41 protein-coding genes and 1 tRNA gene (2 of these 42 cut by a window edge) are annotated in these 57671 nt (G+C 66.1%); 31 read left to right on the top strand and 11 right to left on the bottom strand.

Annotation, left to right across the window (positions count from 1 at the left end):
- Both ahcY and WMN78_RS10405 read left to right on the top strand, forming a co-directional pair.
- Window positions 1-66 carry the final stretch of an adenosylhomocysteinase gene (gene ahcY / locus WMN78_RS10410; RefSeq protein ID WP_340533672.1) on the top strand. It extends 1413 nt beyond the left edge of the window, so 66 of the gene's 1479 nt are visible here — the last part of the coding sequence; its start codon lies beyond the left edge, outside the window; the stop codon is at window positions 64-66.
- A gap of 95 nt (window positions 67-161) precedes the next feature.
- Window positions 162-1394 (top strand): L,D-transpeptidase, encoded by a 1233-nt coding sequence (locus WMN78_RS10405; protein ID WP_340533671.1) that lies wholly within the window; start codon window positions 162-164, stop codon window positions 1392-1394.
- A 10-nt stretch (window positions 1395-1404) separates the two neighbouring features.
- Here WMN78_RS10405 and WMN78_RS10400 read toward each other — a convergent pair whose 3' ends face one another.
- Window positions 1405-2214 (bottom strand): RDD family protein, encoded by an 810-nt coding sequence (locus WMN78_RS10400; protein WP_340533670.1) that lies wholly within the window; start codon window positions 2212-2214, stop codon window positions 1405-1407.
- 72 nt (window positions 2215-2286) lie between these two features.
- Here WMN78_RS10400 and WMN78_RS10395 point away from each other — a divergent pair, with 72 nt between their 5' ends.
- Both WMN78_RS10395 and WMN78_RS10390 read left to right on the top strand, forming a co-directional pair.
- Window positions 2287-3279: a stage II sporulation protein M gene (locus WMN78_RS10395; protein ID WP_340533669.1), complete on the top strand. Its 993-nt coding sequence runs from the start codon at window positions 2287-2289 to the stop codon at window positions 3277-3279.
- A 121-nt stretch (window positions 3280-3400) separates the two neighbouring features.
- Window positions 3401-4669: a TIGR01906 family membrane protein gene (locus WMN78_RS10390; protein ID WP_340533668.1), complete on the top strand. Its 1269-nt coding sequence runs from the start codon at window positions 3401-3403 to the stop codon at window positions 4667-4669.
- Here WMN78_RS10390 and WMN78_RS10385 read toward each other — a convergent pair.
- Together WMN78_RS10385 and WMN78_RS10380 are read right to left on the bottom strand one after the other, a co-directional pair.
- Entirely contained in the window at window positions 4666-6495 is a 1830-nt protein-coding gene (locus WMN78_RS10385) for an AMP-dependent synthetase/ligase (protein ID WP_340533667.1), read from the bottom strand. The two genes, WMN78_RS10390 and WMN78_RS10385, sit on opposite strands and share 4 nt — an antisense overlap.
- A 91-nt stretch (window positions 6496-6586) precedes the next feature.
- On the bottom strand, window positions 6587-8293 hold the full coding sequence (locus tag WMN78_RS10380) for a dolichyl-phosphate-mannose--protein mannosyltransferase (RefSeq protein ID WP_340533666.1): 1707 nt from the start codon (window positions 8291-8293) through the stop codon (window positions 6587-6589).
- A 258-nt stretch (window positions 8294-8551) separates the two neighbouring features.
- Here WMN78_RS10380 and rsmI point away from each other — a divergent pair, with 258 nt between their 5' ends.
- The gene (gene rsmI, locus WMN78_RS10375) at window positions 8552-9394 is read left to right on the top strand and encodes a 16S rRNA (cytidine(1402)-2'-O)-methyltransferase (RefSeq protein ID WP_340533682.1); all 843 of its coding nucleotides are present in this window, start codon (window positions 8552-8554) and stop codon (window positions 9392-9394) included.
- Window positions 9395-9549: 155 nt separating this feature from the next.
- Entirely contained in the window at window positions 9550-11049 is a 1500-nt protein-coding gene (locus WMN78_RS10370; RefSeq protein ID WP_340533665.1) for an NAD-dependent succinate-semialdehyde dehydrogenase, read from the top strand.
- 24 nt (window positions 11050-11073) lie between these two features.
- Here WMN78_RS10370 and WMN78_RS10365 read toward each other — a convergent pair whose 3' ends face one another.
- Genes WMN78_RS10365 through WMN78_RS10355 form a run of 3 tightly spaced genes read right to left on the bottom strand, consistent with a single transcriptional unit; the run spans window position 11074 to window position 16114 of the window.
- The gene (locus WMN78_RS10365; protein WP_340533664.1) at window positions 11074-13584 is read right to left on the bottom strand and encodes a transglutaminaseTgpA domain-containing protein; all 2511 of its coding nucleotides are present in this window, start codon (window positions 13582-13584) and stop codon (window positions 11074-11076) included.
- Window positions 13581-14981 (bottom strand): DUF58 domain-containing protein, encoded by a 1401-nt coding sequence (locus WMN78_RS10360; RefSeq protein ID WP_340533663.1) that lies wholly within the window; start codon window positions 14979-14981, stop codon window positions 13581-13583. The genes WMN78_RS10365 and WMN78_RS10360 overlap by 4 nt, the downstream gene beginning before the upstream one ends.
- 14 nt (window positions 14982-14995) lie before the next feature.
- The gene (locus tag WMN78_RS10355) at window positions 14996-16114 is read right to left on the bottom strand and encodes a MoxR family ATPase (protein ID WP_340533662.1); all 1119 of its coding nucleotides are present in this window, start codon (window positions 16112-16114) and stop codon (window positions 14996-14998) included.
- 187 nt (window positions 16115-16301) lie between these two features.
- Between WMN78_RS10355 and WMN78_RS10350 the strand changes: the two genes are divergently transcribed.
- The 5 genes from WMN78_RS10350 to WMN78_RS10330 all read left to right on the top strand — a co-directional run bounded on the left by WMN78_RS10350 (window position 16302) and on the right by WMN78_RS10330 (window position 22636).
- Entirely contained in the window at window positions 16302-17189 is an 888-nt protein-coding gene (locus tag WMN78_RS10350) for a TatD family hydrolase (RefSeq protein ID WP_340533661.1), read from the top strand.
- Between the two features lie 270 nt (window positions 17190-17459).
- Window positions 17460-18641 (top strand): ubiquitin-like domain-containing protein, encoded by a 1182-nt coding sequence (locus WMN78_RS10345; protein WP_340533660.1) that lies wholly within the window; start codon window positions 17460-17462, stop codon window positions 18639-18641.
- Window positions 18642-18822: 181 nt separating this feature from the next.
- On the top strand, window positions 18823-19710 hold the full coding sequence (gene rsmA, locus WMN78_RS10340; RefSeq protein WP_340533659.1) for a 16S rRNA (adenine(1518)-N(6)/adenine(1519)-N(6))-dimethyltransferase RsmA: 888 nt from the start codon (window positions 18823-18825) through the stop codon (window positions 19708-19710).
- A gap of 82 nt (window positions 19711-19792) precedes the next feature.
- Entirely contained in the window at window positions 19793-20755 is a 963-nt protein-coding gene (locus tag WMN78_RS10335; RefSeq protein ID WP_340533658.1) for a 4-(cytidine 5'-diphospho)-2-C-methyl-D-erythritol kinase, read from the top strand.
- Between the two features lie 54 nt (window positions 20756-20809).
- Complete coding sequence (locus WMN78_RS10330) at window positions 20810-22636, top strand: ABC-F family ATP-binding cassette domain-containing protein (protein ID WP_340533657.1); 1827 nt, start codon at window positions 20810-20812, stop codon at window positions 22634-22636.
- Window positions 22637-22744: 108 nt separating this feature from the next.
- On the opposite strand, the gene WMN78_RS10325 is transcribed toward WMN78_RS10330, so the two are convergent.
- Window positions 22745-23344, bottom strand: a complete 600-nt coding sequence (locus tag WMN78_RS10325; RefSeq protein ID WP_340533681.1) for a TetR/AcrR family transcriptional regulator — start codon at window positions 23342-23344, stop codon at window positions 22745-22747.
- A 200-nt stretch (window positions 23345-23544) separates the two neighbouring features.
- On the opposite strand from WMN78_RS10325, the gene WMN78_RS10320 reads away from it, so the two are divergent.
- The 19 genes from WMN78_RS10320 (at window position 23545) to sufU (ending at window position 53896) form a co-directional block, all read left to right on the top strand.
- Window positions 23545-23616 (top strand) — tRNA-Gln (locus tag WMN78_RS10320).
- A 92-nt stretch (window positions 23617-23708) separates the two neighbouring features.
- Complete coding sequence (glmU, locus tag WMN78_RS10315; protein WP_340533656.1) at window positions 23709-25235, top strand: bifunctional UDP-N-acetylglucosamine diphosphorylase/glucosamine-1-phosphate N-acetyltransferase GlmU; 1527 nt, start codon at window positions 23709-23711, stop codon at window positions 25233-25235.
- Entirely contained in the window at window positions 25232-26212 is a 981-nt protein-coding gene (locus WMN78_RS10310; RefSeq protein ID WP_305940211.1) for a ribose-phosphate diphosphokinase, read from the top strand. Before glmU ends, WMN78_RS10310 begins: the two co-directional genes overlap by 4 nt.
- A gap of 268 nt (window positions 26213-26480) precedes the next feature.
- A complete protein-coding gene (locus WMN78_RS10305) occupies window positions 26481-27080 on the top strand; it encodes a 50S ribosomal protein L25/general stress protein Ctc (RefSeq protein ID WP_340533655.1) in 600 nt (199 codons plus the stop codon).
- Window positions 27081-27173: 93 nt separating this feature from the next.
- Window positions 27174-27758: an aminoacyl-tRNA hydrolase gene (pth, locus tag WMN78_RS10300; RefSeq protein WP_340533654.1), complete on the top strand. Its 585-nt coding sequence runs from the start codon at window positions 27174-27176 to the stop codon at window positions 27756-27758.
- 235 nt (window positions 27759-27993) lie between these two features.
- Complete coding sequence (locus WMN78_RS10295; RefSeq protein ID WP_340533653.1) at window positions 27994-30726, top strand: helix-turn-helix transcriptional regulator; 2733 nt, start codon at window positions 27994-27996, stop codon at window positions 30724-30726.
- On the top strand, window positions 30704-33484 hold the full coding sequence (locus WMN78_RS10290; RefSeq protein ID WP_340533652.1) for a LuxR C-terminal-related transcriptional regulator: 2781 nt from the start codon (window positions 30704-30706) through the stop codon (window positions 33482-33484). Before WMN78_RS10295 ends, WMN78_RS10290 begins: the two co-directional genes overlap by 23 nt.
- Window positions 33485-33762: 278 nt before the next feature.
- Window positions 33763-36486: a helix-turn-helix transcriptional regulator gene (locus WMN78_RS10285; protein ID WP_340533651.1), complete on the top strand. Its 2724-nt coding sequence runs from the start codon at window positions 33763-33765 to the stop codon at window positions 36484-36486.
- Between the two features lie 2 nt (window positions 36487-36488).
- Complete coding sequence (locus tag WMN78_RS10280; protein WP_340533650.1) at window positions 36489-39188, top strand: helix-turn-helix transcriptional regulator; 2700 nt, start codon at window positions 36489-36491, stop codon at window positions 39186-39188.
- A 521-nt stretch (window positions 39189-39709) separates the two neighbouring features.
- Window positions 39710-39868 carry a hypothetical protein gene (locus WMN78_RS10275; RefSeq protein ID WP_340533649.1) on the top strand — a complete coding sequence of 53 codons (159 nt, stop codon included), beginning with the start codon at window positions 39710-39712 and terminating at the stop codon, window positions 39866-39868.
- Between the two features lie 20 nt (window positions 39869-39888).
- Complete coding sequence (locus WMN78_RS10270; protein ID WP_340533648.1) at window positions 39889-40431, top strand: hypothetical protein; 543 nt, start codon at window positions 39889-39891, stop codon at window positions 40429-40431.
- A 2-nt stretch (window positions 40432-40433) separates the two neighbouring features.
- Window positions 40434-41774, top strand: coding sequence for a glycosyltransferase (locus tag WMN78_RS10265; RefSeq protein WP_340533647.1), 1341 nt, complete (start codon window positions 40434-40436; stop codon window positions 41772-41774).
- A gap of 19 nt (window positions 41775-41793) precedes the next feature.
- Complete coding sequence (locus WMN78_RS10260) at window positions 41794-43581, top strand: polysaccharide deacetylase family protein (protein ID WP_340533646.1); 1788 nt, start codon at window positions 41794-41796, stop codon at window positions 43579-43581.
- A 58-nt stretch (window positions 43582-43639) separates the two neighbouring features.
- Complete coding sequence (locus tag WMN78_RS10255) at window positions 43640-45427, top strand: polysaccharide deacetylase family protein (protein ID WP_340533645.1); 1788 nt, start codon at window positions 43640-43642, stop codon at window positions 45425-45427.
- 41 nt (window positions 45428-45468) lie between these two features.
- A complete protein-coding gene (locus WMN78_RS10250; RefSeq protein ID WP_340533644.1) occupies window positions 45469-47160 on the top strand; it encodes an endo-1,4-beta-xylanase in 1692 nt (563 codons plus the stop codon).
- Window positions 47161-47436: 276 nt separating this feature from the next.
- Window positions 47437-48444, top strand: a complete 1008-nt coding sequence (locus tag WMN78_RS10245) for a dTDP-glucose 4,6-dehydratase (RefSeq protein WP_340533643.1) — start codon at window positions 47437-47439, stop codon at window positions 48442-48444.
- A gap of 918 nt (window positions 48445-49362) precedes the next feature.
- On the top strand, window positions 49363-51951 hold the full coding sequence (locus tag WMN78_RS10240) for a LuxR C-terminal-related transcriptional regulator (RefSeq protein ID WP_340533642.1): 2589 nt from the start codon (window positions 49363-49365) through the stop codon (window positions 51949-51951).
- 131 nt (window positions 51952-52082) lie between these two features.
- A complete protein-coding gene (locus WMN78_RS10235) occupies window positions 52083-53414 on the top strand; it encodes a SufS family cysteine desulfurase (protein ID WP_425341143.1) in 1332 nt (443 codons plus the stop codon).
- Between the two features lie 14 nt (window positions 53415-53428).
- Window positions 53429-53896: a Fe-S cluster assembly sulfur transfer protein SufU gene (gene sufU, locus WMN78_RS10230; RefSeq protein WP_340533680.1), complete on the top strand. Its 468-nt coding sequence runs from the start codon at window positions 53429-53431 to the stop codon at window positions 53894-53896.
- Here the strand turns inward: sufU and WMN78_RS10225 are convergent.
- The 4 genes from WMN78_RS10225 to WMN78_RS10210 all read right to left on the bottom strand — a co-directional run bounded on the left by WMN78_RS10225 (window position 53893) and on the right by WMN78_RS10210 (window position 57093).
- Complete coding sequence (locus WMN78_RS10225; protein WP_340533640.1) at window positions 53893-54117, bottom strand: helix-turn-helix domain-containing protein; 225 nt, start codon at window positions 54115-54117, stop codon at window positions 53893-53895. The genes sufU and WMN78_RS10225 overlap by 4 nt on opposite strands.
- Window positions 54118-54819: 702 nt before the next feature.
- Complete coding sequence (locus WMN78_RS10220; protein WP_340533639.1) at window positions 54820-55041, bottom strand: SCO4848 family membrane protein; 222 nt, start codon at window positions 55039-55041, stop codon at window positions 54820-54822.
- A 3-nt stretch (window positions 55042-55044) separates the two neighbouring features.
- Window positions 55045-55542 (bottom strand): DUF2505 domain-containing protein, encoded by a 498-nt coding sequence (locus WMN78_RS10215; RefSeq protein WP_340533638.1) that lies wholly within the window; start codon window positions 55540-55542, stop codon window positions 55045-55047.
- A 54-nt stretch (window positions 55543-55596) separates the two neighbouring features.
- On the bottom strand, window positions 55597-57093 hold the full coding sequence (locus tag WMN78_RS10210; protein ID WP_340533637.1) for an SDR family oxidoreductase: 1497 nt from the start codon (window positions 57091-57093) through the stop codon (window positions 55597-55599).
- Window positions 57094-57564: 471 nt separating this feature from the next.
- Between WMN78_RS10210 and WMN78_RS10205 the strand changes: the two genes are divergently transcribed.
- Window positions 57565-57671, top strand: the 5' end (the start) of a protein-coding gene (locus tag WMN78_RS10205) for a hypothetical protein (protein ID WP_340533636.1). The gene runs 151 nt beyond the window's last position; 107 of the gene's 258 nt are visible here — the first part of the coding sequence; the start codon lies at window positions 57565-57567; its stop codon lies beyond the right edge, outside the window.

The raw sequence follows: 57671 nt of genomic DNA, 5'->3' as shown, positions 1-57671 counted from the left end.
GAGCAGGCCGAATACCTGGACCTGGACGTTGCCGGTCCGTACAAGCCGGACCACTACCGCTACTAAGGGCGGCCCACCCGGGCGGGCCGTGGGGCCCGCCCGGCGTGCGGTAAAATCATTGGGGGCTAATCACGGGCCTGTCGGGGGACATGGAGAAGGTCATGACTGAAGTCCACAAGCGGAAAACCATGAAGATCTTGGGCGTCGTCGCCATTTGTGCTGCGGTCGCTGCCGGCGGCATCGGCGTCGCCACGGCACCCAGCTGGGCGGAGCCCGCTTTCCAGTCGGAGTCGTCCGCCCCGGTCCGGAACGAACCGGGCCTGGCTTCTCCCGTGGTCAAGGCCGTCGAGCTCGGCGTGACTCCCACTGACCGCGCCGCGGGTGTTAACCCCGCCGTCGCACCGTCCGTCAAAGCCGTCAACGGAACGGTGAAGGACGTTGTCCTGGCAACTGCAGACGGCGGCGAGCCGGTCAAGGGCACGCTCAGCCCCGACGGTTCCACCTGGACCGCCCTGGACCCGTTGGAGTTCAACGCGGCTTACGAGTACGCCTTCACGATCGTGGACCAGGCGGGCCGCGAAACGAAGAAGAACCAGACTTTCACCACCGTGGCCACGGCCAACGAGGCCGACGCCGCCGTCTACCCGCAGAACGGTTCCACCGTGGGTTCGGGCCAGCCGATTGAAATCGTCTTCTCCGAGCCGGTCCTGAACAAGGAGGCCATGGAGAAAGCCGTCACGGTCACCTCGTCGTCGGGCCAGGCTGTGGCCTGGCGCTGGTATTCGGACCAGCGTGTGCGCATCCGGCCCGAGGCGTTCTGGGCTTCCGGAAGCCAGGTCACTGTCGACCTGAAGCTGTTCGGTGTGGATTTCGGGAACAAGATGGTCGGCAACATGGATGCCAAGGTCAGTTTCAAGGTGGGCCCTCAGCGCGTCGCGATTGTGGACGACGTCACCAAGACCATGAAGGTCTACTTCGACGGACAGCTGGTCAAAACAGCTCCCGTGACCCTGGGCGACGCCGAATGGCTCTCGCCCACCGGGTACGCCGTGATCATGGAACAGGAACGCCATTCCAAGTTCAACGCCGGAAGCATCGGCCTGAAGCCCGGGGACAAAGGCTATTACCCGCCGCTGACCGTGGAATACGCCAACAGGCTCACGTCGTCAGGCGTCTACGTCCACCAGGCCCTCGAATCGGCCTGGAGCTCGGTGGGCAAGGTCAACGTTTCGCACGGCTGCGTCGGACTGCTGCCGGCGGACGCGGCCTGGTTCTTCAACAACATGAAGACGGGCGACGTCGTGCAGACCCTCAACACCGGCGCTCCGCCGGTGGAACCGCTGGAGGGCTACGGCGACTGGAACATCCCCTGGGCGCAGTACGCCAAGCGGTAGGACACGCAACCTACCGGGTGTCCCGGGCGTAGGGAAGGCGGTTCAGCCGTTCCCCCACGCCCGTGCTCCGTGCCCGTGACCGCGTCAACCGGCCCAGTTCCCGTTCGCGGCGTTCCACCAGGACTGCAGCGAGGTACTCTTCCGGGCCGGTACCGCCGGGCGGTGGCGGGGCGACGGACGCTGAAACCTCCGTGGCCAGTGACACCGCCATGGAGGCGCGCGACGCCGGCGACATCCGGCCCGCCTGGCGGATGAACTGCGCCGAGCGGCGGGCTACGGCGTCCGGTATCCGGCCGATGTCAGCCAGCGCTGCCCAGGACCTCAGGTGCGGCGGCACGAACGGGACGAACGGCGGTTCCGCCGGGACCCGGCGCCGGAGAGAGTAGGTTCCCGCCACAACGTCGCCGAGTCGCTTGGACTTGTCGTTGAACAGCGCGACGGCGATGGCCAGGCCGCCGAACGTCAGGTAAATCTCCAGGAAACCGATCAGGCCGCGGATCACGGCGTGACGGAAACGGATGGCGCCGCCGTCGTCCCGTACTATCCGGAGTCCGGCCGCCAACTTCCCCAGCGAGAGGCCGCGGGTGAGGGTTTCCACGGCCACCGGGAGGATCACGAAGCAGAAAACCACGCTGACCAGCATTAGGGTGCGCGCTGCCGCTCCGTCAAGGTCGTTGAAGGCGGAGGTGATCACCGCCATCATCACCATAAGGAGCACGACGTTCGCCGCCACATCCAGAATCAGGCCCAGCGCCCGCGCGGCGAATGACGCCGGGCGGAGCTCGAGTACAACTGCTTCACCTGTGATGATCGAGCTCAAGCCGGGTCCCCGTTCCCTACACGCCGCCTACGGACGCTCACAGTCTAATCCGGGGCGCGCTAGGGTGGTGCCGTGGACATCGATGCGTTCTCCGCGGTTAACGGGGACAAATGGGCGCGGCTCTACGCGCTGGCATACAAGCGGCGGCTGAACGGAAGCGAAGCCGATGAACTGCTGCGGCTCTACCAGGCCACGTCGGCGCACCTTTCCCTGCTCCGCTCGGTTGCCCCCGAAAGCGGGCTTTCTGCGTCCTTGTCCGCCACACTGGCCCAGGCCCGTACACGTTTCACCGGGGCACGGTCCAACTTCATGGACGACCTCGCCCGGTTCTTCGTCATCGCGCTGCCGGCTGCCTTGTACCGGATCCGCTGGCTGACCGTCTGGTGCGGGCTGGTGTTCTGCCTGGTGGCGGGCGCCTACGCACTGTGGATCTCGACGTCCCCTGATGCGCTCCGGGCCCTCGGCTCGGACGCGACCATCAAGCAGTACGTCGAAGAGGATTTCATCGACTACTACTCGGAAAATCCTGCCGCGTCGTTCGCCGGTGCCGTCTGGACCAACAACGCGTGGATCTCCGCCCAGGCGGTTGCCTTGGGAATCACCGGGTTCTGGGTTCCCATGATCCTCTTTGGCAACGCCCAGGCTCTGGGCGTCGCGGCGGGTGTCTTCGCTGCCGTCGGCAAATCTGATGTCTTCTTCAGCTACATCCTGCCGCACGGTTTGATGGAGCTCACCGCAGTGTTCGTGGCCTGCGCGGGAGGCCTGAAGATCTTCTGGGCGCTGGTCTCACCCGGACCCCGGACCCGGGGGCAGGCAGTGGCGGCGGAAGGACGCTCGCTGATCACCGTGGCCCTGGGTCTCGTCCTGGTGCTGTTCGTCTCCGGCCTCGTGGAAGGGTTCGTCACCCCCAGCAGCCTTCCGGTGTGGGCCAAGATCAGCATCGGCGCGGCAGTTCTGGCTGCCTACTGGGTCTATGTCCTGGTGTGGGGTAGACGTGCCTACCGCTCCGGGGCCCGCGGTGACCTGCAAAGCGCCGACGCGGGATACACGGCGTCGGCTGCCTGAAGACTCTCCGGAACGGGGTGGCACCTGCCGCCGCGGAGTGCCTGACGGTAGGCTCATCAGGAGATAAGTAGCGTTGCCTCATGTGCCCGGCGACGCGGACGCCTACGGAAGTGAAACTGCAGTGACTGAGAAGACGCCCAACCCGTCGAACCGGCAGGATCCCCCTCTGGATCCGGCCGACGACACCGACGAACCCGCGTTCGACTGGATGAGACCCGCCGCTGCGGGAACAGGTATAGCGGGAACAGGTACAGCGGGCGCAGGCACGGCGGCAACGGGACCAATTCCTGCCGGCAAATCGCCTTCTGACGCGGCCCCTGAGGCAGGCAAGGACCAGCCGGCAGCGTCCGCCGGCACCGCTCCTGCGCCCCGGGCCGGTGCCACTGCACCCCGGGCCGGTGCCACTGCACCCCGGGCCGGTGCCACTGCACCCCGGGCCGGCGCCCCTGCGCCCCAGGCCGGGAGCCGCGCCGACCGCAAGGCCGCGGAGGCCGCCGTCGAACCTGCCGCCGAACCGCAGGGGAGGGGGACACATTTCCGGGAACCCCTGCCCACCTCCGCCCTCCAGGTGCGTCCGCCGCAGGACGAAGTGGAGCGCCGGAACGCCGAACGGGAGCTGGCGAACAATACCAAGCCCGTCCTGCCCCGCGTGATGCAGGTCCTTCTCGCTGTCTTCTACCCGCTGATCCTTCTGGTCCTCGCCGTCCGGGCCGTCACCAGTCCGTTGTTTCTCTGGGTGGAATACAACCGTCCCGGCTTCCCCGGCGACGGCTACGGCTTTAGCACGGATGACCGCATGACGTACGGGTCCTATGCGGTGGACTACCTGAGTAACTGGTCCGGCCCGCGGTACCTTGGCGAACTTGTGAACCGCAGCGGCGATGCGTTGTTCCAGGAGGGCGAAGTCAGCCACATGGCGGACGTCAAACTGGTCATCCTGTCCGCTTTCGCCGGCGGCGCGCTGCTGATCCTGCTGAGCATTATCGCCATCATCTACCTGCGCCGCCGCAGCACCGGCGGGGTCCGGCGCGGCCTTTTTGCCGGCTCCATTGTCACCCTGGTGATCATCCTCGGGCTGGGCACCCTGGCGGCGCTGGGCTGGCAGCAGTTCTTCACTGAGTTCCACCGGATCTTCTTCGCCAACGGGACCTGGACCTTTGCCCTGGACGACACCCTCATCCGGCTCTTCCCGGGACAGTTCTGGGTTGACGCCGGAATCGTCATCGGCGCCCTGGTCCTGATTGCCTCCGTTGTGACCCTGATTCTCACCTGGCCCACCCGGAAGCGCCGCGGCCTTGCCGATGACAAGACCGCTGGCACGAACGATGACAAGACCGCTGACACGAACGAGGGCAAGACTGCGGCTAAGAACGCGGACGTGCCCGCTTAGCGGTATAGGCCGTTGATGTGTGCCTCGTAGTCGCGGACGACGGCGGCACGCTTGAGTTTCAGTGACGGCGTCAGGTGACCTGACTCAACCGTGAAATCGGCATCCAGCAGGACGAAGCTGCGGATCGATTCGGCTTTCGAAACCAGCAGGTTGGCCTGGTCGATCGCGACCTGGACCGCCTCCCGGACCCGGGCATCGGATGTTGCTTCGGCAACGCCCATCACCGGAATCCGCTGCGCCGAGCACCAGTTCTCCAGGCCGTCCGGGTCGAGATTGACCAGTGCGGAGACGAAGGGCCGCCCGTCGCCCACCACCACGGCCTGGGCCACGAGCTGATGCTCCCGGATCTTTTCCTCAAGCGGGCCAGGGGCCACGTTCTTGCCGCCGGCGGTAACGAGGAGGTCCTTCTTGCGGCCGGTGATGGTCAGGAAGCCGTCTTCGTCCAGCGACCCGAGGTCTCCGGTGCGGAAGAACCCGTCCACGAACGCTTCCGCGTTGGCGGCCTCGTTGGCGTGGTAGCCCTTGAAGACGCCGATGCCCTTGACCAGGATCTCGCCGTCGTCGGCCACCCGGATGGTGGTACCGGGCACGGGAATTCCCACAGTCCCCACTTTGGTGCGCGACGGGGTGTTGGCTGTGCAGGGGGCAGTGGTCTCGGTGAGGCCGTAGCCTTCCAGGACGGGAATCCCGGCGCCGCGGAAGAAGTGCGCATCGTTGGAGCTCAGCGGGCTGGCGCCGGAGACGGTGTACCTGACCTGTCCGCCGAAAGCCTGGCGGAGTTTGGGATAGAGCAGCCGGTCGAACACGGCGTGCTTGGCGCGGAGTACAAAGCCGGGTGCGCTGCCTTGTCCGCGGGCCGCGGCGTCAAGCGCCGTTGAGTAGTCCACGGCCACAGCGGAAGCGGCCGCGAAGAGCCGTCCCTTTCCGGCCAGGGCGGCCTTGTGGGCGGCACCCGCATAGATCTTCTCGAAGATCCTGGGCACCACCAGCAGGAACGTGGGCTTGAACGTGGCCAGGTCCTCCAGCAGCTGGGCGGCGCTGGACGTGTGGCCCAGGGTTGCCCCGGCGCTGAGGCACACCACCTGGACGGCTCGGGCCAGTACGTGGGCAAGGGGCAGGAACATCAGCGTCCGCGCGTTCTCCTGCCGCAGGATCTCGGGAAGGAACCCCACGATATTGGTGGCCACGAGTGCGAAGTTGCCGTGGGTTATCTCGCAGCCCTTGGGCTTGCCGGTGGTTCCGGAGGTGTACACCAGCGAGGCGACGTCGGCCAGGCCCGCCGTACTGCGGTGCCGCTCCAGCTCTGCATCAGTGACGCCGGCGCCGGCGGCGGCGAGGCTCGACAGGTTGGGTGCCCCGCCGTCGTCGTCCATCCGCACAACACTTACCACGGCGTCGCCGAGCAGCTCGGAGTGGGCCAGGACCCCGCCGACGAGCTCCGCCTTGGCGGGGTCCTCTACGAACACCCTGCGTGCGCCGGAGTCATGCAGGATCCATTCGACCTGGCCCGCCGAAGAGGTTTCATACACCGGAACGGTCACGCCGCCGGCGAACCAGATGGCGAAGTCCACCAGCGTCCACTCATAGCGGGTACCGGACATCACAGCGACGGTGTCGCCGGGCGCCAGGCCCCCTGCGATCAGCCCCTTGGCCAGTGCCACGACCCTGTCCAGGAACTGTTGGACGGAGACATCAACCCAGCCGTTGGGTCCCTTGCGGGCATAAACGGCATGGGACGGGTCCTTGGCGAGCTGCTCGAGCAGCAGGTCGGTCACGTTGCTGTCCTGATCCAGCTCCACGAGCAGTTCAGTGCTTGCTTCTCTCACAGCCAGTCTCCGTTCCAGATCCGTGATTTGCTTTGCCGGCGGCGGTTCCATCCACCGGTTCCATCGCCCGCGGCACCCCTGCCATACTGCCCTAGATCCAGGACGGCATCCACATCCGGAACCGCCAGTCCTGGTAGGGAATGATTTCCGCCGTCCAGATGGGATAGAAGAACGCCGAGAGAAGCACCGCAGCGGCCACAAACAGTGCAACGAGGTAAAGCCCGGAGCGGCGGCGCCACAACGGGTCCTGCCGCCGCCCAAGCACCAGGCCCAAACAATATGTCAGGGCGAGTACCAGGAACGGTTCGAAGGACACGGCGTAAAAAGTGAACATGGTGCGTTCCGGATACAGGAACCACGGAAGGTAGCCCGCGCCGACCCCGGCCAGGATGGCGCCGGCCCGCCAGTCGCGGCGCCCGGCCCACCAGAACAGCAGAATCACCAGGGAAACCGTGGCACTCCACCAGATCAGGGGATTGCCAACCGAAAGGATGGCTGAGGTGCAGTTGGCAACGTCGCAGCCCGGGCTTCCCTGCTTGGGGGACTCGTAGAAGAACGACGTGGGCCGGCCCATCACCAGCCAGCTCCAGGCGCTGGCCTCGTAGGGGTGGTCCGAGCTGAGTCCCTGATGGAACTTGTACGCTTCCAGGTGGTAGTGGGCCAGGGACCTTAGGGGCCCCGGGATCCAGCCCCACTGGGCTGACGGGTTGGTGTCGGCCCAATGGCGGAAGTACGCGTCCTTCGACTGGAACCAGCCGGTCCAGGCGGACACATACACGAGGCCGGCGACCGGAATGATGCTGAGGAAAGCGGGAATTCCGTCCTTGATGATGCCGGCGCTGATCCAGCCCCGGATGCCGGCGATGCGGCGCGCGCTCAGGTCCCAGAAGACGGTCAGGAGGCCGAAGCCGGCCATGAAAAACAGCGCGGACCACTTGGTGCCCGCGGCGAGGCCCAGGCAGACGCCCGCCGCGATGCGCCACCAGCGGATGCCGAGCCACGGCCCGGAAACCAGCTGGACCACGGAAGGCCTGCCTCCCACGGCAGCGGCGGCCTGGCGCCCCAGCCTGGCGGCCAACCGGCGTCGGCCGTCGTCGCGGTCCATCAGGAGCGCACCGAAAGCGGCGAGCAGCCAGAACATCAGGAAGATGTCCAGCAGGGAGGTCCTGGACATCACCAGGTGGTGGCCGTCCACTGCCAGCAGGAGTCCTGCCACGGCCCCGAGAGTCAGCGAATGGAAGAGTTTCTGCGCGATCAGGGCGATCAGGAGGATGGACAGCGTCCCGGTCAAGGCGGCGCCGAACCGCCAGCCCAGCGGGTTGTCCGGGCCAAACAGCCACATTCCTGCGGCTATCATCCATTTGCCCACAGGCGGGTGCACCACATATTCGGGGGAGGACAGGATGACGCCGGGGTTCCCCGCCACGAAGGATTCGTTGGCCTTGTCCGGCCAGCTGCGTTCGTACCCGCTGACCAGCAGCGAATAGCCGTCCTTGACATAGTAGGTTTCGTCGAACACCAGGCTGCGCGGACTGTCGAGGCGGACGAAGCGGAGGATGCCGCCGATCGCGGCGGTGAAGGCCGGAATGAGCCAGAACCAGAGCCGAAGCGACGGCGGATAGTCGCGCCAGGAGCGGATGCCGCCCAACAGCCGTTCCTGCAGGGCGCTTTCCGTGAACGCTTCCTGCGGCCGGCGGATCCACCGGTGCCCCTCAAGGTTGCGTCCCGGAGTCCCGGACGCCGGCTTGTCCGGGGTGGCCGGGCGGGCCTCGACAGGAGGTACGGAGGTCTGCGTCACGTGCCCATGCTACCTTTTGGCGCTGGAAGAGCCTGCCAGCAGTAGGCTGGTCGTGTGGACCAACAACTCAGTACTTCCCGCGCGAGCGGCTCCGATGACGCCGGCACTCATTCAGAGGGAGGCCCCGCCACGGCGGCAGGTGAGGCCGCAGGTGCGGTTGCAGCGGCAGGTTTGACAGCGGCGGGTCCGACGCCGGAGGACGCGGCGGGTGCCACGGACGAGGCATGGGTTCCGGCCGCGGAACCGGCAGCCCGCCCCGTGGACGGAAGGCCCGGCCGGATAGTGCTCGCCGCGACGCCCATCGGCAATGTCGGCGACGCCTCCCCCCGGCTGGTGGAACTTCTCACGACGGCTGACATCGTCGCCGCCGAAGACACCAGGCGCCTGCACCGGCTGGTGCAGAACCTTGGCGTAGCCGTGGCCGGACGGATCATCAGCTACCACGAACACAACGAGGCCGCGAAGACCGCCGAACTTTTGGATCAGGTGCGGGCCGGGAAGACCCTCGTGATGGTGACCGACGCCGGAATGCCTGCTGTCTCGGATCCGGGTTTCCGGCTCGTCGAGGGTGCGGTGGCGGCCGGCCTGACGGTCACCGCGGTACCGGGGCCTTCCGCGGTCCTGACAGCACTCGCGCTGTCCGGACTCCCCACGGATCGTTTCTGTTTTGAAGGATTCCTTCCCCGGAAGGCAGGCGAACGTGCCTCCCGGCTGTCCGAACTCGACGCCGAACGCCGGACCATGGTCTTCTTCGAGGCGCCCCACCGGCTGGAACCGATGCTCCGGGCGCTGCGCGAGCGGTTCGGCGGCGCCCGGCCGGCCGCAGTGTGCCGTGAGCTGACCAAAACCTATGAAGAAGTCATCCGCGGCACGCTGGGCGACCTGCTTCAATGGGCGGAAAGCAACGAGGTGCGCGGCGAGATTGCCGTGGTGGTGGGCGGCGCCCCGGAACGCGAGCCGGGCAAGCCGGAGGACCACGTGGCCGCCGTCAACGGCCTGATTGCCCAGGGCATCAGGCTGAAGGAAGCCGTGGCGGCCGTCGCGGAGGACGCCAAGATCAGCAAGCGGGAACTCTATTCCGCGGTGCTGGCCGCCCGCTAAACACCGGTCCACGGGCTTGTGCAGCTGCACAGCAAAGTCCGGAGTGCACAGTGCGCGCATGCATAGACGCTCCTGAGCGGCCGGCAGTACCGTGGCTGTAAAGCAGCCAAGTGCTGAACCCATCCCCAACCCGAATTGCTGACGAGGGAGTCATCGTGACTGCAACTGCACAGCCCACTGTTACTGCGGAGCGCGAGAGCGAGCTGCTGGCCTCTGTTCCCACCGGACTGCTGATCAACGGCGAATGGCGCCCGGCGGCGTCCGGGAAGACGTTCGACGTCGAGGACCCCGCCACCGGCAAGGTCCTGCTCAGCATCGCTGACGCCGGCCCCGAGGACGGCAAGGCCGCTTTGGACGCTGCCGCTGCCGCCCAGGATTCCTGGGCGAAGGTCCCGGCGCGTGAGCGCGGGGAGATCCTGCGCCGTGCGTTCGAGATGGTCACCGCCCGCGCGGAGGACTTCGCGCTGCTGATGACCCTGGAAATGGGCAAGCCGCTGGCGGAGGCCCGCGGTGAAGTCACCTACGGTGCCGAGTTCCTGCGCTGGTTCTCCGAGGAAGCCGTCCGTGCCTTCGGCCGCTACTCGGTGTCCCCGGACGGCAAGTCCCGGCTGCTGGTCACCAAGAAGCCCGTGGGTCCGTGCCTGCTGATCACGCCGTGGAACTTCCCTCTGGCGATGGCCACCCGCAAGATCGCCCCCGCCGTGGCTGCCGGCTGCACCATGGTGCTCAAGTCCGCGAACCTGACACCCCTGACCTCCCAGCTGTTCGCGGCCGTGATGCAGGAAGCCGGGCTGCCCGCCGGTGTGCTGAACGTCATCCCGACCTCGACGGCCGGTGCCACCACCGGCCCGCTGATCAAGGACTCGAGGCTGCGGAAGCTCTCCTTCACCGGCTCCACCGAGGTGGGCCGCCGGCTGCTCTCGGACGCGTCCGAGACCGTGCTGCGGACCTCGATGGAACTCGGCGGCAACGCCCCGTTCGTGGTGTTCGAGGACGCCGACGTTGACGCGGCCGTGGCCGGGGCCATGCTGGCGAAGCTCCGGAACATGGGCGAGGCCTGCACCGCGGCGAACAGGTTCATCGTGCACGAGTCCGTTGCGGACGAGTTCGCGGAGAAGTTCGCCGCGAAAATGGCTGACATGACCACCGCCCGCGGCACCGAGCCGGAGTCCAAGGTGGGACCGCTGATCGATGCCAAGAGCCGGGACAAGGTCCACGAGCTCGTCTCCGACGCCGTGGCCTCCGGCGCCGTGGCCGTTGCCGGCGGCGGACCGGTGGACGGGCCGGGCTACTTCTACCAGCCCACCATCCTCAAGGGCGTCACCGAGGGCACCCGGATCCTGTCCGAGGAAATCTTCGGACCCGTCGCGCCGATCATCACCTTCGACAGCGAAGACGAAGCGGTCCGGCTGGCCAATAACACCGAATACGGCCTGGTGGCCTACGTCTTCACCCGCGACCTGAACCGCGGCATCCGGATGGGCGAACGCCTCGAAACCGGCATGCTCGGCCTGAACGCCGGCGTCGTGTCCAACGCAGCCGCCCCGTTCGGCGGCGTGAAGCAGTCCGGCCTGGGCCGCGAAGGCGGCCTGGAGGGCATCGAGGAATACCTCTACACCCAGTACATCGGCATCGCCGACCCCTACGCAGGCTAATCCTCCGGGAGGCTAATCAGCAGGCTAGCCCTGCCGCAGCCTTCGCAGGCCGTCGCGCACCGTCCGCCAGGACCGCGCGGCGGCCTGCGCCGTTATGGCGACGGCCCTCCCGATCCCGCGGAGCGGGGCGGAGGCGGTGCGCCCCCACCGGTTCATGACCGACGGCGGCAGCCACTCCGCCCGCAACCGCCGGGCAGGCCGTGCATGGCTCCGCAGGGATGCCTGAATTGCGGCTATCCTGTCGGCCGCCGAAGGCCCCGAAGGCACGTCGGACCCTTCGGCGACGCCGCCAGGCCGGCCGTACTGGTGGCGTTCAAAATCCGCGGTGAGTGACGCAACTGCGCGGGCGCCGGCGTCGTCCGGCCGGTCCGGTTCGCCAAGCGCACCCGAACCGCGAAGCCGGCTGGAGAAGTGCCGGGGGGTTTCGCTGAGGCCGGGGGACAGGCCGTAGTCGGTGGCCAGGTCCCGCAGTTCGGCCCAGGCTGCCTCGGCCGTGGTGACGCCGGCGGATGGTGCGCCCCTGAGCCGCCGGGACCGCAGGCCCGCGCGCAGCAGCCGGGGGGACGCCGCGACCAGGGCAAGGACCAGGATCCCGGCGCTTAGGTAGAGCGGCATCGTGAGCGGGTGCCCTGTTTCACCGGCCGAATCCAGTCCCGGCAGCGGAGCCTGGGTGGCACCCGGTGTCGCTGGCGGCGTAGCGGCATTGGACGGGATGAGGTCGTCGTTGTTTTCGTTGGTGCTGGCACCGCCCGGGGTGAAGGCCTGCGACGCGTAGTCCGGCACCACTCCACGCGAAGGGGTGGGTTCGAATGCAACCCAGCCGAGGCCCTGGAAGTAGAGCTCTGGCCAGGCGTGCGCGTCCCGGGAATCAACTTCGTATTCAGTCAGTGCGCCCTGTCCGGGAACCGAAACCGTGGCACCCGTGGACCGCCCCGGGGCGTAGCCCACGGCAATGCGGCTAGGGATCCCCTCCAGCCGGGCCATGACCGCCATAGCCGAGGCGAAATGGATGCAGTAACCGCTCTTTTGGGTCAGGAAGTCCGCGAGGACGGAGAGCCCGTTGCCGTCGTATCCGCCCTGGACCGGGGACTGCAGGGAGTACGTGAACTCGACCGAGCGCAGGTAGTTCTGGATGGCCATCGCCTTGGCGTACGCGGTCCCGCTTCCCTCGGTCACGGCATCCGCTGTGCTGCGCACAATGTCCGGAACGTTGTTGGGCGGGCGGATGAACTCCTCCGGGATCCCGCGTACAGGCGCCGAGGACCGGGACAGGAGCTCCGGCGTGAGCCGGGGGGCGGTGGACTGCACCAGGTATTGCTGGTTCCGCGAGTTGGTGTCCACGCCCTTGATGCTCAGGGTGGCGGGATCCCAGCTCCACCGTCCATCCAGGCCGTTGACCGCGTCCGGAGCGTACGGCACCGGCAGGTACGGGCTGGTGAAACGGCCGGTGTTGACTGCTGTCACCTGGCGGACCTGCTCGTCAGCAAGGATCTCGTTTCCGGCGTCCATCCTCCCCACCCCTACACGGCGGGAAGCATCGCGGTCGTCCGGTGACCACGAGTCGCCGTCGAACCGGTCCACCGTGACGGACCGCAGGTACGGGGGCCTGCTGCCGCTGGTGGCATAGGTGATGCGTCCGTCACCGGAGGGACTCCGCAAGCTGTTGCCCAGGCTGATCATGGGGTTCAGTCCGGTGGACGAACCCCACGGATTCAGCCGCGAACCTTGCGGGAAGGTGCCCTGGTCGAAGCCCGGAACGGCAAGGGGGAGGAGAAGCGTGATCACCAGCGCCATGCCGCCTGTGATGGCAGCGCGGCGGAACTGTCCCGGATTGCGGGCGGTGTCGGCCGGGGTGCGGTTGTCCGGAGCGAACCACTGGCTGCAGGCCAGGATCATCAGGTAGCCGGCAGCGGCGGCGGCAAATCCCCACAGGCCAACGCTCTGCGGTTTGACCATGGCCGGCACCACCAGGATGGCCACGAGGCCCAGCCCGCTGGTTGCCGGAAGGGCCAACGGCACAGCGAGGGCATCGACCAGGATGACCACCAGCCCCAGGACCGCGCACGTCACCAGGACTATGCCGGCGTTGGGAGCAACCGGGGAGCTTTCCGCCAGGACCGTCTCGCTTGCCCGCCGCAAGTACCTGCCGAGCTGCTCCATGGTGTCCCCGGATGGAATGAACCCGGCGATGCTGTACCTGCGGAAGAACGTGAAAGTCAGGATGAAGACGAGGGACGCAAAGCCGCCCAGCGCCACAAGGAACGGCTGCGCGCGCAGCGACCTCAGGGCAGCCATGGCCAGGGCAACAACGCAGACCGTGGTCAGCACCGGAGGATACCAGGCCCATCCCCGCAGCACCCCGTTCAGGGAGAGGGCTGAGCCGGCGACTGCGAGGGCGACCGCGGCAGCCATGACCCACGGCTGTGCCCCGGCCCGACGCGACCGGGCGTCCGGCGTCTGTGATGGTGCAAGGACTTCAGGGCTGCGGCCGGCCTCCTGGCCGGGACCGGAATGCCGCTGGGGGGTCATGGTCATCGGCTGACTCCCGTTCCGCGGCGGACGTCTGCGGCGGCCGTGGCGGCGGCCGCATCACGCTGGTCGAAAAAGGACCACGCCGCCGGCACTGATGTGCCGGGGGAAACCGCCACTGCCCGCCAGCCTCCCGACCTCAGCGATTCAAGGGCATCCTGGCACTCGCCCGGATGGTCGGTGACGATCATCGCGAACGCGTTGGCCCCGAACCCGGCGGCGGCTGACAGCGAGCGTGCCTCTGCCGCCTGCAGATGTCCCAGGATGGCCATCACAGGGCCGCGCTGGCGGTGTGCTGCGAGCTTGTCCATGAGCCGGTCGTCGAAGGGGTGCGGCCCGGATTCGGGAGCCGCATGGTGCGCGGCATGGTGGGCGCCGGAGAGTTGAATCGCCGCCAGGCTCTCGGCAATGGACTGCAGTCCGGCGGACCCGGTGTATTCCTCGGCCTCAGGTTCAGGGGCCGAGGGCGAATGCAGGAACGCAGGCTCTCCCGCCGGATCGAGGAGGCGCAGGGCGTAGTTCCGTTCCGCCAGGTGGGCGCTGACCGACATGGTGGCCGTCACCGCCCATTCGAAGGCCTCGCTGGTCACCAGTTCGTGGCCGTCCTCCCCGGAGGTGGCGGAAAAGGCGGCGCCCGGGCCGCGCACAAACGCCGACCACCGCTGGTCCAGGATGATGGTGGCCTCGGGCGTGGTCACGGATTCTTCCTGTCGCACCATCAGGGCGCCATGCCTGGCCGTTGCGGCCCAGTGCACCCGCCGCATGGGGTCTCCATGGCGGTATTCGCGGGTCATGACGTCGTCGTCGCTGGGATTTGCCCGGATCCAGGTGGCCGTGACTCCGTCGTTGCCGCGGGCGCCGGCAAGGCCCGTCGCGGGGAGTTCGACGGCGGCAGGCGTCACGGTGAGAGTGTCGCCGTCGTCGATCGCGTGGCGGTGCAGCGAGAGACCGAAGGGGTCGGTGAACTCCGCGGTCACCGGTCCGATAACGAACTGTCCCCGTTTGCCGGAACGGAGGTGGTATTCATAGCGGCTGGTCCCGCCAACGGCCGAGCGGGACGGGAACCTGAACGCGGGCGATTCGCCGAAGCGGGTCGGAAGGTGTTCCTCCATGACTACGTGTCCGGTGGCCACTCCGGTCCTGGCCACCGCAAGCCGCACGATGGTTGTCGATGAAGTTTCCACGCTGGCGGGGTTGAACTCCCGGTACACCTTGAACCTGGGCTTCAGGATGCGGATTCCTGCCAGCGCGACCAGCGGGAGGACTATCAGCAGGATGCCCAGCGTGAGCAGGTCGCGGCGGCCCATGACCTGCGCGGCCAGCAGGGAGACCACGCCGGAAGCCAGCATCCCCCAGCCCCGTGTGCTGAAGAGGTGTCCCGGGAGCCTGTCCGTGAGGGCCATCGTGGCGCTTTCGGCTAGCGGGCGTGCCGCAGGTCCGGGCCGCCGCGGGTGACCGGCGTCCGGGACGGTGCGGCGTTCATCTCCTGCGGCACCGGAAGCTTCGCCAGGATGCTGCGGATGACGCTGTGCGGAGTTTCCCCCGTGCTGGCCGCCTTACGGTCAAGGATGATCCGGTGGGCCAGTACGGATTCGGCTACGCTGACGACGTCGTCGGGGAGCACGAAGTCCCGGCCCTCCAGCGCGGCGGTTGCCTTCGCCGCCCGCAGCAGCTGCAGCATGGAGCGGGGACTGGCGCCGAGCCGGAGCATGGCGCTTGCGCGGGTGGCGCGCCCGATGGACACGGTGTACTCCTTGACTGCCTGCGACACGTAGACCCGCTGGACGGTGGCGATCATGGCGGCCACATCCGCCGAGGTGACGACGGCGGTCACCCTGTTCAGCGGCGACGTCGCCTGGTGCGTCTCCAGCATCTCGATCTCCGAGTCCTGGTCCGGGTAGCCCATGGAGATCCGTGCCATGAACCGGTCCCGCTGCGCCTCCGGCAGCGGATACGTCCCTTCCATCTCGATGGGGTTCTGGGTGGCCACCACCATAAACGGCTCATCCAGCTTGTAGGAGTCCCCGTCCACGGTGACCTGGTGCTCCTCCATGCATTCCAGCAGGGCGGACTGGGTCTTTGCGGAGGCGCGGTTGATTTCGTCCCCGATGACAATATTTGCGAAAACGGCGCCGGGCCTGAATTCGAACAGCCGTGATGCCTGGTTGTAGATGGAGACACCAGTGACATCGGAGGGCAGGAGGTCCGGGGTGAACTGGATCCTGCTGACGGAACAGTCGATGGTGCGGGCCAGTGTCTTGGCCAGCAGCGTTTTTCCTACACCGGGAACATCTTCAAGGAGCAGGTGTCCCTGGGCCAGAAGCACAGTGAGCGCCAGCTTGGCGGCTTCCGCCTTGCCGTCGATTACCGTGTTGATGGCCGACAGGATGCGCTCGCTGGCAGCGTGGAAGGCCTGCGCGTCCATGGCCGGCGGCCTGGTTCCGTTGAACTGGTTTCCAACAACTCCCGCACCGCCGGGGAAGCCCTGCCCTTCGGGGAGTGCTTCGTCTACTGTGGTGCGTCTGTGGGAGTCCATCGGCAGCCTTTCAGCCCTGGGGGAGCCTGGCACGGGTTGGCAAGGACTGCGGCGCCCGCCGGCCGGGCGTTCGCCCGTATGCCTACCAGACTACTAACACAACTGCCGGAGCTGACAGAGAGTTCCGGTATTTCCCGGCAGGTTCCGGAGTGTCCCGGGGCCAGGGCAGGGAGGCTAGGGTAGACGGATGAACACCCCGTTGACGCCAGCCCCGTTTCGCGTGCCCGGAAGCGACGGCTCCGCCCGGAACGGCTATCCGCCCGCACCGGAGCCGCTTCCCGTCCCGGTGATGGACAACCACACGCACCTGGACTTTCCGAACAGCGCCGTGACGGTGGACGTGTCCGCCGCCCTGGACGTTGCCGCGTCGGTGGGCGTGCAGGGAGCGGTGCAGGTTGGCTGCGACCTGGAGTCCTCCAGGTTTACAGTGCAGGCCGTTGACCTGGACCCGCGGCTGCTCGGCGCGGTGGCCATCCACCCCAATGACGCACCGGAGTATGCCGCCCGGGGGGAGCTGGAGGACGCACTGGCCGAGATCGAAGCGTTGGCCGCCCATCCCAGGATCCGGGCCATCGGCGAAACCGGTCTCGACTTCTTCCGCACGGAGGGGGAGGGGCTGCGCCACCAGCGGTACTCGTTCCGCCGCCACATCGACATCGCCAAGCGGCTCGGCCTCACGCTGCAGATTCACGACCGCGACGCCCACGGCGACGTGGTGCAGGTCCTGCGCGAAGAGGGCGCACCGGACGGGGTGGTGTTCCACTGTTTCTCCGGCGACGAGGAACTTGCCCGTACGTGCAATAACGAAGGCTGGTACATGTCCTTCGCCGGCACGGTGACGTTCAAGAACGCGGCCAACCTGCGCGCTGCGCTTGTGATTGCCGACCCCGCCCTGGTCCTTGTGGAGACGGATGCGCCCTTCCTGACTCCCCATCCGTTCCGCGGCCGGCCAAATGCCAGTTACCTGATCCCGCATACAGTCCGGAGCATGGCCGATGTGACAGGCGTCGAACTGTCACAGCTGTGCTCCCAAATCGCGGAAAATTCCCTGCGGGCATACGGATCCTGGGACTAAGAGCGGATCCGCCCAGCGAACAGTCAGGAATACCAGGTATGTATCAAATCTTGGATGCTTTATAACGCTTCGATTACAGTGGATAACTATTAGCCGGGGTCGGGGAAGGCCTTCGGATAATTTCGCTCAGTTCCAGGCCCGTCTCGCGACGGGTCCATTGAGTCCTGAGTGTGGCGGCGCACACGTCTGCTGCAAACATCCGGACCATGTCCGGAGTTGCCCTGAGGGTGTTTGCGTCGGTGGGTGATGTGCGTTTTTCCCCGTGCCCGGATGGTCCTAGAGTTACGGGCAATCGTGGTCAAGTTCTTCACTTCGGACGGTAAGTTCAGTTTCGTCAAGGTCGGCGCTCAGCTGGTGGTGCTCTCTGCACTCGTGCTGGGCCTCGTGGCCTTTGTAGGCAACAACAAGACAGTCACCCTGAATGTGGACGGGAAAGTCAGCTCCGTCCAGACCTTCGGCGGGACCGTGGGCCAAGTGGTCAAGAGTGCCAAGGTGGAGCTGCAGCCCGCAGACCGGGTATCCCCGTCGGCGGACGCCCGCGTGGAGGATGGCTCGGTCATCAACGTCAATCTCGCCAAGGCCGTGAAGATCAGCCTCGACGGGGCAGAGAAAACGATCAGCACCACTTCGGCGAATGTCGAAGGCCTGGTCACCGAGCTTGGCGTCGCCAGCGCCTCGGAAGTCTCCGTACCCAAGGACGCCCAGCTGGCTGTCTCCGGTTCTTTCGTCTCCATCTCCACGCCAAAGACCGTCAGTATCCTCGCGGACGGCAAGGCCTCCAAGACAACCACCACAGCGGCCACCGTGGCCGAAGTCCTCAAGGACGCGGGAGTGACTGTCGGTGCCGGTGACCGCCTTTCCCAGCCCCGCCACGCGCACGTCGTCAACGACATGGCCATCAAGGTGTCCCGGGTGGATTCCTCGAAGACTGCCACCAGCACCGAAGAGGTTCCCTTCGAAACGCTCAGTTCCGAAAGCGCCGATCTGTTCGTGGGCGAGAAGGAAGTCACCCAGGCAGGTGTCCCCGGCAAGGTGGACAAGAACTTCAAGCTCGTTCTGGTGGACGGCCGCGAAGCCTCACGGACCCTCGTGTCCGAGACCGTGTCCCTCCAGCCCGTGACCGAAAAGGTTTCCGTGGGGACCAAGGAAAAGCCCAAGGCCGAGGCCAGCGCCGGTGCAAACACCGGTGCAGCGGCTCCCGCCATGATGAACGAAGCCATGTGGGACAAGATCGCGCAGTGCGAATCCACCGGTAACTGGTCCATCAACTCCGGCAACGGCTACTACGGCGGCCTGCAGTTCGACATCCAAACCTGGCTCGGCTCCGGCGGCGGGGCCTACGCACCCAACGCCAGCCTCGCAACAAAGGCCCAGCAGATCGACATCGCCAACCGCGTTTACGCGCAGCGCGGCCTCCAGCCCTGGGGCTGCGGCTGGGCAGCGACCAGCTAGCAGGCATTCCAGCCCGCAGGCACTGCGGCTGACTGCCGCGGCAGCCGACCACCGCCGCGGAAGTTTGAAGGCCGGGTCCGGATCACCGGACCCGGCCTTTTGCCGTCCCCGGCCGAGTGCTGCACAGGCCCTGCCGCCCCGGGCCAGCGGGAGCTCGAAGGCAACGGGATAGGATACCTAGGTGACTGAACCGACCCCTGCCGCTTCCGGCACTGCGCCCGCACCCTTGCTCGGCGCCTCCGATGTCCGCCGGCTCGCCGAGGAAATCGGGGTCCGTCCCACGAAGACGCTGGGCCAGAATTTCGTGATCGACGGCAACACCATCCGCCGGATCGTAGCCGCGGCGGACATTCACGCCGATGAGACGGTCCTGGAGGTCGGACCCGGACTCGGATCCCTGACGCTCGGATTGCTCGACGCCGCCAGATCCGTTGTCGCCGTCGAAATTGACCCTGTCCTTGCAGCAAAGCTGCCGGGCACTGTGCAGCAGTGGCGGCCCGAAGCCGCCAAAGATTTCCACCTGGTGCTGGCAGACGCCATGAAAGTGACCGAACTGCCGGCGGAGCCCACCGCCCTGGTGGCGAACCTCCCGTACAACGTGGCGGTCCCGGTGGTGCTCCACCTGCTACAGCACTTCCCGAGCCTGCGGCACGGCCTGGTCATGGTCCAGGACGAGGTGGCGGACCGGCTGGCGGCCGGCCCCGGGTCCAAGACGTACGGCGTGCCGTCGGTGAAGGCAGCCTGGTACAGCAGCATGCGCAAGGCTGGCGTGATCGGCATGAACGTCTTCTGGCCGGCACCCAAGATCCACTCGGGGCTCGTGGCCTTCACCCGCCGTGAGCCGCCGGTGACGTCGGCAACCCGCGAACAGGTGTTCGCCGTGATCGACGCCGCCTTTGCCCAGCGCCGCAAGACCCTGCGGGCTGCCTTGGCCGGATGGGCCGGAAGCGCGGCGGAAGCCGAACGCTGCCTGCTGGCCGCGGGCGTCGATCCCACTGCCCGCGGCGAAGTGATCGGCATCGCAGCATTCGCACGCATTGCCGAAGCCCGCCAGGCCGCGCAAGGTTGAGGTCCGGGACCACTCCCGCCTTGGGCGTCTCCTTGGAGTCGCATGCTTGGAGCCTGATGCTGCCATGCCATAGCTTGGACTCATGAACGCAGTGAGAGGGCGCTTTGCCGCGAGGACGGTCCGGGTTAAGGCTCCCGGCAAAATCAACGTCTCGCTGGATGTGGGCCCGCTGCGTGAGGACGGCTATCATTCCGTTGCCAGTGTCTACCTGGCGGTGTCCCTCTACGAGGAAGTAGCCGCCACCAGCACCGGCACCGAAGGCATCACGGTCAGCATCAGTCCGGCCAGCACGCTGGACCTGGCGGACGTGGACATCCCGCTCGACGAACGGAACCTCGCGTACAAGGCGGCCGCCATCATGGCCGACGTGTCCGAGCACTCCACCGGCGTCCATCTGGAAATCACCAAGCGGGTCCCTGTGGCTGGCGGCATGGGCGGGGGATCAGCCGACGCAGCAGCCACGCTGCTGGCCTGCGACGCCCTCTGGAACAGCGGGCTGTCCCGCGATGAGCTCGCCCATCTGGCGGCAGAACTCGGCGCCGACGTCCCGTTTTCCCTGCTTGGCGGCACGGCCGTCGGGCTGGGGGTGGGCGATGAGTTGTCGCCCGCGCTGGCCAAGGCGCAAATGGACTGGGTCCTGGTCACCGCTGACTACGGGCTGTCAACACCTGAGGTGTTCCGGACCCTGGACCGGCTGCGCCTTGCCGAAGGCGTCGCCGTGGAAGAACCCACCGCCGTGGATCCGAAGATCCTGCAGGCGTTGCGCAGCGGCGATGCGGATGCGCTCAGCCGTGTCCTGGTCAACGACCTACAGAGGGCCTCCATTGAGCTGGCGCCGGGACTGCGGGATACCCTTGGACTTGGCGAATCGTGCGGAGCCATCGCCGGTCTTGTTTCAGGCTCCGGCCCCACGGTCGCCCTGCTGACGCACAGTCCCGCTGCGGCTGCCGGCCTCGCCGAGGAACTCAGCCATCACGGCCTGAATGCCCTCGCAGTCCACGGGCCGGTGCCCGGTGCGCGCATCATCTCCGATACGCTCCTTTAGTACTTTTGACTCCGTTCACCCTTTTAGAATTTCCACCGAAGAAAGCAGTTCCCAGTGGCTCACCTGCTCGGCGGCGAGAACCTCACGGTCTCGTATGCAACCCGCACCGTCCTCGACGGCGTTACCCTCGGCCTTGAAGAGGGCGACCGGATCGGCATGGTGGGCCGCAACGGCGACGGCAAGTCCACCCTCATGCGCCTCTTGGCCATGCGCTCCACCCCCGATTCGGGCCGAGTGACCAAGCGCAGCGAGGTGAACATCGGCTATCTGGACCAAAGCGACGTGCTCGACGGCGACCTGACGGTCGGCGCCGCCATCGTCGGCGACCAGGCTGACTACGAGTGGGCCCGCAACCCGCAGATCCGCGAGGTCATGGGCGGACTGGTGTCCGACGTCGACTGGCACGCCAACGTGCACGCGCTCTCCGGCGGCCAGAAACGGCGCGTGGCCCTGGCGAAGCTGCTGATCGAAGACCATGACGTGATCATGCTCGATGAGCCCACCAACCACCTCGACGTCGAAGGCGTCGCCTGGCTGTCCCGCCACCTGAAGACCCGCTGGCGGGCCAATCAGGGTGCATTCCTGGTGGTCACCCACGACCGCTGGTTCCTCGACGAAGTCTGTAACAAGACCTGGGAAATCCACGACGGGATCATGGACCCGTTCGAGGGCGGCTACGCGGCCTACGTCCTGGCCCGCGCCGAACGTGACCGTTCGGCCTCGGTGATGGAAGGCAAGCGCCAGCAGCTGGTCAAGAAGGAACTTGCCTGGCTGCGCCGCGGCGCCCCGGCCCGGACGGCCAAGCCGAAGTTCCGCATCGAGGCAGCCAACGCGCTTATTGCCGACGTCCCGGAGCCCCGCGACTCGATGGCCCTGAGCAAAATGGCCACGGCTCGACTGGGCAAGGATGTGCTGGACCTTGAGCACGTTTCACTGGACTTCCGCGGCGGCGACCCCGGGCAGAAGCTCTTCGACAACATCACCCTCCGTCTCGCGCCGGGGGAGCGGCTGGGACTGGTCGGCGTCAACGGCGCCGGCAAGACCACACTCCTGAAACTGCTCAACGGCGAAATCCAGCCCACCTCCGGCAAGGTCAAGCGCGGCAAGACGGTTGTCACCGCCGTACTGACCCAGGAGGTTAAGGAACTCGACGACGTCAAGGACCTGCGCGTCATTGAAGTGATCGAGCGTGAAAAGCGGTCCTTCAACGTGGGCGGCAAGGAATTCAGTGCCGGCCAGCTGGTGGAACAGCTGGGCTTCACCAACGAGAAGCAGTGGACTCCGGTCAAGGACCTCTCCGGTGGCGAACGCCGGCGGCTCCAGCTTCTGCGCCTGCTTGTTGGCGAACCCAATGTGCTGATGCTCGACGAGCCCACCAACGACCTCGACACTGACACACTCGCCGCCGTCGAAGATGTCCTTGACGGCTGGCCGGGCACGCTCGTTGTGGTGAGCCACGACCGCTACCTGCTGGAGCGCGTCACGGACCACCAGATGGCGTTGCTGGGCGACGGCAAGATCCGGGCGCTGCCGCGCGGCGTCGACCAGTACCTGGAACTGCGCGAAGGCGCGCTGGCCGGCTCCACCATCACCGGCGGCGGCAATCCTGTCATCGGCGCCAGCGGCAGCGCGGCACCCGCGGCCGCCGGCCCCTCGGAGGCCGAGAAGCGGGACGCCCGCAAGGCGAAGAACCGCATCGACCGCCAGTTGGGCAAGCTGACGCAGCAGGAAGAAAAGATCCACGCCCAGATGGTCAAGAGCACGGCAGGCAACGACTTCGACGCCATGGCCGAGCTCAACAAAAAGCTCAAGACCCTGGCAGAAGAACGCGAAGCCCTGGAACTCGAATGGCTCCAAGCCCTGGAAGTCCTCGGCGAGTAACAACCGGGGCAGCAGCAGCAAGGCGGGCGAGGGAGTTATCCGGCAGCGTGCGTCAAAGCGACGAAGGAGCAGCACGCATAGGATGACTGCCTCGCCCGACGGCCGGCACTAAGCCTCGGACCGGAGCTCCGGTTCCTTTTGCAGGCCCGTGAGGCCGTTCCAGGCGAGGTTCACCAGGTGCGCAGCCACGGCGCGCTTGTCCGGCGTGCGGCTGTCCTGCCACCACTGCCCGGTCATGGCCACCATGCCCACGAGCATCTGGGCGTACATGGCGCCGTCGGCCGCGCTGAAGCCGCGCCGGGCGAACTCGTCGGACAGGATGTGCTCCACCCGGGCAGTGACGTGCGAGAGCAGGGTGGAAAATGCGCCTTCGGGCTGCGACGGCGGGGCGTCGCGCATGAGGATCCGGAAGCCGTCGGTGCGGTCCTCGATGTAGGTCAGCAGCGCCAGGGCAGCCCGCTCCACCTGGACCCGTGGCTTGGCTTCGTCCGTGAGGGCGTCGTTGATGGCTGCCAGCAGGATCCGGAATTCATGCTCCACCACTTGGGTGTAGAGGCCTTCCTTGGATCCGAAGTGCTCGTAGATCACGGGCTTCGAGACGCCGGCAGCAGCGGCAATCTCTTCGATCGTGGTGCCGTCCAGCCCCCGGATCGCGAAAAGCCCGCGTCCGATTTCGACCAGCTGTGAGCGCCGCTGCGCCCCGGTCATGCGGAGGCGGGGCACGTATCCGGGAGCCCTGACGGGCCTGCCTGGATGGTTTCCGGCACCGTCGGGCGCACCGTTGATCTTGCTCACCGTCCCATCATGCCTTAAGGGGAATGCCTTGGCAGGCGGGTACCGAGTCGCACGTGCGCCGACCTTCGTGGCAGAATTGGTTCTCGTGCCACCGGCCTATGGCCCGGGCACGGTCCGCTCTGGTGTAATGGCAGCACCCCGGCCTTTGGAGCCGTGGAGTATAGGTTCGAATCCTATGGGCGGAACTGCCGCTGTTGACGGGTGACGTATCCGTAACAGGCCGGCAAGGTGTGAAAGTGCGCGCAACTGAGATCCACCAAGCAAGGAGAGCCTGTACGTGAGCCCCGAGACAACCGGCCCCGCCGCCGTCATCGTCCTAGCTGCAGGTGCCGGTACCCGGATGAAGTCCCGTACCCCTAAGATCCTCCACGAAATCGGCGGCCTGTCGTTGGTCGGCCACGCTCTGCGTGCCGCCCGCACCATCGATCCCCGGCAGCTGGCCATTGTGGTCCGCCACGAGCGCGACCTTGTGGCAGCGCACGTGTCCTCGCTCGATCCCGCAGCCCTGATCGTTGACCAGGATGAGGTCCCCGGCACGGGCCGCGCGGTGCAGGCGGCGCTCGAAGCCCTCGACGCCGGTGGTCCGCTCGACGGCACCGTAGTGGTGACGTACGGCGACGTGCCCCTGCTCTCGGCGGAACTGCTTGCCGAACTGGTCCTGATCCACGAACACGAACGCAACGCCGTCACCGTTCTGACCGCCGTCCTGGACGACGCCGCCGGCTACGGCCGCATCCTCCGCGCGGCCGACGGCACCGTCACCGGCATCCGTGAGCACAAGGACGCCTCGGACGAGGAACGCGAAATACGCGAAATCAATTCGGGGATCTACGCGTTCGACGCCTCCGTCCTGCGCGACGCGTTGGCTCACGTCACCACGGACAACGCGCAGGGCGAGATGTACCTCACCGACGTACTGGGGCTTGCCCGTTCCGCCGGTGGGCGGGTGGCCGCCGTGGTCACCACCGACCGCTGGCAGGTGGAAGGCGCCAACGACCGCGTCCAGCTCTCCGCACTGGGAGCCGAACACAACCGACGCACCGTCGAAGCCTGGATGCGTGCCGGCGTCACGGTGGTGGACCCTTCCACCACCTGGATCGACTCCACGGTGACGCTGGCAGCGGACGTCCGGATCCTGCCCAATACCCAGCTGCACGGCGCAACGACGGTGGCGGGGGACGCCGTCGTCGGCCCCGACACCACGCTGACCGACGTCACTGTGGCCGAAGGCGCCAAGGTGACCCGGACGCACGGTTCCGGCGCCACGATCGGGGCGAACGCCAGCGTCGGGCCGTTTACCTACCTCCGCCCGGGAACCGTGCTGGGTGAGACCGGAAAGATCGGCGCCTTCTACGAGACGAAAAACGTAACGATCGGCCGCGGTTCGAAGCTGTCGCACCTCGGCTACGCCGGCGACGCGGAGATCGGCGAGGACACCAACATCGGCTGTGGCAACATCACAGCCAATTACGACGGTGAGAACAAGCACCGCACGGTGATCGGCTCCGGCGTGCGTACGGGTTCCAACACGGTTTTCGTTGCTCCGGTCAAGGTGGGCGACGGCGCCTACAGCGGCGCCGGCGCAGTGATCCGCCAGGACGTGCCGGCCGGCGCGCTGGCCATCTCGGTGGCCAAGCAGCGTAACTCGGAAGGCTGGGTCGTCTCGCACCGGCCGGGCTCCATCTCAGCAGTACTGGCCGAAGCCGCGGGGGCAACGGCGCCGGTCAGCGAAACGGCAGCGGCCCAGCCGTCCCAGGTTTCCTCAAGTACCCCGGCATCTACAGAAGAAGGCACGCAATCATGACCGAAATTACGGCACGCGGCGAGAAGAAACTGGTTCTCGCCGCTGGGCGGGCACACCCCGAGCTTGCGCGGGAGATCGCCAAGGAGCTGGGTACGGAACTGCTGCCGGTGGATGCCTACGATTTTGCCAACGGGGAAATCTACGTGCGCGCCGGGGAAAGCGTCCGCGGCACCGACGCCTTCGTGATCCAGGCGCACCCGGCGCCGCTGAACAACCACCTCATGGAGCAGTTGATCATGATTGATTCGCTGAAGCGGGCATCCGCCAAGCGCATCACCGTGGTTTCGCCCTTCTACCCCTACTCCCGCCAGGACAAGAAGGGCCGCGGCCGCGAGCCGATTTCGGCCCGCCTGGTGGCCGACCTGTACAAGACCGCCGGCGCGGACCGCATCATGAGCGTCGACCTGCACACGTCACAGATCCAGGGATTCTTCGACGGCCCCGTGGACCACCTCATGGCCATCCCGTTGCTGGCTGACTACATCCGCACCCGGGTCGCAGCGGACAACATCACCGTGGTCTCGCCGGATACGGGCCGAGTCCGTGTGGCAGAACAGTGGGCGGAGCGTCTCGGCGGTGCCCCGTTGGCGTTTGTCCACAAGAGCCGTGACCTCACGGTTCCGAACCAGGCTGTCTCCAAGACCGTCGTGGGCCAGATCGAAGGGCGCACCTGTGTCCTGATCGACGACATGATCGACACCGGCGGAACCATTTCCGGCGCCGTCCAGGTGCTGAAGAACGCCGGCGCCAAGGACGTCATCATCGCGGCGACCCACGCAGTCTTCTCCGACCCGGCGGCCCGCCGGCTGGCCGAGTCGGGCGCCCGCGAAGTGGTGGTCACCGACACGCTTCCCATTTCGGCTGACAAGCGCTTCCCGCAACTGACGGTGCTGTCCATCGCACCGTTGATTGCACGCGCCATCCGCGAAGTGTTCGACGACGGCTCCGTCACCAGCCTTTTCGACGGCAACGCCTGACGTCCGCACTGCCGGGCTTTACCGATAGACCCCGCCGGCGTTGGGCCCCGTTTTCAGTAACAGGGCCCGACGCTGGTAAGCTGTTCAACGATACCTTGGCGAGGGAGAGCACCGGAGAGCCGTATAAACGGCAACCGGTGCAGGTCTCCGTTATCGACTGGGTCTGAATCTCCCTTCTTGAAGGGCCGGCCACGGGCCGCCCGGCGTTGAAGGTCGCAAACAGACCTCCGCCCTTGCTGAACACCGTTTAGATTTCAAGGAGATATTCATGTCTGAGCAGAAGCTCGCAGCAGAAGTACGCACCGAATTCGGCAAGGGCTTCGCCCGCCGCGCACGCATGGCCAACCTCATCCCGGCCGTCATCTACGGCCACGGCGCAGACCCGATCCACATCACCCTGCCGGCCAAGGCCACCACGCTGGCCGTCCGCGTTGCCAACGCCCTGCTGACCCTGGACATCAACGGCGAAAAGCACCTCGCGCTCGTCAAGGACATCCAGCGCAACCCGATCAAGCAGATCATCGAGCACCTCGACCTCCTGACCGTCCGCACGGGCGAGAAGGTCACCGTGGACGTTCCCGTCCACGTCACCGGTGAGCTTGCTCCGGGCAACGTCTACAACCAGGAAATGACGGTTGTTTCCCTCGAGGCCGAGGCGACGCACCTGCCCACCGCCGTCGAGGTCAGCATCGAAGGCCGCGCCGCCGGCGAGCACATCCACGCCTCCGACCTGGTCCTCCCGAAGGGCTCCGTCCTGCTGGCTGACCCGGAATCCCTGGTCGTCAACATCTCCGAGGCCACCGAGGTCACCGAGGAAGAGGCTTCCGAGGACGCAACAGCCGAGGCATCCGAGGCTGCAGCCGAGTAATTCGCGGCCTCCCGTTTCGCGTGGCCGGGTCCCCGTAGGGGCCCGGCCACTGCCGTGTTAAAGCCCGTTTGTAATTAACCCTAGGATTGACGCATGACTGACACCTGGCTGATCGTAGGCCTTGGCAACCCCGGCGCCGAATACAGCAACAACCGGCACAACGTCGGCCAGATGGTGCTGGATGAACTGGCGCGCCGGGCGGGCGGCAGTTTCAAAGTGCACAAGGCCCGCGCCCACGTGCTGGAGGGCCGCCTCGGAATCGGGGGACCCCGCGTTGTCCTGGCTAAGCCGATGAGCTACATGAACGTCTCGGGCGGACCGGTATCTGCCCTGGCGAAGTTCTACGATATTGATCCGGAACACGTCGTGGCGGTCCATGACGAAATCGACATTCCCTTTAATACCGTCAAGCTAAAGATCGGCGGTGGCGAGGGCGGACACAACGGCCTGCGGGACATTTCGAAAGCCCTGGCCACCAAGGAGTACCTCAGGGTCCGCGTCGGGGTGGGCCGGCCGCCGGGGCGGATGGACACCGCCGACTTCGTCCTGAAGGACTTCGCCACCACCGAAAAGAAGGAACTGCCTTTCCTCCTGGATGATGCCGCCGATGCGGTGGAGACCGTAGTCAGGGACGGCCTCGCGGCCGCACAGCAGAAATATCACACGGCACTTCAGTAACGTTGCCCTAAAACCGCTGTGAGAGGGTAACCTGCGGGTGGGGGACTGGTCACGGTTAGTGCAACGCAATTGGTTAACCAATTGCAAAAAAGCGGCCTAATTGTTTAGCCATACCTGCTATGGTAATTTTCACATTCAAGGCCTTGTTGCCTCGTTTGGCGGCATCGGAAAACTAAACACCCGACGGCTCAGCCAAGTCGCATCAGCTCGAGCCACGAAGGTAGCGTGATCGATCGTGCTTGCATCACCAGGCTCTGAACATGGGGGACTGCTGGAGACTGAACGCCGGGGCATGGGAGCCTCAGAGCGTCGTAAGTGGTCGTCTTTGGTCAGGCAGGACCTTCAGGCGTCCGTCCTATCAAGCCTTGGCGACAAAGATCTCCATGGCGTCGTCGTAGTCGGTGCGCAGGGCGTCGGCAAGTCCACCTTTGCACGGGCGGTGGAATCCCAGCTGGTGGGAAAGATGCATGTCATCCACCTGCACGGAACTACCACCGATCCCGCCATTCCCTTCGGCCAACTGGCGTTTCTCGTTGCCCGGCTTCCCGGCCATGTGCTGGAATCGCCCGGCGAGATTGTCCACGGAATCTCCCGGCTCATCCGTGAGGACGCCGCCGGACGTCCTGTCCTGGTGGTGCTCGAGGACCTGCCGGCCATCGACAGCATGAGCACCGCAGTCCTGATGCACCTCATCCTGAGCGGCGCCGCAAAGCTCATGGTCACCGTCCGGAACGTCACGGACATGCCCGAGGATCTGATCCGGCTCCTCCGCAATGATTCACTCGAGGAAGTCCGGCTGGAGGTCTTCACCCGGCCGGAAGTGAGCAAATTGCTGGCCGGAGTCCTGGGGCGCCCGGTGACTGCCACCGCGGCCAGTTCTCTTTATGCCGCGAGTGGCGGAAATCCGCTGGTTCTCCAGGCGATTGTTATTGAGCAGCTTCGTTCGGGCAACCTCCACCTTGCCGGAAAAGTCTGGGCGCTCCGCGGCGGTATCAACCTCGCGGAGGCCGACGCCCTGGTGGACCTGGTCAGGTCGCGGCTGTCCCGCGAGACGCCCAAGGTCAAAGAGGGGCTGGAATGGCTGGCCCTGATCCGCAGGGTCCCCTTGTTCGTCCTCCTCGACGTCCTGGACCCGGCAGTCGTTGCCGACCTGGAAAAGGCCGGATACCTGCACGTAGGTGAGACGGGCCGTCGCTGGGTGAGCCTGAAGGACGAATATGTGGGCGAGGTCATCCGGGGCTGGATGGACCTCCCGCGGCGCAAGGAGCTCCACCAGCTCGTGGCGAGGGTTGTGGGTGCAACGCCTGCGGAGATGGATGTCGAAGAGCTCCTCGGCTACGTGGCGTGGACACTTGACTGCGGTGAGCCCGTGGAGCCGGCGTTTGCGCTGGCCGCGGCTGCTGCGGCGAACCGGCTGTTCGACCCGGTGTTCGCCCTGGAGTCCTTGGCGCAGATCCACGTCGGAGACCCGCACTGGGCTGAGGCAGCCCGGCAGCGTGCGGCCGCCTACATGACCCTGGCAGAACACGAATCGGCAGTGGCAGTCCTGGAGGAAGTCACGCCCGAGCAGCTGTCTGAACTTCCCGCCACCGCGTACGCGGGCTACGTGCAGGACTTCTGCAGTGCGCTGCTATGGGTCCACGGAGGATACAGCCGGATCGGGGGCATGCTTTTGGCGGCCCGGCAGGAGTTGGCCCGGCGCGAGAGGGCATCCATCGGCAATGAAACGCCTGCCGACTTTGTCCGTGCGCATGAGCTGATCAGGCTCGCCGAGTTCGAGCAGATGGTCCACCAGGGCGACTACGCAGCCGTTGCCGAAGACCTGGAGCGGGCATACAAGGAAGACGGCGATCCGCTGTATGTCCTCAACTGCGCCTGCCTGCTGACCATGGCCTGGGCAATCCTGGGCAGGGAAGCGGATGCCATTGCCCTTGCAGCCGAGATACGGCACCGGACGGAGCAGACCAACGTGGTGCCCGGAATGCTGGGCTGGCAGGCTGAAGGCCTGTTTGCTGCCCTGCTCTGCAGCGGCCAATGGGAGGACTGCGTCAGGATACTGACCGAAGCCCTGGACCAGAAGCCCAAAATCATGCAGTATCTCGGCGGGGCGGCCGAACTTGCGCTCGGTGTGGCCTACACCTATGCCGGCCGGGCCGACCTCGCCATCGACACCCTGCTAGGTGCCCAGGCCCAGCTGGAAATCAGACGGAGTTATTACGGACCGGCACTGGCCTGTTCCGCGCTGGCCTTCGCCTATGCCCAGGCCGGTGACATCCAGGAATCCCGCAACTTCCTGGATCTGGCTGCCCAGGAGGAGCAGCACGTCGCCTGGTTCACCTCCTGGATGGCTGACTTCTGCGTGCGGATGGCCAAGCGGTGGCTCAAGGATCCGGGCGCCAAGCAGAAGCTGATCGAGTCCGCCCACGAGGATATTTCCAAGGGACGGACAACCACTGCCTCCATCAGCCTGTTCGGTGCTACCGTGCATGGAACGGAGGAAGAACTGGTCCTGCTGACCGAGATTTCCTCCCGTCGGCAAGGGAAAATGGCCAGCGTCAACCGGCTGGTCGGGGAGGGGAGCAGAAAGAAGGACTCCAAGGTCCTGCTCGAGGCGGCGTCACTGGCCCACGAACTCCATCTCGACGCGGTGGAATCCAGATGCGTGGTGCTGGCGCTGGACATCGCCAGGGAAAAGGGGGACTCCCAATCCGCGCGGGCAGCCCAGCATCGTCTGGACCGCCTCGTGGAGACGCTCCCTGTGCTGCCGCTCATGCCGCATACGGTAGGACCGGAACTGACAGAACGGGAACGGCAGGTTGCCAGGATGGCAAGCCAGGGATTGAGCAACAAGGAGGTCGCCAACCGGCTGCAGCTTTCCATACGTACTGTGGAAGGCCATCTCTACCAGATCTTCACGAAAATGGGGATTTCATCGAGGAGTGAGCTTGAAGGATCCGCTCAAGTCTGACGGGAAGGCTTCGGGGCGGTCGCGCGCCGGGACCCGGCGGCAGAATGCTGATGAACCCTGGATCGACCGGGGGGATATGTTGTCGACGGTCAAAGATGCCCTTGCGTCTGATGACTGCTGGGCAGTCTTCGTGGTGGGCGACGCCGGGCTGGGAGCGTCGTCGTTGTTGGCGCAATTGAACAACGCCGGGAACGGCCGGCAGGTCGTCATGACTGTGCACGGAAGCCCGTCACTTGCACCGGTTCCGTATGGGGCGTTGTCCCCCTACCTGGCTGACCTCTCCATTGAGGACGTCACATCCAAGGTGGCTGTGCTGCGGGCGTTGTGGTCGCACCTCGAAAAAGGCAGGAACAGTCCGGGACCCGCCCTGCTGCTGGTCGACGACGCCCATGACCTCGACACCGCCACAGCCGAGATGATTGCCGAGCTTGTCCAGGCCGGCTGGGCCAAACTCGTCGCCACGTGCATTCCGCGGCCCGGCATACCCCAGCCGCTGCTCCGGCTCTGGCACGACGGCACGGCCGAACGATTCGATATTGCCCCGCTGACCATGGAACAGGGACATCATCTCTGCGAAGCGTTGCTCCAAGGCAAAGTCCTCAACAGCACCTCGCGTGAATACTGGCAGGAGGCGGGAGGGAACACCCTGCTGCTCAAGACCCTGGTCCGCGAGGCCCAGCGTTCCGGTGACCTTGTCCAGCGCAATGGGGTATGGCTCAACGCGGGCTCATCCCACGTCCGCACCCTGGAGCTCACCGGCGTCGTGAAGGTCCAGCTCATGCGTATATCGGCCGACGGCCGGGAGGCGCTGAACCTCATCGCGCTGGCAGAACCCGTGGACAGAACACTCGTGGGGGAGATCGCGGGCGAGCCTGCCGTCAAGGAACTGCTGGACCAGCGGCTCGTGGTCCAGTCGGTGGACAGCGAGCCAACGCTCCGGCTGGTCAGCCCGGTCTACGGGGAGGTCCTGCGCCGGATCGTTCCCGCCGCCCGAAGCCTGCAGCTGCACAAGGAACTCGTGTCCCGGATGGAGATCTCCGTCGACAAACCGGAGTCACTGCTCCGGATAGTTTCCTGGTCCCTGGACTGCGGGGCAGAAGTGCCGGGCCGCCTGCTGATCCGGGCCGCTGTGCTGGCCTGCAAGCTCTTCCAGAGTGAAACGGCCCTGCGCATCGCCTGGGCCGTGCGGGATCCCGAACTGCAACAGACAGCGCGGGCCGTGATGGCCCGCTCGCACTACAACCTTGGACACTACAACGAAGCAGCCGCCCTTTTGAACGTCAACGTCGACGCGGGAAACGGTCTCGTGCATATGGCGGTGAACAGCCTGCTGAGGTCCGCCACCCGGACCGCACTCGGGCACCCCGCCTCGGATATCGCAGAGGATGCCCGCCACCTGCGCCAGTGGGGCCAGGAAGAGGCTGCGGCCAAGCCCGCGGACTCGGGTGCCATCCTCAGGGTCACAGCGCGCAGGGCGTCCCTGGTGGAACTCATGGCGTACTCGCTCGCCGGCGATTACCGGCAGATGGGCCCCCTGCTGGATGAACTGCTGGAAGCCGGCGGGTGGGCCGGGGAACCCGACGGAGCCCTCACCAGGTCCATGGCGCTGGCGCTGCAGGCCGAGCGGCTGTGCGCACTGGGATATCCCCTACAGGGTCGCCAGCTTGCCATGGAGGCCTACGGCCAGGCACAGCCTCCCGACAACGACATCTTCTTCCTCCCCGAGTTCATCATTGTCCGACTAGTCGCGTGCGATCTGGCGGCCGGTGAATGGGCGGAGGCGCAACAGCTCCTGGACGGCTATTCGGAGACGTCCTTCGGCTCCGCCATGGTTTCATTCAGCGGCGCCGCCTACGTTGTCATGGGCTACATTGCCGTGCGGCAGGGAAAGCTCGCCGATGCCCTGGAGCTGCTGACCACCGGGCTTGAGGCCCTGCGCGACAGTGATCCCCAGCAGATGTTCCGGTTCTGCGCGGCCATGGCCTTCTACGTGGCGGCCGCCCAGGGCCTCAAAACGGAGGCCGACAGGCTGAAGTCGGACTACGAGGCGTGGGGCGAGCGCGGTATGCACCTGGTCACGGCTTTTGCCCGGGATTTCCTGGCCGCCGGTGAAGAACACCTGGCCGGGGATGGATCCGGCCTCGCAGCGCTGCACCGGAGTGCTGAGGAAGCCGCGCAACAGGATGCCTCATTCCTGGAGCTGAACGCCCTTGCCATGGCACTCGGCCTTGGCGACACCACCAGGCTCGAGCGGCTGCAGGAGCTTGCCGGCTCAGTGGAAGGCGCCTGGGCGGCGGCCCTGGCGGAGTACTGTGGGGCCCTCTCCAGTGGCAGTGCCGAACTCTACCTTCGCGCGGGGGACGCCCTGGCAGCTGCCTCGGTTTTCCAGTTGGCCTCGGAGGCGTATGCGGCCGCGCTGGCCTCATTGGACCGGAGCCGTAACCGGGAGCTGGCGGCGTTGGCACGCGCCGGCGTCGCGAGGTGTAACGAAGAGCTGGGCCAGGCCGGCAGTGAAGCCCAGCCGGACACGGTGGCTCCCATCCTGACCAAGCGTGAGCGGAACATTGTTGGACTGGCGGCAACGGGGCTCAGCGACCGAATGATCGCAGACAAGCTGCAAATCTCTGTCCGCACGGTGGAGGGCCACCTTTATCGTTGCTACCTCAAGCTTGGGATCGCAGGACGTGATGAGCTGGCCGCGGCCGCGGGACTTGCAGAGGACCCGGGAGTGCCAACTACGAAACCACCCGTGACGTGAGTACCTGGACAGCCGGGTACTACCCGGAGCCGGAGCTGGACCCGTACGCCGCAGCGACTTGTTAACTATTTTGCAGCGGCCGTAGGTGCCGGCGGGGCCGTTGTCCGGCTCCAAATCCGCGGATCCGCGTGCCCCAACGGGGCGATCAGGGGTACTTGCTTTCCGAGTACAGGTATGGGTGACAGGCAAATTCGAGTACTCACTACTGGTGCCCGCGGGCGTGCGAGCTGGTTAATTTGGGGTACCAGGAATCGCTCGTAATTACAGAGGTCTCACTCATGTTGACAGCCGATAATGTGGCCAGCTCGCACGCCAACAGATCCGCCGGGATGACACGGGGTGCCGCCTGGCCTTTGATCGGCCGCAAGCAGGCCGTCAGTGACATCACCCGGGCCCTGGCGGAATCCAACGGTGGAGTCCTCGTGACGGGAACATCGGGCACCGGGAAGACGTTCCTTACCACCCACGCGCTGAAACAGTTCCGAGACGATTCCCTGGTTGTGACGCTTCGGTGCAGTGCCGGCCTTTCCCGTTCACCCTACGGCGCGCTCAACATGCTGTTGAGCGACCTGGAGCCGGGGTATTTGAACCATCCGGTGCTTGTCCTGTCCGGCCTCATGCGGCTCCTGCGCGAACGGGCCAAAGGGAAGACCGTTTACCTCTTTGTCGACAACGCGGGCGAAGCTGATGAACTGACGGCCGTGACCATCGCCCAGCTGGCCCGAAACCGTGCGGTGCGCCTGGTCATGACGTGTTCCGATCCGCTGCGGCTGTCGGCAGAAATCTCGGGGCTGTGCGACGGCGGGTTCCTCACGCGCGTGAACCTCGAGCCGCTGTCTTTCCGCGAGGCCGTCAGCTGGCTCGAAGAAGGCCTCTGCGCCAAGGTCTCGCACTCGGCCGTCCAATCGCTCTGGGCAGCAAGCGACGGCAACCCGCACTACCTCAAGATGCTGGCTATGGAGCTTGCGGACTCCGGTTCCCTGGTTCTCCGGGACGGGGTGTGGGTCCTGACGGCGGACCACCACGTCCACGGACGGGCCATCACCGACCTCATCGCCACGCGGCTCGGGCGAATGGGTGAGGCTGACCGGCGGATCCTGGAAATCCTGTCGCTGGCAGAAACGTTGCCTTTGGATACGTTGCTCACGCTCGTGGACGCCGATGACGTGGACGCCCTGGAAGAGCGCGGCGTCCTGGCGGTGGAGGACTCCCTGCCTCGCCGCGTCAGGATCCAGAGCCAGCTGGTGGCCGACGTTGTCCGGGAAAACGTGCCGCCGGGGCGGAGCAACGAACTCCGCGAAATGGTCCTTCTTGCAGCGGCCCCTTCGCTCCGGACACCCGCCACGGAACTGCCATTCGCGGTCTGGGCCCTTGAATGCGGTGCCTCGCTCTCTCCGGAAGAATCCCTGTCAGCCGCGCGCCTTGCCAACAGGCGGCTGGATGCGGCCCTGGCGCTGCGCTTCGCCCGGTCCATTCCGGGCCATGAAGCCCTGGCCGCGGCAGTCACCGAGGAAGTGGTGGCGCTGATGACGCTCGGCGAGGTGCAAGAGGCATTGGACGTGGTCCGCCGGCATCGTAAGGCGTCGCCGGTGAACCCCGCGCTCGCAGAATGGATCGGTCTGCTGCTGGCCGAGAGTTCGGTGTTTCTGGCAAGCCCGGACGCCTGGCAAGAAGCCACGGGTTCCTTGGCCAAGGCACGGAAAGTACTTTATGAGGACGCGTCAGGTCCGGCGGCCGGAATGCCTGCGCCGGACCTCAGGCGCATCCGGGAACAATTGACGCTTGCCGAGGCTGAAGCCGCCGGCTACGCCGGAACCTACGTTGAATTGGCCGCCACCCTCTCCGAGGCCTTGAACAATGTCGAGTTCCACAGCGCGGAATTCCGTCTTCAGGCAGGTAGCTGGCTGTGTGAAGCGTGGGCAGTGACGGGACGCCAGACGGAAGCCGCCGAGCTCGCCGAACAGCTGAAGCTGCAGTGCTTGCGGCCTGAGATCCCGGTGGCCATAGCGCAGTCAGTGATCTCCCGGCTGCGCTTCGCGTACCTCGTGGCCGGCAGGTGGGAGGAGGCAGCGGAGACCCTTCCGACAGAGGACTGGCTCCCGTCATCCGTCATCTACCGGCGGTTTAGCGCGACCGAGGTTCCGGAGGCGATCTGCGCCTGCATGCAGGGACGTGGACGGGACGGACTGGACCTGCTTGTACCCGGGATCAGCCAGTTGCGGATCCAGGACACCGACGGCATCCTGCCCCTCGCCTGCGCGGCGGCGGCCTACGCATCGGCCCTGCAGGGTGAGCGCGAACGGGCACTTGGGTACCTTGCGGAGACAGAATCAGGCTCCAGGCGGAAAACGTGGAAGGTCTCCCGGGCGGAAGGCTACTTCACGGCGCTTGCGCGGGCGGAGCTGGAGGGCTCCCGGACGGGAATTGAACAGTTGCTGCGTATGGCGGAGGACGATCGCGGCACCGGAAACGTCGGGCATGAGCTGCTGTGCCTCAGCTCGGCTGTCCGGCTGGGGGAGTCAGGAGCGGCCCCGCGGCTGCTGGCCAGTGCAGGTGAGAGCCAGGGGCCCTTCGCGGAACTGTGCGGGCACTACGCCCGGGGCGTTATTTCAGGCGAAGCTGAGGAACTCATGGCGGCCGCGAACCTTGCGGCCAGGATGCACAACGACAGGTTTGCCTTGGACATTGCCGAGTCAGTACTGAACCTCGACCAGACGCGGATCGAACGGAGCCTGATCCGGCAGGCCAAGCACCTGGCGGAAACCTGCCGAAGGAGGCTGCGGACCCCCCAGGACGGAACCCACGACCGGCTCACGCTGACAGCCCGCGAACTCCAGATAGCGCAACTCGCCGCCGCCGGAGCGAGCAACAAGAGCATCGCGGCCCAGCTCCACGTTTCGGTCCGGACCGTGGAGGGCCACCTTTACCAGATTTACGGCAAGCTCAAAATCGAGGAGCGCCTGGAACTTCCGGTGGCCCTTGGAACTACAGGAGATGACTAGCCATGACTGAAAGCACCATCACGGCCGAGCGGCTGATCGGGAGATTCGGCATGGTCGCGTCGGTTGTCGACTGCCTCCTGGACACCAACGGGCCCGGGGCGCTGATTCTGGGCGATGCCGGCATCGGCAAGACTGCGCTGACCAACGAAGTCATTTTTGAGCTTGGCAGCCGGATCCGGACGTTTTATGTCTACGCGGGTCCGTCGCTCTCCGAGGTTCCGTACGCCGCCCTCGCGCCCCTGCTGACCGCATTGACACCCGGACAGACCGACCAGCCGCGTGCCGTGCTTAAGGCATTGGTGACGGAACTCAATCCGGAGGGACTGAGGGACCAGTCGCAGGCCGTGCTGGTGGTGGAGGACGCCCAGCATCTTGATGACAGCAGCGCAGCTGTTATTGCGCAGTTGGCCGCAGCGGAGGCCGCCCGGGTGGTGTTGCTGTGCAGGCCGCACCCGTCACCGCCTCCGGAGGTGCTGCAGATGTGGTCGGAAGGCCTGGTGGACCGTTTCGAACTGCAGCCGCTGAGCGGCGAGGAAGTCGACGAGTTGTGCACCCGGGTGCTCGGTTCCCCGCTGGTGCCCAGCGCCAGTGCGGTCCTGTTCAGGTCATCCGGTGGAAATCCGATGTTCCTGCTGGAACTGATAGCCCACGCCAAGGCCCGCGGCCACCTGCTGCAGCGGAATGACACCTGGGTGCTTCTGGGCGAACCGGGAGCAGCCACAGTCCGGCTGATGGACCTGGTCAGGAACCAGATCATGCAACTGAACCCCCAACAGCGTCAGGCCCTGGAATCAGTGGCGCTGGCCGAGGCAATCCCCCTCAGCGTCCTCCAGCGTGCCAGCGACAGCCACGCAGTCGATGAACTCAAAGAGCTTCAGTTCATCACGATCTCGGCCGATTCCGCCAGGCATGTCCGCCTGGCCCAGCCACTGATCGGGGAAGTGATCAGGCAGCTGGTTCCGACCGCCCGCAGCGTCACCATCCGGCGGCGGATCGTTGACCTTCTGGACTCGAGGCCGGAGACCTTGGACGGCAGGCTCCGGCATGTCACCTGGGCGCTGGAGTCCGGGGCAACAGTTCCTGACGCCGACATCCTCGAGGCCGCCCAACTGGCGAACCGCCTTTTCATCCCTGACTACGTGGAACGGGTAGTGGGGGCGATCAGGGAGCCTTCCCTCAAGCTCGCGGCACAGGTGGAGCTGGCACGCGCCAAGCTGTACGGCCGCGATCATATCGGAGCCGGCCTGTGCCTCGAGGGCGTGGTGGAACAAGCCACCGATCTGCGCACGGTCCGGCAGGCGTCGATGCTGGCGGCCCAGCTTGCAGCTGGCAAGCGCAACGGACCCGAGTCCCTGCTGCGTGCGGCCGATGCGTGGGCAGAAGCCGTTTCCAGACTGGAAGCGGCCAATCCCGGCTTCGATGCGAAGGAGCTGGAGACAGCGCGGCTGGGCAGCAGGCTCCTGGCTCTGGAGGGTTACCAGGCCGCGGGCCGCCATGTGGAAGCGGAGCCGGAACTCCAGCAGATCTGGGAGTCCACGGACGACGACGAGTCCCGGCTTTTGGCCGGAACGTTGCTGGCAGAGTCGCTGGCACTGACAGGACGTGCAGTGTCAGCATTGCAGATCGTGATGGTGGTTGAGGACATCCTTGCCGCCAGCGGCGACCGGCGTCTCGAGTACGCCGAGTTCGTGATGCGGCGCTACCTGCTGGCGTTGCTTCATGCCGGTGAACTCGACGTCCTCGACAACTACCTGCAGAACCATATCGCCCAGGCGTCGAACTCCCTGATCTACTTTGGCGGGATGCTGCACCTCGCTGCGGGCACCGCGGACCTGCGCCGGGGGACCATCGCGGCCGCCCTGCCGAAACTGAGCCAGGCTGCCGAGGTGCTGCGTGTCTCCGATGCCGGCGGCGACCTGCCCGACGCACTCGCGGCCACCGCATACGCGGCCTCCATCCTTAACCGGACCGAAACGGCCAAAGCGCACGCCGAGGCCTATGACGCACTGCTGTCGGACCATCGCCATGCGTCGCTGCTGGGGCAGGCGTACACTGTTGCGGCGCTAGCTGAACGCGTCGGTGTCCAGGCCGCCGTATCCAAGCTCACAACGCTGGCCGACGCGGCGGCAGCATCCGGATTCCTCAGCTACGAAGTGGAGATCCTGTCCCTGGTCCTCCGGCTGGGCGACCTTTCCGTCGTTCCGCGCCTGGCAGCAACCGCGGAGAGCTGCGAAGGTCGCAGTGCGGAATTCCTGGCCGCATACTGCCGTGCCCTCGCTTCCAAGGACGTCAACAGGCTCGTGGAAATGAGCGACGCCGCAGCTCGCGACGGACTGGACCTGGCGGCCGCGGAATGCGCCGCCCACGCCCTGCGGATCCTCGAAACCCGCGGAGACAAACCCCGGCAGTTCGAGGCCCAGAAACTCGTCAAACAGCGCAATGCTGCACTCAACAAGGCCGGCGCTTCGGCGGCCGAGCTCCCGCCGGACCTGCACAAGCTGACGCGGCGCGAACAGGAAATTGCGGCCCTCGTCCAAGCCGGCGCAAGCAACCGGGAAATCGCGTTACAGCTCGGGCTTTCGCTCCGGACTGTGGAAGGCCATCTTTACCGCATGTTCGCGAAACTCGGCATCAGCCATCGCGAGGACCTGGCTTCGGTTGCTTACGGTGCCCGACATGCCGGCTTGCCCGGAACTGCATAGCCCCACACAGTCTGGCCCGGCCGCTTGACCCGGCCGCCCATGAGAACTTCCATGCCCTCCAATAACTGTAGTCAAGCCTCAGGTTAACCGTTGGAATCCATCCGCATCCCGCGGAGCCCCCAGTGGGTTCCCCCTGCCCCCAAGCGAGTACCGATGCGAGTGGTGGGGGCGGAGCGTGCGGGTACCACCCCGTTCCCTTCAGTGATGTACCCGCAAAGACGGGTAGAGCCCACTCGCGCCCCGGCCGGTGGTTGGTTAATACGCTGTAGTTTGTTGGGCCGCAGGCATCTATTGGGGAAAGAAGTGGGTCTCTAAATGCATCAGACAGCTGACCATTGGCGTTCGGAAGCTCATGTGCACCTGGAACACTCCTTCAGGGCGACCAGCATCCCGCCGATCGCGGGCACCCTCTTCGAGCCGGCGAGGTTCCGGGCAGCGTCTTCTGAGACCGGGATCTGCCGCACTTCGTCGCCGGCTTTCTAACAAACGGGACAAATCGAATACCGGGAGGTCGGTTTAGCATGACACCGAACACCGAACTAAAGGCTCACACGGCCCCTCTGACAAGGGCCGAACTTCCACCGCGGCTCGACGATTCCCGGGACTGGCAGGAGAATGACGTCGCGATCGTGGGACGCGGTTACGTCGGCTTCGGCATGGACCAGGAGGGACCCCGATGACGCGCATCGAGAGCGTCGCCGTGACTGCACAGTCGACCTTCGGCCGGGACGGAGCGATGTTCGAGAGCCTGCTCGACTTTGTGGCTCAGCTGAGCGTGGTGCTGTGGATCCTGGTGACCCTCACCGCGGTCATGCGCTTCGTCGGCATCCGGATCTATCGGCGCAGCGCCGCCCGCATAGCTCGCGTCGAGACCGTAGCGCCGGCCGCCGCGGTGTCGGCCGCCGCCGTTCCGACCACCACGCCCGAGATCGATCTCGTCCAGCCGGCCGCCGGCCAGCTGACCGACGCCGGACTGGTCCGCCTGGGCGTGTTCGGGTCCACCGCGGCCGAGAAGGACGCCCTGCTCGTCCCGGCTGAGCCCGTCGGCGGCGGGCTCAGCGACGTGATGACGACCGACGCCGTCACGAACTCCACCTTCGGCGAGGTCCTGCAGCCGGCCGAGGCGCCAGCCGCCGGCACCGCGTCCGTGAAGCTGCCGCGCCACGCGCCGCGCAACCGGCGCGCCGAGCACCGGTCCGCCGCACACGTGCCCGCGCTCGCCGCCAACTCCACGGAGCCGTGAGTATGGACATCGCGCTCGTAATCTTCTGGCTGTTCGCCGGCGTCAGCATCCTCTACGTCGTGCACTTCGGCCTCTACCTGGTGGGCGCCAATTTTTACGACATCTGGCAGCAGCGGCGGAAGGCGATGAAGCGCGTCCGGCTCCCCGTCGAGTACGAGGCGGAGTGCGCGGCAACGGCCACCTGGACCCGCCGTGCCCTCCCCGAAGTGCCCGGGCTGGTCTCCATCGTCGTCGCCGCCCACAACGAGGAGCCGGTGATCGTCCGGACGCTCGACTCCATCCGGCGCAGCACTTACCGCACCTTCGAGGTGTTTGTCGCAGACGATGCGTCCACCGACCTCACCGGTCGGCTGGTCCGCGACTACCAGGTGCGTCACCCCGAGATGAACCTGCGCATCGTGCGGATGCGCAAGAACGTCGGCAAGGGCGCGGCGCTCAACTCGGTGCTTCGCCGGCACGCGCGCGGCCAGTTCGTGATGACGCTCGACGCCGACTCGGTCATCGAGCCGGACGCCATCACGAACGCGCTGTCCTACTTCGACGACCCGTACGTGGCCGGTGTCGCCGCCAACGTGCAGATCCTGGAGGAGACGACGGTGCTCGGCATCCTGCAGCGGTTCGAGCACATGATCGGTTACCGCTCGAAGAAGCTCTACTCGCTGCTGAACTGCGAGTTCGTGGTGGGTGGAGTGGCCTCCACCTATCGGATGCGCGTGCTGCGCAAGGTCGGCTTCTACGACACGGACACCCTGACCGAGGACATCGGGCTGAGCGCGAAGATCACCAGCCTGGGCAACCGGCGCTTCCGCATGATCTACGGCGCTGACGTGGTCGCTAAGACCGAGGGCGTGCTCACTCTCCGCGCCCTGGCGAAGCAGCGCTACCGCTGGAAGTACGGAAGCATCCAGAACCTCGTCAAGTACCGCGCCATGACGTTTAACCCGAGCCGCCGGTACACCGGCACGTTGACCTATTACCGGATGCCGATGGCGCTGCTCAGCGAGTTCACGCTGCTCGTCTCGCCCCTGGCCTGGACGTATGCGGTCTACTGGTCGCTGGTCACGCGGACGCCCGCCTTGATACTCGGTGCGTACGCGACAATCACCGCCTACACACTGCTGACGGTCTGGATGGATGAGAACCTGACCCGGCGCGAACGCGTTCGGCTCTCCGTCTACGCGCCGACGGCGTACTTCCTGTTCTACATCATGGACCTGGTGCAGCTGACGGCGGCGGTTCGCTGCATCGCGCGCTCGCGCGGCCTCTTCCGGCGTCCCGAGATCAACACATGGAAGTCGCCGCAGCGGGCCGCCAGCCTGGTGGTGGTAACTCGTGCCGCATAGGCGCCGGCGGGTTCTCCGTGTGCTGCTGAATCCGCTCGTAGTCATCTCGCTGGTGGTCGTCATGATCACCACCGGGTGGCTGCTGTACACCGGGGGGCCGAGCAGCATCGCTCAGGCGCGGCCCGGCGCGAACCTGCTCCCGGCGCTCGATCTGACTGCAGCGGGCGTTCCGCCGGCGTCCGGCCCGTCGGCATCCGGCCCGTCGGCGCCCGCCGGCCCCGTGGGCGGCTGGAACGTCAGCCACAGCGGGGACGCCGGGGCCTCGCTGGAGCTGGTCGAGGGGCAGCTGAGCGCCCAGGCGTTGAAGCTCGACGTCGACCGTTACGCGTCGGGCGATGTCACGCTGACGAGCCCACGGGTCAATGTCGACCCCGGCAAGACCTACCTGTTCAAGGCGTTCGCCACCAGCGACGCGGACTTCACACTGCTGGCCCGCCAGCACCACGCCGACGGCAGCACGACTCTGGAGCAGCTGCGGAACCCTCTCGAGCGGCCCGGCAATTCCCCGTTTACGGTGAGCGACGCGTTCGACAGCGGAGACACGACGACCGCGGTGGAGTACGTCTTCCGGCTCGCATCGAAGGGGACCGTCCGAGTCGAGGGCGCGTACCTCGAGGCGGCGGACGATGTCCGGGTGCGGCCCGCCGCGACGACGGCCCCCAACCTTATCCCCAACCCCGAGCTCGCCACTCCCCGGCCGGGCGCACCCGACTCATGGTCCCCATACGCCTCCGGGTCGTCGACCGTGGAGTCCGGGCGCGGCGAGGACAAGGACGGCAGCTTCCTCTGGACCCGCATCGCGAACTATCGGAGCGGTGAGGCGAAGTGGCAGTACCCGCCGGTCCCGGTGACCACCGACCGGTACTTCGAGTTCGGCGCGACCTACCGGTCCGAGCGCGAGGTGGACGTGGTGGCGGAGTTCGAGCTCGCGGCCGGTGGGCGCGAGTTCCACAACCTGGCGACGGTGCCGCCAGCGGGAGAGTGGACGACGATCAAGGAGTCCTTCCAGGTCCCCAAAGGGGCGAAGACGGCGATGGTCACCCTGGTGTCGCACTGGGACGGCACCACCGGCGTCCGCGACTATTCGCTGAAGGACGTCACCAAGCCAGGACCCCTCCGCTGGGACCAGCCCATGGTCTCGATCACGTTCGACGATGGCTGGCAGTCGGTGTACGACCGCGCCCTGCCTCTGCTGAACAAGCACGACTTCCCGTCCACCCACTACGTCAATGCCAGTTCTATCGAGACGCCGAACTTCATGACGGCCGCCGAGCTGCAGCAGATGCACGAGGCCGGACATGAGATCGCCGCGCACAGCTACGAACACCTCGATCTCACCTCGATCGTCGCCGACCGGCTGGACGAGCAGCTGCGGAAGAGCGAGGAGGCGCTGGCGGCTGCCGGCTTCGACACCAACGACCTGGCACCCCCGTACGGACGGTCCGACCCCCAGGTGGACTGGTACGCGAGCAAGTACTTTGACATCGTGCGCGGCACGGAGGACGGCATCAACACCCGGCAGAACCTCGAACCGCGCGACCTGAAGGTCTTCTACGTGACCGACGAGACCGCGCCGGGCGACCTGGCCGAGGCGCTCGCTGAGACGTCCCGGGTGAACGGCTGGCTCATCCTCGTCTACCACCAGATCGCGACCCCCGACTCGACCGGAACCCAGGAGAACACCATCGCGGCGGACCGGAGCACCATCACCAGCGACGTCCTCGCCGCCCAGCTGCAGCTCATCGACGACAGCGGCATCGAAGTCCAGCCGGTCGCGCAGGCATTCGAGAAGTTGCAGGGCCCGTGATCACCATTCGGCGGCATATCCCGGCGCCGTCGGCCACCCGAAAAGAACGGAAGAACTCATGACCAGAACCAGATCCGGCTTGGCGCGGGGGCGTACCAAGCTCGTGACCATCGGGCTGGCGGTGGGGGCCATGGCAGCCGCACTGCTGTCCCCGACGGCCGCGAACGCGGCCGTGGACAACCCTGCGCCCGGGCCGCTCGTGTCCTTCACTTTCGACGACGGCGGCCTCAGCGCGCTGACGCAGGCCGCGCCGACACTGCAGAAGTACGGGCTCACCGGCACGAACTACGTCGTCACCAACTGTGTCGGCATGACGACCGTCCCGAACACCTGCCGCGCCAGTACTGATATCCCGTACATGACGTGGGATCAGATCACTCAGCTGCAGAACACCTACGGCTGGGAGATCGGGTCGCACACCGTCACCCACCAGTGCCTCGTGAGCGTCGGCGACGACTGCCAGAACACCAAGCTGACGGCCGCCCAGGTGGACGCCGAGCTGGCCAACAGCAAGGCCGCGCTGGCGGCGCGCGGCATCAACGCGACCGCCTTCGCGCCGCCGTACGGCGACTACGACATGTCGGCGGTCGCCCGGGTGGCCAAGTACTACAGCTCCATGCGCGGGTTCGCCGACACGGGCAACAACATCTGGCCGCTCGGCGACTACCTGCTCCGCAACGTTCCGGTTCAGGAGGTGACCACCCCGGTCGCGACCCTGAAGGCGAAGGTCGATGAGGCGATCGCGAACAAGACGTGGGTCGTGTTCACCTTCCACGACATCAGGCCGAACCCGAGCACCAACCCGGATGACTACCAGTACGGTACCGCTGAGCTGGACCAGCTCGCCGCGTACGTGAAGACCAAAGTGGCGGCCGGACAGATCAGGAACGTCAACGTGAGCAAGGGCCTCGTGACGGGGTCGCCGAACATGATGCCGAACCCGACGTTCAACAATGGCATCGCAGGCGGCTGGCGCACTGACGCCCCGGCGGCGATCACCGCGGACTCCGGCAACAACGGCAGCTTCCCCGACTTCGCCAAGTCGGTGAAGCTGGTCTCGGGTGCCACGGCGGGTCACCTGTTCTCGCCGGCGGTTCCGGTGACGCCGACCACGAACTACCTGTTCAAGGCCTTCCTTAACGTGGCTGCGGTCACAGCCGGTGAGGTCGGGTTCTACGTCGACGAATACAACTCGGCCGGACAGTGGATCTCCGGGCAGTTCCGCAAGCGGGAGAACTCGCGGTGGGTGGAGGCGATGAACTTCACCTACACGCCGACCTCGACCAATGTGGCCTCGGCGAGCCTGCAGATATGGGTGGCCGGCACCGGCATCACGGCCTACGTGGATAACGTGCAGATGCTGGCGCTCGGCGCGGAGACAACCCCGCCGCCGGCGTCCAGTCTCGTCGCCAACGGCACCTTCGACGCCGGCATCAGCTCCGGATGGACGACCGATTCGGCTTCCACCATCGTGGCCGACGCCGCGAACCACGGGAGCCCGGCCAACCCGGTGAACTCGGTCAAGCTGACAGCCACGACGGCGAACAAGCACCTGTTCTCCCCGCAGGTCGCGGTGACGCCCGGCACCTACAAGATCGCAGGGTACCTCAACGTCGCGGCGCGAACCAGCGGTGAAGTGGGCTTCTACATCGACGAGTACAACGCCGCCGGGCAGTGGATCTCCGGGCAGTACAAGCTCGGGGTAGCGGCCGCCGGTGTGACCAACGTCGACCTGACATACTCGCCCAGTACGACGTCGGTCGCCAAGGCAAGCCTGCAGGTCATCGTCCAGGGCAACTCGGGACTGCAGGGGTACTTCGACGACGTCCGCTGGACCAAGCCCTAACGACTAGGAAGAGTACGCAGGTGGGAGGAAGAGGACGCAGGATGGCCAGGCGCCGGTACGCACTGATTGCGGGGCTGGCGTCCGGCCTTCTTGTCGTCCTCGGCGGCTGCTCCTCACCCGAGCCGCCACCGGAGCCCGATGTGACGGTCGACCTGCTGCACGGGGACTGGCGCGAGGTCCCGGGCGTGACGGCCGGCAGCGGCGGCCTGCAGATCACCGCCACCGCCAGGCGCATCGTCCGGCAGGACGGCGGGGGAGGCCAGCCGAACCCGCCGCTCAACCTGTCCGGCATACACCTGGTGGTCGGCGGGGACTTCACACTCAGCGCGACGTTCGCCGACGTGACCGCGGACGCGTCCTGGGCGCTTTACGACCGGCCCCCGGTGATCGCCGACGAGTTCCGCGTCGAGCCGGCGGGCCTGCGGCTGACCCTCCAGGGTGACGACCTGGAGATCGCAGTCTTCGACGGCACGCAGAAGAGGGACGTGACGCAGCCGGTCCCCGTGCACGACGAGCACGTGACAGTGAGCGACCCCGGCGCGCCGCTCACGGTGCGCCGATCCGGGGACACGCTAGAGATCGCCAGCGGCGCGGACACGCTCTCCTCGCTGCCCCTCGGAAAGGTGTTCTCGTCCGGGGAGCTGTGGCTCGGGTTGTCGAGCGATTCCGGGGCCTTCGATGTCACCTCCCTCAAGGCGGCTGCGCCGAAGAGCGCCGGCCTGCGCACGTCGGGGGCCGCAATCGCCGGCGTCCAGCCGTCGGCCGACGGCCTTCAGGAACTGGCCGCCAGAACCCGGCCGGACTTCCGGATCGGTGCGGCCGTGGCGCTCGGCCCCCTGACCGGCGACGAGGACTACGCGCGGGACGTGGTGTCCAACTTCGGCTCCGTCACGCCGGAGAACGCCATGAAGCCGCAGTTCCTCTCCCCGCAGCAGGGCGTCTACACCTTCGAGGAGGCGGACGCGATCATCGCCATCGCGGAGAGCAAAGGCATGATCGTGCACGGCCACACCATCGCATTCAGCGAGGCGATGCCGCGCTGGATGCAGGAACTGCCCACCGGCTCCGAACCGGAGCGCCGTGCCAGCGCCGGGGCCCTGCTCGATTACGTCACCACCGTGGTAACGCACTTCAAGGGTCGGCTCGACTCGCTCGACGTTGTCAACGAGCCGTTCGACGTCGACCAGGGGACCAGCCTGCAGCAGAACATCTGGTACCGCGTCTTCGGGCCCGGCTACCCGGCGGTCGTCTCCCAGGCCGTCTACGACGCCGATCCGACCGTCAAGCAATTCATCAATGAGAACGGGGCCGACGTGCCGGGGGAGCGCCAGGATGCCCTGCTCAAGCTCGCGCTCGACACCAACGCCCAGGGCGGGCACATCTACGGCGTTGGCCTTCAGGCCCACATCTACGACCTCGAGACCGACGCCATCTCAGCCGCCGACCTCACCCAAACGCTCAATCTCTTCGAGGACGCCGGGCTGCACGTCCGCATCTCGGAGAACGACGTCACGGACGACCAGGGGACGGAGGTCCAGGCGGAGCAGTATGCCACGGTCCTGGCCACCTGTCTGCGCTCGCGTGCGTGCGTCTCCTACACGACGTGGGGCGTGGACCACCGCTACAACTGGTGGATCAACGATGGCAGCCTGCAGCAGGGCCACGACTACCTGTTCAAAGACGGGCAACCGACGCCCGCGTACGAAGCGATGAAGCGTGCGCTGGGCGGCTGACCGTCGGGTGCCCTCGTCGCGTAACCGCGGCAATGTATCCGGGTGCCTCACCGCCGAACCCGGTACTGCCCCTTTCCGGCAAGCAGGTTATTCACGTAATCAGCACTCGTGCCACCCGTGCATGCATCCGCATAGTTTGGAGATCATCCGGGATGCCGGAATCCAGGAGGCGCAAGTTGGTTATGGACATCGACGTGCTTCCGGCCGGCACCAATATCACCAGGTTGTTACTCCTGTGAGCCCGGCGGCCGCTGGGCTTCAAAGAAAGTAGGAGAAGTGAAAACAGCAATCACCGGCGGAGCAGGCTTCATCGGGAGCCATCTCGTGGAGCATCTCCTCGCAGCCGGGGACACAGTGACCGTACTGGATGACCTCTCTACCGGTCGCCTGGAAAACCTCCGGACGGTGATTGGCCACCGGAACTTCCACTTTGTGGAGGGCAGCATCCTGGACCGCGCGGCAGTGGACAAAGTGGTGACCGGCGCTGACCGGGTCTTCCACCTGGCGGCGGCAGTGGGCCTCAACCTCATCGTGGAGCACCCGCTGGAGAGCCTGCGCACCAACATCCACGGCACGGAAGTGGTCCTGGATGCCGTCTTGGAGTCCGGCGCCACGCTGCTGCTGGCGTCCACCAGCGAAATCTACGGAAAGAATGCCTCGGACAGCCTGTCGGAGGAGTCCGACCGGATCCTCGGTTCCGCGCTGAAGTCCCGGTGGACCTACGCCGCGGCCAAGGGTATCGACGAGGCATTCGCGCACGCCTACTGGCGGCAATTCGGCCTTCCGGTTGCCATCGTCCGGCTGTTCAACACGGTTGGTCCGCGGCAGACCGGCCGGTACGGCTTGGTAGTCTCCCGGCTGGTCAAACAGGCGCTGACCGGCGAACCGCTGACCGTTTACGGCGACGGCCACCAGACACGGTGCTTCTCCTACGTCGGAGACATCGTTCCGGCCATCACCAAAATCTCGGAGGAGAAGTCCGCCTTCGGCAACGCGTACAACCTGGGCGGCAGCCGCGAGATCTCCATCCTGACCCTCGCGCAGCGGACCGTGGAACTCCTTGGCAGCGACAGCCCCATCACCTTGGTGCCCTACGAGCAGGCCTACGCCGAGGGTTATGAAGACATGCGCCGCCGTGTACCAGACAACGGCAAAGCGAAGCATCTGGTGGGATTCGACCCCAAGACCACGTTGGACCAGATCATCTTGATGGTGGCGGCCGACCACCGCCCGGTGAAAGCACCCGATCCGCTCGCGTGGAAAGTCACGATGGCGGCCAACTAGCTAAACCCCATCTTCGCCGGCTCCCACACCTCCCTCTGGGCTACTTAGACATAGTTTCACCACGTCATGCCCATTGGTGGCTGCGGCGGCCGGGAGAAGACGGGTGTATGCGGGTGCGCACCGAGTACCGAAGCGGGTACCGGGCGAGTGGCGTGCAGCCTGCCTGCCACCGGCCCCAGGGAAAGACGGGTAGGGACCACTCGTGCCCCTGAACTCCCGGCTTAATAGGCTTTGGGTGTCGGACAGAAACAGAGTTCCGGGGGAGAATCGGGTCTCAAAATGGGAATGGACGCACCACTGCGGGCGAACGCACGCAACCATGCCCCGAAATCCGGTTCGCGGTGGCCAGGGCGGCAGGAATTCCCGGGCCAACCGAATCGCCCGTCCATCCCTCTCCACATTCTGCCGACACCGCTGCCGCGAGGCAGCCAGCCCTGACGCACAGCGCGGGCCCATGAACGGGGGTCGGTGGCGAACAAGCCTTTGAGACCAAGGCTTCCCCCCAGTCGTCACCGACCCCTTCAAGGGACACACCAGGGATGGCAGCTGCCCCTGACGGCGCGCCAAGCACGGGTTCATGACCGCCGGATAGGCGCAGCGATGGCCGCCCTCAGAATAGATGCTGATGAGTGGAACAGGCCGTAAGCGGATCCTGTGAGTAGCCTGAACGTGGCAGCACGCAACGGGCAGGCATATTCGAGTAGTCACCACTCACGCCAGCGCAAGGGGCGGCTAGGTAGCGTAGAAGTTGCTAATGCCGGCAGGTGGTTGGGGGCGGTCCGGAACATCACGCTCCGCGGCTAAGGAATCGACGCAACCATGGACGTTAGGGCAGGAAATTCGTCTTTCCCCCCGGTCATTCATACGGCCGAACTTCGGGCGGCAGTCAACGCGCTTTCGGGTTCGGAGAGTTCCGGCGTGATAGTCACCGGCTCCGCGGGCTCGGGCCGGACACGGCTCCTGGCGGCCGTGGCGGAGACGCTCTCCGGACAGCTCACAGTCATTGCACATAGCATTCCCGAGTCGTGCCGCCGGCTGAAGTTCGGCATCGGCAGTGTGCTGGCGCCATCGTTGCCGGCGGGTTCCAAGGTGTCACCGCTGACCATGGTCCGGGCCTGCCGGGATGCACTCCGAAGCCGGGACCCGGGAGCAAACGGGATACTGATAGTCCTGGACAACGTGGACCACCTTGACGGGAATTCACTGTGGGTCCTGAACCAGCTCCTCTCGGAACCAGACATCAAGATGCTGGCCAGCCACCGTTCCGACAGGCAGTTGCAGATGGAGCTGATGGAATCGGTGGTGGCCCGGCAGCTGTCCATCGTCACGCTGGAGGATCTCACCCTGGACCAGCTCCGGGCCTTCCTGGAGCCCCGGCTTCCGGCCCGGCCAGGCCGTACCCTGGTGCGCGAGATCCACGCCGCCTCGGGCGCCAACGCGTTGACGGCCGGCTGGCTCGTCGAAGAAGCGTTGACGGGCGGCCGGATCGTGGCGCGGGGTGGCCGTTGTACGATGGTCCGGCCGCTGGACCCGGCGGAAGCACGCCAGTTCGACCTGGCCCGCCGGCGGATTGAGGCGCTCCCGCCGGAGCAGCGCCAGGTGGTGGACCTGCTGGCGGCTGCAGATCCGGCCCCGCTGGCGGTCCTTGCCCGGGCGGTGCCGCCAGACGCTTTGGCTGCACTGGAACGGGGCGACGTTATCCGGCTTCAGATCAGGAGCGACGGCGGGGCGGATGTCACCTTGAACCATGAGGTTGAGGCCAGCGCCGCCCGGCATTTTCCGGGCGCGTACCCGCCGCTGGACCTGCACGGGGTCGCGGACTTGAACGGCGTCCCCACAGGACACGGGGAGGAGCCGCTGTGGAACCTCCTTCGGCGCGTGGACGCCGCCCTCGATGCGGGCGCGGTTGTTGCGGACCTGGACCTCCTGGCCGTGGCCACGACGGCCAACAACCTTTATGACAGCGACCGTGCCCTGCGTGCAGCGGAGTCCGTCAAGGCACCCGAACTCCAGCTGATGGCCCAGACCGAGGCGGCCCGTGCCCTGTTCCATGCCCGCAAGTACGGCCAGAGCGCGGAAGTGCTCCAGAGGCTCCTGGAAACCACGCCGGCTGTGCTGAGCATGGAGTTCGCCAGGGCAGTGGCGCTGCTCCTGCAAGCGCTCATCCCTACGAATCCGGGCCGCCAAGCGCTCCAGGCCGTGCTGGACAGTGCCAGGCGGCGGTTGAGCCTTGCCGCCGCCGCGTCAGGTGGCGATACGGCCGCCGACACCTACCAAAATGCCGTCCAGGACGAGCTGGACGTCCTGCAGCTCTACCTGGAATCGAGGGAGGGAACCTGGCCCAGCCCGGGCGGGGAGCTCTTCCACCGGCTTTGTCCGGCCGGTTTCTGCGAAGGCGGACACTCCGGTCCGGACGAAGCGCCCGGAACCCACGCAGGCATCCTCCTCCTGGCCCTGGCCGCCCAGGGACTGTCCATGCGCGGCGAGTCCGCTGACGCCGTCGCGCTTTCCGCCAGGGCCTTGACCGCAGTGGAACGCCTCCCGCGGTGCAGTGTTGATTTCCACTCCACGGTGCTCGCCATCCACGCCTCCAACCTGGCGCGGCTGGGCCAGGTTGGCGGCGTGGAGGGCGGCAACACGGACAGGCGCGCCGGCCGCAACAAATGGATGAGCTACCCTGGCGGGCCGCTCCAGCTTTTCCGGGCCATGATGTTCTACCGTCACGGCGCCGCCGGAGCCGACGCATTTCACCGCTCCGAAGACGTGACGGCCGGTGATCCGGACGATCTTCTATCCCTCACCCTGGGGGCCCAGGCCACTGCCGAGTGGCTTACGTGGGACCTGGCACAGTTGCCCGCCCCGGCGGCTGGCCCCGCAGCAGCCGGCCGGGCAGAGGGCATTGATCAGACAGAAGGCATTGACCAGACAGAGGGCGTAGATCAGGCAGCGGACGGAGGCCCGGCAGCGGACGGCGATCTCGCCGCCAGGCTGGCTGAAACGTACGCAGCGGTGGCGCGTCCGGCCGTCACCGGTACCGCCGGGCCCGCCCTGAGGACGCCCCGGAAGCCCTCGGCGGACGGTGGCAGGGGACGCCGTTCACGTGAGTTGCTGAACCTCGGTGTGGCGGCGCGGCCTGAGGGCACGGCGTTTGATCAGGCAGCCGACGGGCCGCCGGACTGGCGTTGGTCAAGTGAGGGGAACAGCGGACCGGTGCCCGGCCGGGAACGGCCGCACCGGGTTGGCGCGGCCCATTCCGGCGCCGGCCATTCCGCTCCCCCCGGGAAAGGCCGGTCAGCCACCGCGGATCCTGCCAAGCTTTCGCAGCGTGAACGCGAAGTGGCGGTGCTTGTTGTCACCGGGATGGGGAGTGCGCACGTGGCGGCCGAACTCGGGATCGCCGTGAATACAGTCAATGCGCACTTGCAGAGGATCTACGGCAAGCTGGGGGTTTCGCGGCGCCAGGAGCTCGCTGATCTCTGGAACAGCCGGGACGGCGTTGGGCCGTAGGGCCCTAGTGCCTCGCGGAACCGGCGCCGGGCAATAGTGGGACAATTGGGGAGTAGCACCGCGGACGCAAGCGGTGTGCCTGTCCGTGGCTACGAGCCGTCGGCAGGTTTTGCCTATCAAGGAGCTCCAGTTTGGTCATGGTATCCACTCCCGTTACCGCAGTCACCCAGGCCGCGCTAAGTGATGTCGAGGTCCTGCGGATACGCAACGACTTCCCCGTCCTGGACCAGGAAGTCAACGGCAGGCCCCTCGTATACCTTGATTCCGGCGCCACGTCACAGAACCCCCGAAGCGTGCTGGAAGCCGAGCAGGAGTTCTACGAGCTGAGGAATGCCGCGGTGCACCGCGGCGCCCACCACCTTGCCGTCCAGGCCACCGACGCGTTCGAGGACGCGCGTGCCACCGTGGCCGCCTTTGTCGGGGCGGGGGAGGACGAACTGGTCTGGACTGCCAATGCCACCGCAGGCCTGAACCTCCTGGCCTACTCTTTCTCCAACGCCAGTACCGGCACCGTCCGGGGCGACGCCGGCCGCTTCGCCCTGGGGCCGGGGGACGAGGTGGTGGTGACGGAGATGGAACACCACGCGAACCTGATCCCGTGGCAGGAGCTCTGCCGGCGCACCGGTGCCACACTGAAGTTCATCCCCATCGACGACGACGGCGCGTTGCGGCTTGAGGAGGCTGCGCGGCTGATCACGGGGCGCACCAAAGTCCTGGCGTTCACCCATGCGTCAAATGTGCTCGGAACCATCAATCCGGTTTCCGAGCTCGTGCAGCTGGCACGCGAAGCTGGCGCGCTCGTGGTGCTGGATGCCTGTCAGTCAGCACCGCACCTGCCCCTCGACGTCAAGGCCTTGGACGTTGATTTTGCCGTCTTCTCCGGCCACAAGATGCTGGCGCCCACGGGGATCGGCGGCGTCTACGGGCGGCGGGAGCTGCTAAACGCAATGCCTCCGTTCCTGACCGGAGGCTCCATGATCACCACAGTGACGATGGAAAAAGCGGAGTACCTTCCGGCGCCACAGCGCTTCGAGGCCGGTACCCAGCCCATTTCCCAGGCGGTGGCGCTCGCCGCCGCAGCCAACTACCTGCGCGAGACCGGCATGGAACGCATCGCCGGCTGGGAAGCTTCCCTGGGCCAGCGGCTGGTCACCGGGCTCGGCGCCATTGACGGAATCCGCGTCCTGGGGCCGCGGGCGGGCGAGGAACGGCTCGGACTGGCAGCCTTCGACGTCGCCGGCGTGCACGCGCACGACGTCGGCCAGTACCTGGACAGCCTGGGTATCGCCGTCCGCGTGGGTCACCACTGCGCGCAGCCGCTCCACCGGCGGCTGGGCCTGACTGCCACCACCCGCGCAAGTACGTATCTCTACAACACCACCGAAGAAGTGGACCTCCTGCTTGAGGCTGTCGCCCAGGTCCGCCCTTACTTTGGCGTAGCGGGCACGGGGGCATCAAAGTGAGCGCCTTGGATGCGATGTACCAGCAACTGATCCTGGAGCATGCAAAGACCCGCAGCGGATCCGACCTGACGGATGAGGAAGCCGCGGCCATGCCTGACCAGGCGGGAGTGGGCCAGTGCCACCAGCTCAATCCCGTGTGCGGCGACGAAATCACGCTGCGCCTGGAGCTGGAGGAGGCGGGAGACCAGCCAACGGTGAAAGGCATCCATTGGAACGGTGAGGGCTGCGCTATCTCAATGGCCTCGGCCTCAATATTGAGTGAACTGTCCGACGGTGCATCGCCGGATGAGCTGGGGGAAATGATCGATCATTTCAGGGAGCTCATGCGTTCACGGGGCCGGCTGGAGCCGGACGAAGAGATTTTGGGTGATGCGGCGGCCTTGGCCGGAGTCGCAAAATACCCGGCCAGGGTAAAATGCGCCATGCTGGCGTGGGTGGCTGCAGAGGATGCGCTGCGGCAGGCCGTAGCCACCAGCCGCTAGGTCTTGCCGGCCTCCGGAGCCTCGTCGTCCGCGAGCGTGGAATGGTGCTGGACGTAGTCCTCGATGGCGTGCTCGGGAACCCTGTACGACCGGCCGAACCGGACAGCCGGCAGGTCGTGCGCCTTGACGAGCCGGTACACGGTCATCCGGGAAAGCCGCATGACTTCGGCGACTTCGGAAACTGTGAGGAAACGGGTGTTGGAAAATCCTTCAGCGGCCACTGTTCTCAGCTCTCCTGGGATGTAGTTCAATCCTGGGGACGTACTTCGATCCTTAGATAAACGTCGCTGAGCCGATCGCCGATCCTATGGCTACCTTATGGCATGGTGAGCTTGATGTGAAGAGCGCACCGCAATGGGGAAAAAGACAAGTAGTGGTTACTCTAGTCGCGTTCAGGGGAGGCACGTAGCGTCGTAATATGGTTGAGAGCCAGTACGACAGCGAATTGCGGCAAACGCAGCTCAGGATTCAGCACAGGATTCACAGGGCGGAAATTGTCTGCGTCATAGCGCTTGTGATACTCACAGCGCTCACTATCATGGCCGGGTTCTCCGGTTTTGTCCGCTGATTTCGCTCGCGCCGGGTGCGGGTGGCAATATCTGCCGGTATGGAAAAACAAAACTCCGGCAGGTGATGACCCGCCGGAGTTTCGGTTATGGTGTGGAAATTCGGAAGATTAGTGGGGAAATACAACAATTACCCACGCGATAAGCCCCAATAGGGTCAGTGCGAAATACAGCGACCAGTTTCTGCGGTCGACTCTACGGTGGCTGCCATGCCAAACCCGTTCCATATCGTTCGCGTCCATAGCAGAAATTTACGGCTTATCACGTTCCGGTAACAGCGTGTTGTCCACCTCACTTAGGACCCCTCATACTCCATTTGCAGCTGCGAGTACTCGAGTGGCCGGCGGGGGCCGCCGGTTAGCCGACCAGCGCGGCTATGCCGATGGCCGCGGTGGCGGCCCCAAGCACCAGCGAGACTGACACCAGGACCACGTGGACCGTGAGGAACCGGGTGGCCTTGCCGGCCGTGTCACGTGCCCGCGGATCCTTCAACACCCGCTTAAGGAACTGGGGCCAGACCACCAGGGACCAGACGCCGGCCACGATCAGCACCCAGGCCAGGGCAACAGGAAGCTGCACGGGTCAGTGGCTTTCCAGCCAGGCCTGCGCCTGCTGGGACTGGATGTTCAGGGCCTTGCCCACCATGGGCTCGGCAGCATCGGCAATCTTGCCGCCCAGGAACGGAACCGAGGACGTCACGTTGCCCTCGAGCTCAACACGGGTACTGCCGCCGTCGGCGACCAGCCGCTGCACCGCGCTGACGTCCAGCGGGGCACCGGCAATCTTCAGGCTGATGCTGCTCTGCCGTGACCCGTCAGCCGCAGGGGCTTCCCACGTCTCAAGCTGGGTTACGGTGAGGCGTTCGCCCACGAACTTGCGGGCAATCTCCGGCAGGCGGGTGGTGGGCAGGGTGCGCACCGAGGTGGTGCTGAAAGCGCCGGCAACATCGCCGTCGACCTTGAACGATTCAAGGGTTCCGCCCACCAGTTCACTGGTGTGGCGCTGGAATTCTTCGTTGGCGAACACAGCGGTTACGCGATCGACGCTGTGCGGCAGGGTGGTGGAAGCACTCAGTGCCATTGTTCCTCCATGGGGTTGGGGGGTGTGGGGCATCGGTTTTTTGCCTCCCACATCCTACGTGGTGGACGCGGCGGACTCCGATTCGGCCTCTGCCAGTTTCTGGGCAGCTGCTGAGATGTTGTGTGACATGGCAGGAAAAATGACGCTGTGGAACGGCAGCACGGCGAGCCAGTACAGTTTGCCGCTGAGACCCTTCGGGAAGAAGATGGCCCGCTGCCGGTAGAGGCTGCCGGTGCCTTCCGGCTCCACGGACAGCTCCAGCCACGCGCGGCCCGGTGCGCGCATTTCCGCCCGAAGCCGCAGCAGACGGCCCCGCTCGATCCGCTCGGCGCGCCACCAGTCCACCACTTCGCCCTCGGCAAGCAGGTGCGGGTGCCGGCGGCCGCGGAGCAGTCCGGCCCCCCCGGTCAACTTGTCCAGCCATCCGCGGACCCGCCATGCCAGCGGCAGGGAGTACCAGCCGTTGCGGCCCCCGATCCCCTCGATGATGGTCCAGACATACTTCGGGTCCACCGGGCTGGAGTAGCTTCGCTCGTCGACGTACACCCTGTGTCCGGCCCAGTCCGGGTCGCTCGGGAGCGGGTCGGCGTCCGCGCCCGCGTTGGCCCATGTTGTTTCCACCTGAGCGTCGCGTTCCTTTCCCAGCGCGAGGGCCACGGCGCGCCGGTAGGGTGTCAGGCCGCCCTCAGGCTGCGGTATGAAGTCGTCAATGTCGTGCTCGCGCGCCACTGCGTCGTGCTGGAGCGATTCAACGAGCGGCAGCGACATGGACAGGGGGATGGGCGTGGTCAGGGCGACCCACATGCCCGCGAGCTTTGGCGCGGGAATGGGCAGGGCGAGCACCACACGGTAGGGCAGGCCGGCCTCGGCGGCGTATTCCTTCATCATTCCCGCGTAGGTAAGGACCTGCCTGCATCCGATGTCGAAGGTGCGGTTGATGTGCCCTTCCAGGGACGCCGCGGCGACGAGGTAGTACAGCACGTCCCTGACCGCGATCGCCTCGATCCGGTTCCGCACCCAGCTCGGGGCCGGCATGAGGGGGAGCGTCTCTGAAAGGTGCCGGATCATCTCGAACGATGCCGAGCCGGATCCGATCACGACGCCCGCCTGGAACACCACCGCGTCCACCGGACTCGCGAGGAAGACCTTGCCGACGGCCTCCCGGGAGCGCATGTGCGTTGAGAGCTCGGCACCCTCCGGATGCAGGCCGCCGAGGTAGACAATTCTCTCCACGCCGGCGTCGGCGGCCGCCCTGGCGGCGGTCTCCGCCATGGCTTTCTCTTTGGCCTCGAAGCCGGCACCGGCGGCCATCGAGTGGACTAGGTAGTAGAGCACGTCGACGCCGTCCAGCGCCGCCCGGAGCATGTCGCCGTCGTCGAGGCTGCCCTGGATGACCTCCACCTGATCCAGCCACGGCACGCCGGCAATCTTGGCCGGAGTCCGGACCACGACCTTCACCGTGTGCCCCGCCTCGAGGAGCCGGGGGACCAGCCGACCGCCTATATAACCGGTGGCACCGGTAACAAGCACGGTTTTCGGGATGCCGTTCATGTGGATCTCCTTGGAACGTCGCGGAATGCGTCGATGCACAGCCAGCTTAGCAATCCGAGTTTTGACGGCGCCCGCCGGGACGGCGGGGGCGGGGAGGGCGACACGTGGGGCGCCCACGTGATTACTACTAACCACCTCTTCACCACGTGTTGCGAGAACTCCGAGAACCTGCCTTGGGGCCGGTTTTTGTGTCGGGTGTTTTTTGCGTGTACTACCCGACCAGCCGTAACTCCAGTCACTTTAACTACTTAGCTCAATTTGTGACTACTCGGGCTCAGGGTTGTCATCTACTCGCCTTAAAATTTCCCGCTACCTGTCTTTTGGGCGATGCAATATTAGGGTAGTCGTCCGGCTTGATGGGCCATTTTCACCATGCCACCCTAGGTTTGAAAGCCGGGTCTCCAGCATCGCACCGCAGCCTGGTCCCGCCAAGAAAGCACCAGAGCAGTTGCTGGGGAAATGGAGAGCATCATGGGGACAGCTCCTGACTTATCTACGCCAAGCTCTGTTGGCCTTTTTGGCATCTTCGAACCCCGGCAAAACATGGTCCCGCTGGTTGCAGCCGAACAGATCGCGAT

Origin of the sequence: Arthrobacter oryzae (assembly GCF_037911235.1) — a bacterium.
Lineage (GTDB): Bacteria > Actinomycetota > Actinomycetes > Actinomycetales > Micrococcaceae > Arthrobacter > Arthrobacter oryzae_E.
The sequence above is the reverse complement of the archived record's forward strand: the minus strand, read 5'-3'. Positions and strand labels throughout refer to the sequence as shown.

Bases quoted from the DNA above. Each gene is read 5' to 3' on its own strand.
- WMN78_RS10405 (WP_340533671.1), top strand. From the start codon at position 162: ATGACTGAAGTCCACAAGCGGAAAACCATGAAGATCTTGGGCGTCGTC.
- WMN78_RS10365 (WP_340533664.1), bottom strand. From the start codon at position 13,584: ATGACCATGACCCCCCAGCGGCATTCCGGTCCCGGCCAGGAGGCCGGC.
- WMN78_RS10360 (WP_340533663.1), bottom strand. From the start codon at position 14,981: ATGGCCCTCACGGACAGGCTCCCGGGACACCTCTTCAGCACACGGGGC.
- WMN78_RS10355 (WP_340533662.1), bottom strand. From the start codon at position 16,114: ATGGACTCCCACAGACGCACCACAGTAGACGAAGCACTCCCCGAAGGG.
- WMN78_RS10350 (WP_340533661.1), top strand. From the start codon at position 16,302: ATGAACACCCCGTTGACGCCAGCCCCGTTTCGCGTGCCCGGAAGCGAC.
- WMN78_RS10345 (WP_340533660.1), top strand. From the start codon at position 17,460: ATGGTCCTAGAGTTACGGGCAATCGTGGTCAAGTTCTTCACTTCGGAC.
- WMN78_RS10335 (WP_340533658.1), top strand. From the start codon at position 19,793: ATGAACGCAGTGAGAGGGCGCTTTGCCGCGAGGACGGTCCGGGTTAAG.
- WMN78_RS10325 (WP_340533681.1), bottom strand. From the start codon at position 23,344: ATGACCGGGGCGCAGCGGCGCTCACAGCTGGTCGAAATCGGACGCGGG.
- WMN78_RS10310 (WP_305940211.1), top strand. From the start codon at position 25,232: ATGACCGAAATTACGGCACGCGGCGAGAAGAAACTGGTTCTCGCCGCT.
- WMN78_RS10305 (WP_340533655.1), top strand. From the start codon at position 26,481: ATGTCTGAGCAGAAGCTCGCAGCAGAAGTACGCACCGAATTCGGCAAG.
- pth (WP_340533654.1), top strand. From the start codon at position 27,174: ATGACTGACACCTGGCTGATCGTAGGCCTTGGCAACCCCGGCGCCGAA.
- WMN78_RS10285 (WP_340533651.1), top strand. From the start codon at position 33,763: ATGTTGACAGCCGATAATGTGGCCAGCTCGCACGCCAACAGATCCGCC.
- WMN78_RS10280 (WP_340533650.1), top strand. From the start codon at position 36,489: ATGACTGAAAGCACCATCACGGCCGAGCGGCTGATCGGGAGATTCGGC.
- WMN78_RS10275 (WP_340533649.1), top strand. From the start codon at position 39,710: ATGACACCGAACACCGAACTAAAGGCTCACACGGCCCCTCTGACAAGG.
- WMN78_RS10265 (WP_340533647.1), top strand. From the start codon at position 40,434: ATGGACATCGCGCTCGTAATCTTCTGGCTGTTCGCCGGCGTCAGCATC.
- WMN78_RS10255 (WP_340533645.1), top strand. From the start codon at position 43,640: ATGACCAGAACCAGATCCGGCTTGGCGCGGGGGCGTACCAAGCTCGTG.
- WMN78_RS10250 (WP_340533644.1), top strand. From the start codon at position 45,469: ATGGCCAGGCGCCGGTACGCACTGATTGCGGGGCTGGCGTCCGGCCTT.
- sufU (WP_340533680.1), top strand. From the start codon at position 53,429: ATGTACCAGCAACTGATCCTGGAGCATGCAAAGACCCGCAGCGGATCC.
- WMN78_RS10215 (WP_340533638.1), bottom strand. From the start codon at position 55,542: ATGGCACTGAGTGCTTCCACCACCCTGCCGCACAGCGTCGATCGCGTA.
- WMN78_RS10210 (WP_340533637.1), bottom strand. From the start codon at position 57,093: ATGAACGGCATCCCGAAAACCGTGCTTGTTACCGGTGCCACCGGTTAT.